This is a genomic window from Trueperaceae bacterium (assembly GCA_002707365.1).
GTDB lineage: Bacteria > Deinococcota > Deinococci > Deinococcales > Trueperaceae > UBA6957.
Genome location: PAMQ01000015.1, coordinates 1 through 57,671 on the forward strand (window position 1 = coordinate 1; position 57,671 = coordinate 57,671).

Below are 57,671 nucleotides of genomic sequence, written 5' to 3' on the forward strand. Positions count from 1 at the left end.
CCAACAGCCACAATTTCACCAGCAGCTGAATACCCCATGATATGAGGTGGTACAGCCTCTTCCCGAACGTACCGCCAAAAGAGTTCCGAACCGCGACTAATCAAACTTCTTTTCAACTTAACTAGCATCTGTCCTGGTCCCGGCTCCGGCTTTTCAACCTCAACCATCTTCACATTGCCAAAACCCTCAAGCTTCTCCAAACGCAACATGGTATTCACACCTAACCCCCTCCTCTGCTACCCGCTTTTCATAAACACATGCCTTGAATAACAACCGCAACGATGTCGAAGGCCTTAGCGGTGCTAAATAGTTACCGTTAAGGCTGAAGCATCGTGTCCTAACCCTATTCCAAGAATTCTCCGACATCATAAGGGTCAATATCGATTCGCACTTTGGTTGCAGCGCTCGATCCTAGGTCAGTTTCCCGCAAAATATCGCCAAGTTGCGTTCTCGTTTCTGTGCGAATTAGAAGGTTGTAGACATACCTTCCTCGTTGTCGGGCTACTGTTGCGGGAGCGGGACCGTAAACAGTTGGCGGTAAGTCCGAATTTTCTAGTTTAACGGCTAATGTATGAGCTGCTTGCCGAGTCTGATCCTGGTACCGACCAGCAAATTGAACCCGGGCCAGGTGACCAAAGGGTGGGTAACCAAAACGCTCTCTTCGCTTCTCTACCGCATTACCGAAGTTATCCATCGACTCTTTAGTGGGTTTGCCGGCGACTTGGATAACCTCATGATCGGTATTGAAAGCCTGAATAACTATTAGTGGTTTTGTGTGCATTGATAGTTCATCGAGCGCGAGTAATAAACGCAGTGCTCCCTCCTCTGCTCGAAAATCTCCTTGGGTGAGAAACGATTCGAATAAAGTAATTCCAATTAGAGCGAGGTTAGGTAAGGGTGGAATCCGTAGTAACGCGGTAGTTCCAACAACCACACCTGGTTTTCCGTTATGGAATTCGTTTAGCGAGTCGCGATGATCAGCGTCGTACCTTGCAACAACAAAATCTGGTAGGAACTTGCGAATTGCTGAAGCGACCCATTGGGTGCCGGGGCCACGGACAGCATCAAGGTTTTCGTCTCCGCATGATGGACAACACACGGGTGACCCCTCTGCATGTTCGCATTGGTGGCAACGGAGTCGGGTTTCTTCACGGTGGTATCGCAAGCTCAAGTCACAATTGGGGCACATCATAATGTGGCCGCAAGCAAGACAACCCAAAGCTGCAGAGTATCCTCTTCTTGGGGCGATAACTATCGCCTGACGATTCCGGTCTTTAACCTGTTTGAGAACCCTTATGAGGTCGGGGCCTAGGGGCCAATTTGGTGAGTCTGATAGCGGCGCTGTGAATTGTCGGCGTTTTGGCCGGGGTATCTGATGTCGATTTTCTTGATCTATACCCTCGACCCATTCGGCTGTTTCTAATATGTCTTCAAAAACTATTGGGATTTTATGTTTTTCGGCAAGCATCTCTGCTACTCTGGGTGTGACAATCCGGGGGCCTGAATCAAGTTTATAAGTTGGGCTGCTCACGTCTAATATAACGATACGACCAAGGTTTTTTAATGGCGATAAGACCCCGAGATATGTTGTAACTAGTACACAAGGTTTATCGCGAGATAATTCTCGCCAAATGTACTCGCGCTGACGATCCGACCTCTTTCCACTTAAAGCGACGACTGGTAATCCTGCTGTGCTAAATGCACCTGCGACCCGCTCTAGTTGTGAGCGTTCTGGAACCAATACGATTACCCCAGCTCCGGCACTCAAATCTTTTTTAATGGTGTGCAAAAGAAAAGATAGGCGAGATAGACGGGTCCCTCCGCTCAAGAAAGAACGCTCGGAAAGTATTAGCTTTTTAGTATCTAGGGGAGGCATTTCTATCTGTTCTAGCGGGGGGAGTGTCACATTCGATTCTGGGACTTCTCCGTAGCCGACGTACCCCTTTTGCACCAAGCCTCGTATGACTCCTTCGGTGACGCCAGCCTGTTTGGCTAAATCTTTTACTGAATCAACGCGACCTGCATCGACGAGGTGATTAAGCGCCCTAAGTTGCCGGGATTGCCGCTTTCCGGATAAACCCTCATCGGGCGGCTTGAGGACTTCTAACACCCTGACAACATGTGGTTGTAACGTTATTCTTTCTTCGATTAAACCTTGTTTTCGCCAGAGGTCTACCAGTCGAGGTTCAACTGAATCGACATTCCGCCAGGTATCAGCGCTGAGAGACTCTAAATCGACGTCTTTCACAGCCCTAATAGCGTGATTCAGGGGAGAATTGAGGCCGGATTTGACCAAGGTGGTTAAAACCAAGCCGGCTGGGGTAGCTGTAGTTTCGGCGAGCTCAAGGATCAAGTGGCAGGCTCCCTCTTGGAGATGGGAAGTGGAGTCTAGCCAACCGATAGCTTCACGAAGATCACCAGCACGAGTAGGCTCAACAGAGGTCTTAGCGACTACAATGCCAATCCTTACCCGATCCTGCCACGGAACAGCCACCCGCGCCCCAAGGGGTCCCTCCGGCTGATTTAACGGTGCAAGGTACCGGAAAGGTGGGACGGGTAAGGGAAACAGAACGTCAAGCGCTTCTATCACGAGGTAATTGTATCCTTCGCGCCCCCCCGTTTTGACGATAACCAGAATAATCACGAGTTTTATTTTTTTCACCATCAACCGGCTTTAATTTTGGTCATGGTTAATGATAGTGAACCTAACGGTTTGCATTCGCAGAAGGCGCTTACGCCAGAACAAGAAGTTATTCTTAGTCAGGTACACTAAGTAAGAAAGTCCTTACATACCTAGGGGGATAAATATCGTGCGATTCGTTGTGTTAGTTCATGATGGACATGTTGCTTGGGATTGGCATACAGAAGGTTGCAATCTACTACGTGAACACGGAGAAGTAGAGTTCCTATGCGTACCTACAGGCCTTCGGACTACTCGCGATAAAATCGATCACCCACCTGGTAGATCTTGGAATCGTGAAATTGGTGTCCTTCGCCCTCAAGAGGCGACTGAGGGCATAAAAGTTGTTTTAGAAGATTTTTATTCCCAACTAGAAACAGCGGACGCAGCAGTCATCGGACCTTGGTACAGACCCCCAATGCTCCCCGAACACTGGGCAGCAGCAGAGAAACTAAAAGTATTCTCCGGAACTTTCGACCATCGCTTTGGCGACTGGTTCGAGCAAATTAAATCTAGAGACATCACACTCATCGACACATCACGAAGCATGACCCCTTCAGTAGCTGAATTCGCCCTAGCAATGACGTTGAACCTAATACGAGACATCCCAGAATCAATGTACCTAGCGAGAGAAGGAAAATGGACCTGGCATAAACCAGGTGGAGAGAACAAATGGTCGTGGGACAAACCAGGTTTCGTTCATGGAGACTTAACAGGACGCCGCGTGGGCCTCGCTGGTTACGGCAGCATCAACCAACGTTACGCTGAGCTTTTAGCTCCATTCCGGTGCGACGTCAAAGCTTACGATCCTTTCGTATCCGATGATCAACTAACGGCAGCTGGCTTAACCCGAAGTGACTCCCTAGTCGAACTAGCAGCATCATCAGAAATTTTTGTTGTCGGACTACCACCCACACCAGCCACCATGGAAATAATTAATCGAGACGTAATATCAGCCTTACCTAAAGGCGCATTATTCGTACTAGTAACACGCATGGCGGTAGTTGAACAGGAACCACTATGGGAACGCCTGAAAGCCGAAGAGATCGCCGCAGCAATTGATGTGTTCGCCCCAGAACCACCCCCAGAAGACGCTTGGTTCAGAAATCACCCGAACGTCCAAGTAACCACACACATCGCTGGAGGAACAGACTTCTGTCACCGCCGTTGCTTCACCGAAGCCTGCAAAGACGCCATAGCCGTAGTCACAGGCAACGAACCCAAATGGAAACCCACCAACTTTGACGACCAATCCTACAAAGGAAAACCAACACAATAAACAAAAACCCACAAATTCATCCCACTACCCACCAACCACAAAGAAAACAAGTGTGTGTGTATTTGGTTATTAGTGTCCTCAAATCGTTAAGGTCTTAACCTTTAATTATGTGATGGAGTTCAAGAAATCCACAGATTTTTGAACTCCCCTGATGGGTGTCATGCTGAGGTCCTCATGTTCGATGCTCAGCACGTCATCGTAGCCGACCTCGCGTAGCAGGCTGATGAAGTCCCGCCACCAGTTTTCGCTGTGGCCGTAGCCAAGCGTGACATAGTTCCACGATCGTGCTTGCACTTGATCATTGGCATTGGTTTCTATTAGGGTGTTGACTTCACTGTTGTGAGGGTCAATGCGCGTATCCTTAGCGTGCACATGGTAGATGGCTTCTGCTAAAGGACGAATAGCGCGCAGGGGTTCACCACCCATCCACATCATGTGGCTGGGATCAAAATTAACTCCAATGATCGTACCCACAGCTTCGCGCAAGCGTATCAATGATGCTGTGTTGTAGACGAGTTGATGTCCATGCTGCTCAATGCAGATACGGGTGATGCCGTGACTCTTGGCGACCTTAACGAGCGCTTGCCAGTAGGGAATCGCAACGTCCTCCCATTGGTAACGGAGGATTTCTGCAACCTCAGCGGGCCAGGCGGTAGTAATCCAGTTCGGGTGTTGGTCACCCGGGGCGGCAGGAAGGCCAGACATCATCACTATGCGGTCGATATCGAGAAGTTCTGCAAGTTGGAAAGTCTTACGAACCACACCATCGTGCGCCTCCCCGTGTTGACCTGGGGCGAGTTGATTTCCTGAGCAGTTCAGGGCACTAATATTTAACCCGTGGTCACTTAGTTTGTTTTGAAAGGTGTCACGTGCCTGTTTATCAGTAATTAGCTGATCGATCTTGAGGTGGGGAGCCTGGGACCAATTACCACAGGCGAATTCGAGACTGTTAATACCAAGATCAACCGCGGTTTTTAGCAGCTCATCGAAGGATAGTTGCCCTAGGATATCTGTCACTAAACCGATGTGCATCAAATATCCTCTTCCATCTGAAATTCATTAGTAACTTACGCGCGAAAGCGTCCCTTATGGCGAGTAGTTAATGGGTAGCAGCTTCCCATGTTGTCGCTACTTTCACGCGCGGTTCCGCTTGGAACACGATGGGAACTCTAGTCTCCTGTGCATCTCTCATAGGCCTGACGTAGCGCTGCAACGGGGTCTCCCTTGGGGACGAATTCGTGACCGATGTAGTGCTGGTATCCCGCGTTGGCTAGCGCCCTACAAATGCCGGGGTAATACAGCTCCTGTTCGTCATCCAGATCATTCCTTCCGGGGTTACCAGCAGTATGGAGGTGACCGATAGCTCCCAGGTTGTCGAGCATAGTCCGGATCACGTCTCCCTCCATGATTTGCATGTGGTAAATGTCGTACAGGAGTTTCACGCGCTCGCTACCTACCTGCTCGACTACCTGCACTCCCCAAGCCGTTCGATCACACTGATAGCCCGGGTGGTCCACTCTCGAGTTAAGTAGTTCCAGGTTTAGTGTCACGCCTTTTGCCTCGGCGTATGGTGCTGCCCGGCGGAGGCCCGCTGCGGTGTTAATAACCGCTTCGTCTTCACTCATCCCCGGAATGCGGTTGCCACTGAAGCAGATCATGCTGGCGATACGCAGTGACGAGGCTAGGTCGATAGATGTCTTTAGTTCGTCCTCGATACGGTCGTGATTTGCGGGGTTGTTCAGGCCGTCTCCTAGTGACTGGTGTCCGCCCATGCCGGCTACCTTGAGCCCATGTTGAGCTGCTGCGTCGCATAGGGCTTCGAACTCATCGTCGACGAACAGAAGCTCGATTGCGTCCACTCCGATGCTTGCAGCCTTTTCAATAAAACCGACTTTGTCCTCTACTTTTGCTGCAACTGCCGGTAGCATTACTGACTGTTTGAGGGGCATATTTTCCTCCAATTTAGAAATTGGCTTAGACGATATTTGGTGCCTTCAGAAAATCCTCTAAACCTTGCGTAGGATACTTGAATTTTATAACGATGCAGCATTCGGGTATTCAGGGGTGACTAAAAACATGTTTCGCTTTCCACGTTCCGAGTTTCTTCTTTTCGGAGATTCAGCAGTTTTCTGCATGAAAGCCTGTTTGAAGGTTTATCTGCAAGAAAGGGCTTTTGGTCAACCGATGGGAATTGGACTTCAGGGGTACACTTGCGGGAAATACTGTCCCTCCATCTTAGCTCCGCCCTCCACCTCTATCAGATGTTTGATTACGTGTTCACCGCTCTCCACGAATCGTGTGTTTTCAGTCATGTAATGAATTGCCAAGGCTCGCCGCGGCCGGGCACTCGTGTTGGAATGTGACCCGTGCCAAGTGAGCGCGTGATGGAAGTGCACCTCCCCTTTCTTCACCGGGCACAGAACCGTCTCTATCTTGTGATCTTTATAGGTGGAAGGAAGATCATATTCTGGAACTGTGTCTAGGAACGATTGGGCGTCACCCCATCGGTGTGAACCTGGCACCATGCTCATGCAACCATTCTCATAATCCACGTCGTCGAGTGCAATCCAGGCGGACACTTCCGTCATGGGTTCAATAACGGGCCACAAGGGAGCATCTTGGTGCCATCTTTGAACTCCACCAAGCTGGGGTGGTTTGTATTGAATCTGGTCGTGCCAAACACGGAGCTCACTAGCGTCAGTGAGTTGGGCTATCGCTTTTGCAATCTCCTTGTGACTCACGAGGTGTTCATAGAAAAGCTGGCTTCCCTGCCAAATATTGATGATTTGCCAGAGTTCCTTGCCCTTTTCTGAATCCATCATTTCAGCGGCGTAAGGCGAAACGTCACGTGTGACAGCGGGTTGAGGAATGTCCGTTCGGTCACGCTCCTCAATTACGCGCATGACCTCACTGCGCAACACTTCCACTATATCGTCACTGAGAAACACCCCACCGTTCAGAAAACCTCGCTTTTTGAACTCTTGTATTTGAGATTCCGTAAGCATAGCTCTCTCCTAAAATGCCGGGGATGTTTGGGCACCCAATAACATTAATTCTAAATTAATTTATCTAATTTTTAGTTATTGAAACAAGACCTAGTTAAGGCTGAACTAAATTCAGTCTACCTTGATTGCACCGCTACTAACGGGATCAAAGCCTAATGGCCAGCGGGTCATGCGGTTGTAGGTAGCGCCAGTGAAGTTTGTGCGCATCAGTTGCGCGTGCGTTAAGATTGCACCTTCCAAATTCGCATCTGTAAAGTCGGTAAGTACTAATCTGGTATGAGTTAAGTTAGTCCCGTTCAGGTTAGCACCGGTAAAGTTAACGCCGGTAAAGTCCCCATAGTAGAAGTTTCCGCCCTCCATGAGTGCGTAACTAAGGTCGGACCAACTCATGAACGCGTCCATCATCATCACGCCCCTCAGGTTCACGCCCCTCAGGTCCGCACAGTACCAGCGGGCACCGAAGTGAATCCGGTCCGTGTCGACGGTCCTAATTTCACCGCAGCATGGTCCTTTTTGCTCTCGCTCTATCCCGCAGCATGTTGGGAACTGAGCAAACGCAGTGCTATACAGAAAAAAACTTACAAAAAATACTGTTAAGGCACTACCTAATCGGAAGGTTTGTGATTTTAGTGGCGACATATCTAATCCTTCACTTGACACACTTTAACGTTGATATTGGCGTGAACTCCACTGCTAACACCTGACAGGTTGGGTTTCTCGTCGATCAGGGAGCCCCACAATTGTGGGGCTCCCTGTCTTCGAATTTAACTTTGCCGATTGTGAGAATTAACCCACATTTCGGAATTTGATGGACGCTTGCTTAGCGATCCCACCAGTAGGTCTGCATACGAGCGTAGTGGTTGGAGGCCTCAATTGAGACTCCTTCCCAGCGTACGTTCCTGAGATCTTTATTTTGGTGACCAGCTGAGGGCGCGTGCAAGGTAAGCGTAGTCCATAGGTTGTATACGCTCTGCCTCATCAACGACTGGAATTTTTCATTCAGCTCTTCTTCCGAGGAGGATTGAAGTACTTCTTGGAAGAAAGTGTTGCGGAAATGCATAGCGTGCGGGGGTGGCACTTCGCCTTCGGCGCCATCACTAAGGATGTATTCGTTCCAACCTTGCGTGGAGATGAGGGCTCCAGGTAGCCACTTATCGAACCGGGTGAGGTAGAAACCTCCAGCCTCTCCGTACCAACCGATAATGTCCCAAGTTGGTTCAGCGCGTTGGTTGTACATCTCGTTTTGGGGTGTTGGCCGTAGGAGAATCTCGATTCCTGCTTGTTCCCAGTAGTTCGCAATCATTTCCATGGTTTCAGCTGGTTCGGCTTCCTCTTCGAACAACACGACCAAGGAAACTCGGTTACCGTCAGGTCCAATGCGGAATCCACCCGCGTCCCTCTCAGCTAGACCCATCTGATCGAGTAGGGCGTTAGCGGTGTCGGGATCATACTCGGTGTAGAGAGTTCCTAGTCCCTCAACGAAACCGGTCTGGCCGGGTCTTGGCGCAACGTTCCAGGGGACAGCAAGGCCTTGGTACAGAACCTCGTTAATCTCGTCACGGTTCATTGCGATGGAGAGTGCTACCCGGAAGTTCCGGTTCTGCATGTAAAGGCGATTGTTCATAGGTCCGCTTTGGTTGAAGTAAAGCTGGGGCGCCCAAGCTCGAGCTGCCTCTTGGAACCCGATGATGTAATCCCCTTTGTCCTGATTCTCGAGAAGGGTTGGCAGGTCCGCCAAACGCCAGGGGTTATAAGTGGGCGTGTTAGCGAGATCAAGTTCACCCGCGAAGAGTTTGGCCTGACGAAGGTCATACTCGTCGATCTTTTCTATCTCGATTCTGTCAATGTAAGGTAGTTGTTTCCCCTCGGCATCCACAGCCCAATAGTAGGGATTGCGGACGTAGACGCTACCGGAACCCTCAGTGCGTTCTTCAAGCATGTAAGGGTGCATTGTCGGGTAACCGACTGTCTGTACTTTAGCGTAGGGGCTGGCTTGCATATAACCAAAGTGCTCTGCCCACTGAGTAACTCGGGAGTCGACGTCATCGTCGGCGTACCCTTGGTTCTCTGGGTGTAGGGAGCCTAACCACTGCTCTGGGAATTCTTCAGGCCCGTGCAGGAGGTAAGCCAATGCATGCATCATTGCTGGGTTTGGCCCGGTGGCTGTCCAGCGTGTTGTGAGGTTATCGAGCTTCTCAACAACTAGTGGTTGACCGTCGTAAGAAACAGCTCCAGGGAATGCAGCTACGACTCCACCGACACCATTAACTAGTGGGGCTCCTTCGGGATCAGGGGTGTAAGTAGCAATATGGGTCCACCACCACATGATGTCATCGGCGTCGAAAATCTCGCCGTCAGACCAGCGCATGTTTTCACGCAGAGTCATGGTTATGGCATTTCCATCTTCGTTCCACTCCCAGTTGGCTACCAACCCGGGGCAAACTTCACCACCGAAACTAGCGCAGTAGTCAAAGAGCTGAGCTTTGTTGTACTTCCATCCGAAGTTATCATCAATGCTCGCAACGCGAATGGCTGGGCCTCCGTACTTACCAATCTCAGCCATATCAAGAACCAACGGGTTCGTGGGAATACGCTCCAACAACGTTGGAATTTCTTGCAGTCCAGCTGCTTCAGCAAGCATCGGGGCTTCTGAATAATCCTGAGCGATAGCAACACTCAGAACGAGAGCCAATACCAGGCTGGTAAAGGCAGAAGCACGGCTTAACGACTTAAGCATACTCATTAAATCCCTCCTTAGGATTCTCTGAAACATATTGTTTACCTGCGGTACAGGCCTTCAGAATACTATAAATCTACCTTGAAAGCTACGAACACCCTGGTGGCTAAGTCGCGCCTAACGCAAACTACACCCCCTCGACCAAATAATTTAGTTAAAGTAAGTTCAAGTCAACCTATAGAAACCATTTTTAGGCAAAGTACGTTTTACCTTTTGGGTAAGGTTCTACCTCTCGTATGGGTCAAGGGAATCCCGTAAGCCGTCCCCGACAAAGTTAAAGGCTAGAACGGATGCCACCACAGCTAAAGCAGGGATGAGAACCCATGGTGCTTGGGCCATCATGTGTAGACTTTGTGCTTGTTTAAGTAGAGTTCCCCAGCTCAACATGGGTTCTCGGATGCCGAGACCCAAGAAAGAAAGTGCTGTTTCAGCGAGAATCATTCCGGGAACGGCTAGTGTCGAGATGACAATCATGTGCCCGATGGTGTTCGGAAGTATATGCCGAACCATAATTCGCAGGTCACTGGCGCCCATGGCTTGTGCAGCAAGAGCGTAATCCCGTTCCTTCAACGACAAGGTCATACCCCGGATTTGTCGGGCCAGTCCCGTCCAATTAATGAAGGAGAGGATGATAGTTATGAGGAAGTACACCAGTAGCGGGTCTGTACGAACAGGAATAATCGCAGCAAAAGCCATCCACAATGGGATTTGAGGGAACGACATGAGCAACTCGATAAGCCGCTGCATAATGACGTCAACAACCCCGCCGTAATAACCACTAATCACACCGAGAAGAGCACCTAGAACAAGGCTAATGACGACTCCAAGCAGGCCAATGGTCAACGAAATGCGGGTGGCCCACACTAGCCTCGAGAAGAGGTCTCGTCCAAGTTCATCACTACCAATGATGTGAACCCTATGGTCAGAGTTCACTCCGAACAAATGCAAGTCAGTTTCGAATAATCCCCACATTCGGTACGAGTCCCCCCGAATGAATAATCGTAAAGGCATTTTCTTGGTGGTGTCCTCAACATAGGTAGTCTTGAAAGTCTTCATGTCCCGAACCTTGTCGTAGGCATAGTAGAAGGGCCTCCAATGGAAAGCTCCGTCAGCATCCCGAAAATGGAGGCGATGTGGAGGGGCCAGTGGATTGGGCGTAAGCATAGCTGGCCGGTAAGGCGCAATGAAATCGCCGAAAGCAAGCAAGAGGAAGAATAATCCAAGAACTACTAACCCGAGAATAGCCAAGCGATTCTGCCGGAAAATCCTCCACTGAACTGCACGTACACTGACGCTCTTATGCTGCTCTTCCTGTTGAGAACTACGAAGAGTATCGCCAGTAGCGGTGGTCATGAGAATTTTATTCTCGGGTCAGACCACACCAGCAGAAGATCAGCTAGAAAATTACCAATGACCAAGAGTAGGGTAAGTATCATCAAAATACCGCCAGCGAGATACATATCTTGAAGTAGTAAGGCTTCGTAAAAAAGCGGTCCTAATGTGGGTAGGTTTAGGACGATCGAGACAATAATCTCACCACCAATAATGAACGGCAGTGACATGCCCAAAATACTAATCAGCGGGTTTATCGCTACCCGCACAGCGTGCTTCCACACCACAGTTCGCTCGCGCAGCCCTTTGGCCCTCGCAGTCAAAATATACATTTCCCCGAAAGTCTCAAGTAAGTTTGTGCGCATGATGCGAATAAGTCCCGCGGTACCCGCGGTACCTATGACTATTACTGGAATCCACAGGTGTTGCATTAAATCCCACACCCTAGCGAAACTCCAGGCAGCGTCGCGGAACTCACGAGAGAACAAACCACCAACAGATTTGGCGTCAAACCAGAATAAGGAGATGTATACGAGAAGCAACGCAAGGAGGAAGTTCGGTAGGGCAAGCCCGATGAAGCCAACGATGGTAAGGATGTTATCAGCAAGGCCGTACTTACGTACTGCCACGTACACCCCGATGGGAATCGCCACAGCCCAAGTAAAGAGCAGTGTCGCTGTGGAGAGAATCAGGGATAGGACCAAGCGACCACCAACCAAATCACTAACTTCAGTCTCGTATTTCATGGAGAGTCCCAAATCTCCCTGTACAAAACCCGTAATCCATTTCCAGTACTGGACAATAATCGGTTTATCCAAACCATAACGAACGCGAACATACTCGAGTTTCGTTACGACTCCCGATTGTCGCGACTGTTGTGCTTCCAACCTTGCAATGTAATCCCCAGGGGGAAGAGAAATGAGAAGGAAATTAAGGACAGAAGCAAGAAGAATTGTAATTACGGCGAACCCTGCCCTACTTAAAAGGAACCCGAACATATTTTGGTTAGACTCCTCCTAAAAAAACAAATTTCCTACTCAACTAATCCAAGAAACATAAACCCTTTAGGTGTTGTTATTAATATATCATCCTAATAAAGCGGACTGCCACCTGGTTTTCTTTCAATAAGCGATCCAAGAACTTGTGTTCCCGTATGTCTTTAACGCAGCCATCAATAAAATATTTAACCACTCGCTTCGTGGGACGGTAGAATCTCAGAATGACTCGTAGAAATGCATACCAGCAGTCCGGAGTAGATATTGGCGCAGCCGAACAGGGCATCAACGAGGCTAAGTTAGCTGTGCTCGACACCTACACGCCTGAGGTATCCAGTGAGTTTGGGGCCTTTGCTGGCCTTTATCGTTTAAATCTTGACTCTGAAGAAGTAACTTTGGCGGCCTCAACTGACGGTGTTGGAACAAAAACAGTACTTGCTGTTCAAGCAAACCAGCTCGAAGGACTTGGTTTTGACCTGATCAATCACGGAGTTAACGATCTTCTTGGGCAAGGGGCTCTGCCTCTTTTCGCACTAGATTACCTAGCTAGCAATAAGCTCAATCCTCAAGACATCACCACTATCCTTAAAAGCATCGCTAACGCATGTCGAAAAGTCGGCATCCCGCTTTTAGGTGGCGAAACGGCAGAAATGCCGGATGTTTATAACCCAGGTGAGATTGACCTTGTTGGGACGGTAGTTGGCGTAGTACAACCCGGAATAAATTTTGATCGAGAGCGAGTCGAAGAAGGCGACCTGTTACTTGGCTTACCTTCTAACGGCCTCCACACAAACGGCTATACCCTTGCGCGTAAAGCATTAACTAACAACTTACAAGACCCTCTAGGCACCCAAACTGTTTTAGGAGCTTTACTAGTTCCTCACCAGAATTATGTGAATGAAGTGAAACCCTTGCTCGAACAACCAAGCTGTATCAAAGGAATTGCTCATATCACTGGGGGGGGCATTCCTGACAATCTGGCTAGAATCTTACCCCCCACTATGGGCGCTCACATAAACCGCGATGCCTGGTGTCCACCAGAAATATTCCAATTAATCCAGGATCAATCCGAAGCCACTACCATCGATATGTTCGGTACTTTCAATATGGGTATCGGAATGATCTTCGTAGTATCGCCAGAGGACCGGGTGGAAGTTACCACCCGGTCCTCTGGATCACTTATTGAACTTGGTCACGTTATTGCAGAGCCTAACATCACGTTTTCCCCGCAACTCTAGAATCAAGCCAGCTTATGGTTTCGTAATTCCCCTAAAATCCAGAAGGAAATTAGATTCCGAGGGCAACATTATCGTCTGAATACCAGGCGCGAGGCGTTCAGCAACCTCAAGCTGAATAATTTCAGGATTCGTACGGATCGCTTCACCACGCAATTCCAGCGCCCGAGCTTCACCTTCAGCCCTAGCTATCTTCGCATCCCGTTCACCTTCTGCTTCAATAATAGCTCGTTGAGCTGCAATCTGGGCTTGCTGACGTCGGTTCTCCTCAACCTGAATCTGCTGTTCTGCAGCTTGCTTTTGCTCAATAGCCTGAGTAATGGAGTTCGGAATGCGCACGTCTCGGAGTAGCACTGCTAGAACCCTGATGTTGTCAGCCGCAAGGACTTCTGACAGACCCTTTTCTATTAATGCGCTTACCTCTTGCCGCCGGGTTGAAATAAGTTCAGCGGCGTTGAATTGTGCTATGGCATCCCGAATTTGACTTCGAACTTCGGGACGTACGCGAACATCAACAAAAGACGGCCCAATATCCTGATGAATTTCCGCAGCTTCCGTTGGGACAACTTGGTAGAGAATAGTAGCATCCGCGTTAATCTCTAAACCCTCAGAAGATCTAGACGTAATTTGATCTCCTGTGTTCTGAGAAAGAGTTAACTCCTGTTGACGCACATCGTAGAGAGTGACCTTTTGTATAAAGGGCAAAATAACGTGGAATCCTTCGGGCAATTCCCCGTCTTGTACTCCCCCAAAAACATTAAACACTACTCCAGCATTACCTGCTGGTACAACAACAAACGCATTAGAAAGCAAGGTTATTACTAAACCCGCTATAACAGCTATTCCACCTAAACTCCTTTGGGACGGTTGGTTCGATTGAACGCCCTGTACAACAAGAACTATGCCGCCAATAAGAAGTACTACACCTACCAAAATCAACAGTGTCATACCGACCTCCTCAGTCAATCATTGTAACTAGTCAAGAGCTTCAAACTCTCATAAATTGCCTTGCACAAACAACTACATCTTAGGAGTATACGCTGTACAGCCTCAGCCTTTGTTCGATTCTCCTCTCCCAGAACGAAAGATATTTAAGGTCTGGGTTAAAGTTTCCTTTAGAGTTACCTCAGAAGAGAGCGTTGGCTTGCTAGGAATAAACACCGAAAATACCGTACCTTCACCGACTTTAGATTCAACGGCTACCTCACCATTATGCTGCTGAACTATCCACTTAACTATCGCTAGTCCTAGGCCACTACCCTTACCTCGGCCTGAACGCGACCCATCAACTCGATAAAAACGATCAAAAAGATGGGGAATAGCGTTATCAGGGATTCCAGGACCATCATCTAAAACCTTGAGATTGACTCCGCGATTCGAATCTACAACCAAAATTTCAATTTTAGTCGCCCCAGCATTAATCGCGTTCTGAACAAGGTTGAGAACAACCTGTTTAAGCCTACCTGGGTCACCCATTATCTCTATCCTAGGCTTCGAAGCATCAATTGAAATCTCAGTACTTCCAGCTACGGCAGCAACATCCATATGTACTGCCTCAACTACATCGATGAGGTCCACCATTTCATGCTCAACTGAGAACCCAGCATCGGCTCGTGCGAGTTCTAGCAAATCATTTACCAACTTAGCCATTCTCTCGCCTTCCCGACGAATCACTGTCAGAGAATCCACCTGATCCGACTTAGGGCTGGTCCTGCGAAGCAAGTAATTCGTGTGACCGACAATGGCAGTAACTGGGGTACGTAACTCGTGGCTAGCGTCAGCTGTGAATCTTCTCTGCGTCTCGAAGGACTCCTGAAGTCGATCTAGCATACGATTCACAGAATCAGCTAATTCCTTCATTTCATCACTAGAGTTTGGTACCGGCACGCGCTGGGTGAGGTCTTTACCGGTAACTCGCGATGAAGCCCGAGTTACCAGTTGTACCGGACTCAATACCTGGTGTGAAAGAATCCATACTCCAGCGGCAAAAATGAGGAAGGCAAGCAGAATTGTAAGGAGAAGATTATTAGCTAATTGCGACAAAGTTGCCGCAACCGAATCAGCTGGAATACCAATATAGAGGGTAGCAGGATATGTTGTCTCACGTTGCATAAACCGTAAGCGGCCTACCCCGCGGTCAGCTAGAACAAACAAGGTTTCTCCGCTTTCCAAAACGACACGGGTGCTCACAGAACCTTCGTCGAACAGTTCATCCAAAGAACTCTCCCCTAACAGGCTTGGTAGGTCGTCTTTTGTAGGGTTAGTTCGGGAAACATTCTGAAATTCACTGTACCGAAGACCCTCGATTAGCTCAACCGACGTTTTCGGGACATCTAATAGGTAAAGTACGATTTCATAGTACGCATCACCTGGAAGTCTACTTAGTCCTTGATCGATATTTCCTTCTCTCAGATCATGAAGGGCTTGACGCCCTTGTTCTTCTAGTGATGCGGTGAGAGAACGCTCAGTAAGAACATACACAACCACTGCAACAAGTATCAAGATCACGGCAAAGAACGCGGAATAAAAAAAAGTCAACCGCGAACGCAGGGACATTTACTCTTCCCGCAAAACGTAACCGACACCACGAACGGTGTGAATTAACCTCCGCTCGGCTTCTCCCTCAAGTTTACGGCGCAGGTAACCAATATATACATCAACTACGTTACTACCACCGGTGTATTCTGGCCACACCTTCTCCTCAATTTCAAAGCGATTGAAAACTTTCCCGGGATTTCTAGCCAAAAGTTCTAAAAGTTCAAATTCCTTAGCAGAAAGGTCAATCCTACGCCCATCCCGGAAACTCTCCCTACCATCAAGATTCATAACAAGATCGGCAACACGAACATCACCGGTAACAGCCGGATTGACTCGCCTTAGGTGAGCACGGACCCGCGCAAGCAATTCCTCAATCGAAAAAGGCTTAACTAAATAGTCATCAGCCCCTGAATCAAGCCCAGTTACCTTATCTTCAACACCATCTTTAGCGGTGAGAATAATAATCGGCGTGTTACTTGTCTTACGAATCCGTCGCGCCACTTCGAGGCCATTCAATACGGGAAGCATTAAATCTAGCACTACCAAATCAGGATTTAGTTCCCGAAACTTAGAAAGGCCTGTTACCCCGTCATAAGTCACAATGGTCGAATAATTTTCTGCTTGGAATTCAAGATCAATAAACTTAGCGATCTCCTTCTCATCCTCAACGATAAGTATTTGAGGTCTTCTATCCATATTGAGAATTATGACCGATTACCGTATGAGAGGTATGTAGCTCACAACATTACTCGCAGAACTCACGAACATCTCCCCTCAGACAAGAAAGGGTAGAATGGCCTTGACCACAGCACTAAAGCCTTGCCTTAGGAGGCTAACCTTGAGTGAACGCGTAGCGGTATTTGTCGACGGAAGCAATCTTTATAACGGAATGCGGGAAAATCTTGGTAACACCCGCGTAAACTTAGAGGAATTAATATCTCAGCTGAGCCGCGGGCGCCAAATAATTCGCACCTATTATTACAACGCACCTCTCACAGAAGATTATGACTCTGAGTTGCGTGACGGACAAACGCGCTTCTTTGAATCACTACGGCGCATCCCTTATGTCACCGTAAGGTTAGGACGCCTGCATAAGCGCACTGACGGTACCTTCGTAGAAAAGGGTATCGATGTTGCATTGACTGTTGAAGCTCTCAGTCTGGCATACGAAGACTCATTTGATGTTGCAATACTAGTCTCTGGTGATGGGGACTACATTGAGTTAGTTGAGGCCGTTAAACGCCGAGGCAAGCACGTTGAATGCACTATGTTTAAGAGTCAATCTGCGGGCCTCTTAGTAGAATATGCTGACCTGTTTCAGCCACTCGACGAACTAGACTGGGCCAAGATTTTGTTCTAAATTAAATCTGTTCTAAATCCATACACACATTACTTTCGGAATTTTCCATAATTTAGGGACACACTCTGCAGAGATTACGTTCAACTTTCCGCGACTACTACCTCTTTGACAAGTTCTGAAAGTCGCTCTTCATTAATGACTTGGACACCCAGGTCTTGAGCCTTTCTTAGCTTTGAACCTGGATCTTTCCCTATCACCAGGTAGTCAGTTTTGGAACTCACAGCCGAGGCTACACGAGCACCAAGAGTCTCAAGTTCAGCTTTCACCGAGTTTCTAGGCAACTGCAGGGCACCAGTCAGGACAAAAGTCTTACCAGTTAAATGCCCTAAAGCAGATTTAGAAGTTGTAGTAGTTGGACGTATACCTTTCTCTTCTAGATTATCTAAAAGATTTACGAAACCCTCGTGGCGGAATGTCTCAGCAACCCGCCTCCCAATAATTTCTCCTATATCTGGCACCGAAGATAATTGCTCTTCCGTGGCCGAGCGCAACTCTGCTAAATCCCCGAAAGAATTCGCTAATCGCTCAGCCTTGCGCCCTCCGACGTGAGGCAACCCAAGGGCTACCAACCACCGAGACAAAGGTGCTTGTTTAGCAATTTCTAACTCAGCAACAAGCTTATTTACAGAAATCTCCCCGAAACCAGGTAAATTTGATATTTTTTCAGGATCCAAATTAAACAAATCGGGTATTATCTTGACAAAACCTTCTTTAATCAAGAGCTCGATGGTCTTTGGGCCTAGTCCCTCTATATCTAGCGCAGTCCTAGAAACCATGTGCCGTAAGCGCTCCCTGAGTTGGGCAGGACATTCAGGATTTATACACAAGAGGTTGGCGCCTTCCTGGGACAAAACGCCGTCACATAAAGGACATTCTTCTGGAAATGCATACGGGATTGAATTAACTGATCTTTCAGCTAACACCACCCCAATAACCTCCGGAATAATTCCTCCAGCCTTACGCACTGTCACTCGATCACCAAGTCGTAAGTCCCGATCTGAAATAAAAGTACGGTTATGCAAGGTAGCCCTTGAAACAGTAGTTCCTTCTAACTGGACCGGAGATAATTCTGCAACCGGCGTTACCTTACCAGTCCGACCAACTTGTAGAGAAATTTCCAAAAGAGTGCTTTTCGTCTCTTTTGCTGGAAACTTGTATGCAATAGCCCAACGCGGCGATCTCGCGGTAGTCCCAACCTCATCTTGAAGGCTAAATTGATTAACCTTTATAACAACGCCATCAACTTCGTAAGGAAGGCTATCCCTATTGAACAACCATTCTTCCATTACCGGGAAAAAGCCTTCCAGACCCGAAAGGCGCTCACGTTCCTCATTGACTCTGAATCCCGCATCTTGTAGCCACAGCAATAGGTCCCACTGCGTTTTAGAACCTGTCAAACCTGGTTCACCCACAGAGTAGAAAAAGGCCTGTAAATTACGACTTTTAGGAATACTTGGGTCAATGTGGCGCACAGTGCCTGAAGCAGCGTTTCTTGGATTCCTAAACGGCTCAAGTTCCTGACTGACTCGATCTAAATTGATCCTCGAAAATTCCTCTCGACTAAGATACACCTCACCCCGTACCTCGATATTTAGTGAATCTCGTAATCGATGAGGAATCCCCTCAATGTGACGCAGATTTTCAGTGACCTTTTCACCAGCCGTACCGTTGCCACGAGTTGCCGCCCAGGCTAGTTCACCATCACTGTAGTACAAATTCACTGAGAGGCCATCTATCTTTGGTTCAGCAACATATTCGATCAGCTTTTCGGAAGCTAAGGTCCGGTAGATTCTAGCCTCAAAGTCATTAAGGGCTGTTTGGTCAAACGCGTTGCCGAGTGAATACATTGGTGTCGGATGGATCACTGTCGCGAAACTAGATTGAGGTTGATCTCCAACTTTCTGAGTCGGAGATTCCTCGTCAACTAAATGTGGATAGGTAGCCTCTAAGTCAATTAATTCCTGCATCAGTCCGTCGTATTCAAAATCGGTTAGGGTCGGAGACTGTTCAACGTAATAACTGTGGTTTGCTTGTCGTAGCCTCTGCCGGAGGCTATCTATCTGGTCTGTATCACGTTTACCCACTATGCAATTATAGCCTTGTTATCCGGCTGAGATGGGTATAAAAGTTAGGCGACAATTATACTAATAACTATCCCACTAAACCTACCCCAGTAGAGATGCGCCTAGCAAAACTTAATAGCAAGCATCTGGACTAAAGCAACGTGATATACTCGCAGCTGACAACCATTTTTTTGGAGGAGTTATGCGCAAACTTTTGCTGCTGGTAGCGACGCTTGCATTTGGATCAGCGTTCGCACAGGATTACGTTATGGGCATCGTTTTCGATGCAGGCGGAAAGTTCGATGGATCTTTCAACGAAGGTACGTGGCGGGGAATGGTACAAGCCATCGAGGCCTTAGAGTCTGATTTTGAGATCGAGCTAATTGAATTCGAAGGAACCCCAGATACGTCTGCTGAAGGCCATCGACGCATAGCAGCAGAAGGGGCTGAACTGATAGTCGGTCCTGGCTTTGCTCAAGCTGATGGAATTAGTGCTGCTGCCAGTGAGTTTCCAGATACAAATTGGGTCTTTATTGATGGTTGGCCGTTAGGGGATAATGTTCGCGCTGTAGCATTCAAGGAGCATGAAGGTAGCTTCCTTGTAGGTTACATAGCTGGGACTTTAACGCAAACTGGGGTAGTTGGGTTTGTAGGCGGAATGGATATTCCGCTAATTCGTAAATTCAACCTAGGTTACGAAGAAGGCGTTAAAGCTGCCTGCGAAGGCTGTACCATCGTTAGTAATTACGTTGGAGTTACTCCATCAGCGTGGAATGATCCTGCCCGGGCTAAAGAACTAGCGACAACCCAACGTGCTCAAGGAGCCGATATAATTTACGCAGCTGCAGGAGCTTCTGGCAATGGTGTAATAGACTTCGTCAATGAAAAAATGTGTTACACGCCGTCGGGCTCGCAGCGACTTACTCCGCTAGCGAGCATTTTAGACTCAGCCGAATTCAGCCCTCAATATACTGATGCATGCGGGTCAGACTCAGAACCCCTCTTCTTTATTGGCGTTGATTCAAATCAGAACTTCCGGGGCGACACTGATGGGAACCCGTCAACTCTAAACCACGGTCTTACTAGTATGCTGAAACGAGTAGATGTAGCTGCTGGAAACGCTGTCATGGACATTGTCTCTGGTGAATTTACTGGAGGTTTTCAGGTACTAGGATTAGCGGATAATGGTGTGGGTTATGCCGTTGATGAGTACAACGAAGCATTACTCCCCCAAACATTGATTACCTCTCTAGAACTTATCAGTACTTTAATCATCAGCGGAGAATTAGATGTTACTGACTTCACCGCTCAGTAAATAACCTTCAATTGTAGTTTTCACAATGAAGTAACAACCCGCTAACCAAGCACCACCCTCAGTCAGACTACGACTGAGGGTGGTGCTACAATAGATATTGTAGGGCGGGGCGTCTGATCGCGGCAGACCTAAGATTCTGGTCCGCTGAGGAAAGTCCGGGCTCCATAGGACAGGGTGCCAGCTAACGGCTGGGCGTGTAAGGCGACGGCAAGTGCAACAGAAAGCAAACCGCCGGACCGGAATGCCTTCTGGCTCCGACCCGGTAAGGGTGAAACGGTGCGGTAATAGCGCACCAGTACCAGTGGAGACACAGGTAGCTAGGTAAACCCCACCCGGAGCAAGGTCCGACAGGGCGCGAGGGCTGGTCCGGCTCGATTTAGTCCCCAAAGTGACCGCTCGAGATCTACGGCGACGCAGGTCCCAGACAGATGATCGGACCCCACATTGTGGGTGACAGAACCCGGCTTATAGCCCCACCTGCTACTGGCGATCCTTAAACGGATCGCCAGTATTTTCTAATTTTTTATTCCTATCAAACCAGCCCGACTTTCAATTAGCGACGTTCCGAATTAATTGGGCTTCTCATTGATCGCTATGGAGGCCTGTGGGAAAACCAATACAGTCCTTATTGAGAAACTGGAGAATCAGTGGGGCTTAGTGGGAATATAGGGTATTAATGTGGTATAATAGGGCTAGAAAGGGCAATGAGGAACAAAGTCCTTTTGGAAGGAACTAGCTGTCTGTCTAACCAATTAATGATACTCAAGGCGGACACAGGGAGAATTTAAGTAATGCCGTTTGGTGAGTTTCAATACTCGGTCGATGATAAGGGGCGGGTCATCATCCCACCCCCATTTAGAACCTTTATAGAGGCTGGCTTAGTAATAACTAGAGGAATGGAAGGTTGTCTCTATATCTTCCCAAACACCGCCTGGCAAAGAATCGAAGAACGCCTTACCGACCTTCCTCTGACGGATCCTGACGCACGCAATTTCGTACGATTCTTTTACTCCGGCGCCGCCAAAGCTAAGATCGATACTGCTGGTCGCATCACGATAGCCGGGACCCTTCGCATGTTTGCCGAGGTGAAAGACCAAGTGGTTATCGCAGGCGCACCCAACCGTCTGGAAGTTTGGAATGAGACCCGATGGCTTAACAACTTATCGGAAGTTCAAGAACGCCCCCCCGCACCAGAGCTACTACGTGAGCTTGTCGGATGAATCACACCCCTGTCATGCTGAAAGAGTCAATTGACCTATTAACGATAATTGAAGGGCAGTGGTACGTCGATGGCACATTTGGAGCGGGAGGGCATAGCACAGAAATTCTTAATCGCGGTGGAAGGGTATTAGCTTTAGACAAAGATCCTGCTGCCGCAGACCACGCACAAAGCTTCCAGGGATCTGACTTCCATTTTAAACAAAGTAATTTCCGGGATCTTCCTCATGTCCTGATGACGACTGGTATCACTCGTATCCACGGAGTGCTCCTTGATTTAGGTGTTTCCAGCATGCAACTTAGCCAACCGGAACGAGGGTTTTCTTACCGAAATAATGGTCCCCTCGACATGCGTATGGATCAAATTGGGACCAATGCAGCCGACCTGGTCAACAACGCAACCGAAGCAGAGCTAGCCGAAATTATTTACCGGTACGGAGAAGACCATTACAGTCGACGTATAGCGCGGACAATTGTTAAGGCCCGTTCTATACAACCGATCCAGTCTACGCAAACCCTACGCGAGTTACTCGAGTCCGCATACCCAAATAAAAAGCGAAGGTCCCATCCAGCCCGAAAAACCTTTCAGGCCCTGCGGATAGCTGTTAATGACGAACTTGGAGCTCTCAAAGATGGAATCAGTTCCGCTGGAACTGTACTCTCTGGCGGTGGTCGATTAGTCGTATTAAGTTACCACTCTCTCGAGGATCGAATAATGAAGCGATTCCTCAATCAGAGTCTGGATTTACAAGTTGTAACCAAGCGGCCCATCACACCATCGGCCCATGAAGAATCTTCAAATCCTAGATCCAGAAGCGCCAAATTACGTGCTGGTGAGAAGGTAATAGCGTGAAATTAGCTGAAATACGCTTGGCACTCATATACGGCTTCTTGCTCATATTACTGGCTTACATGGGGACCATTAATCAAAATTTTACGCGAAGGCACGTAACCTCAGTATTAAAGATTCAAAGCCTCTCAGATGCAATTGCACATAGTCGCACTCAAACAGCCACAGTAACGGCACCAGAAGCTGTAATCAGGAGAGCTCAGGCACAAGGAATGATTCCTGCCACCCAAGGTACTGAGATACTTTACGTCTCCCCTAAACCTGCACCTAACTTTCCAATCCCGCAAAGCGGCTTGGAGATGAGGACGGTGTGGCGTTGAAGCCTAGCGCCCAAGAGTTAAAGTTGGCAAGGAAATCTCTGCTCGTCTTTGCCCTAAGCGTCCCCTTATTATTCAGCCTCATTGGATTTGGTCTAATTTTGCAAGGCACCCCAGTTTGGCCGGGTCCTGTCAGCCTGCCCGTACAGCGGGGCCCTATCTTATCAAGCGAAGGAGCTGTACTAGCAGAGGGTTCTGCGGAAGCGCGCCGCTACCCTCAAGGTCGGCTAGCTGCTAATCTTGTAGGTTTCAGTGGAGCACTACAACCCGATGGCCGCTTCGGCCTTGAGGGCTTAGAGTACAGCATGGATGCTCGCCTAGAATCTGGCGAACCGGTGCGCATCACCATAGATCCAGTGATTCAGGCTGCAGCAGAAAGGCATTTGCACGAAGCAGCAGCAAAACACTCTGCTGCTAGTGGTGCAGTAGCAATCATCGAAACCGGCACAGGAAGGATTCTAGCAGCAGCAAGCTTCCCGAGCTTTAATCCAGCTGAAAATCCAGCTGCGTCAGATCAGGATCAACTTGTGAATCGCGTTTTTATGGAAGCTTACGAACCTGGTTCAGTAATGAAACCTTTTGTCATAGCTGCCCTTCTCGAGGATAATCGCCTTTCTATTGAGGAATCTATACCAGCAGCAATGAGTCGCCGGGTAGGTAACAAAACTTTTCGAGATGTGACTTTTCATGAACCCATATTGAGCGTCCAAGACATACTACGGTTCTCCAGCAATACAGGTATGATCAACCTCACCGAAAGATTTGATTCAAACGAGCTTTACCAGTGGTTCGCAAAGTTTGGCTTTGGGCAAGATTTGCGTGTAGAGGGAATGTTCACGCGATCTGGGATTCTTAACCCCTGGGAGAGATGGGTCCCTCAAGATCACGCCTCTGCAACCATAGGCCAATCACTTTCGACGACTGTTTTGCAACTAGCAACCGCCTACAGCATCTTTGCTAATGACGGGATGCTATTCCAACCTAGGCTTCTGGAGGACGCTCAGGTAGACGCACCGCGCCAAGTTTTAACAACCAATGTAGCTAAATCATTACGCTCGATGCTCACTTACACTGTTGAAGAGAGTGGTCTTCGTAATTCACGTGTACCAAATATTCAGGTAGCAGGTAAAACCGGAACAGCGGATATTTTCGATCACGCTGAAGGTCGTTATTTAGAAGACACGTACGCCCTGACTTTCGTAGGCATGTTTCCCGCCGAAGTACCTGAAGTCACTATAGTGGTCTCTTTGCAACGAACACCCGAAGGATCGACAAGTACCACAGTAGCAGGACCTCTTTTCAGAGAAATAGGTACCGAAGTAGCTGCTAGATTAGGAATTAATCCAAGGCCCGAAGTTTTGGCTAAGCAAAGATAGAATGTGAAGATTTTACACACATTACACACTAAGAGTATATTAGGGTTGTGAGTATTTCGAGTTTAGAGGAACTAGAACGGCTACGACCCCGGCCAGGCCCAGCCGTAACAGGAGCTAAATACGACAGTCGGAGGATTACACCAGGTGACGTATTCTTCGCTCTTCCTGGCAAGCACGCCCATGGAATCCAATTTGCCGACGAAGCCCTTGCCAGAGGAGCTACTTTCGTTATATCGGACCAGCCACACCCAACAGGCACAGTTGTCTCTGACCCGGCAACTTATTTACTCAAGCTTGGTCAGCAGTCCCGAAATACTAGAACTGGCGCAGTGATAGGAGTCACCGGTTCTGTAGGAAAAACAACTACCAAAGATTTACTGGCAGCCGCAATATCTGCTTACGCAAGTCCAGGCAACCGAAATACGCCTCTTGCTCATGCGACAGAATTGATTTCAATGGAAGCAAAGCGCATACCGACAAAACCAATCGTTCTGGAACTCGGCATAGACCATATTGGCGAAATGAAAGTCTTGGTAGATTTGGTGCGCCCAACTCATGGAATCATAACTGCCCTTGCAACTGCTCATCTTGATGGCCTGAAAAATCTAGCCACCATCACTGCTGAAAAGACTCTCCTGCTTGAAGCTTCCAGCGATTCTTTTGCAGACATCGAAGCCGCTAAATATTTACCCTCCTCCGTCCGAAAACGCACAACCACATACGGACTTGAAGGAGAAGGGGCGGATTTTGAACCACCATTTTTTATCGATCGTGCAGGCCATCCTGTTCTAAAATTAGGAGCTTCTTATCGTCTACCTGGAATCGGACGTACATTTGCCCGGAACGCGGCTGGAGCTCTTGCAATCGCTAAAGCACTCAACATTCACATAGTTGAAGCAGCAGCAAGAATGGTGCACATGAAACTTAGCCCTAGCAGATTACAAATTATTCGATCTGACAACCTGACCATTATCGATGACAGCTACAACAGTAGTCCAGCTTCCCTTGTAGCCGCCCTCGAAGTTCTTTTGGCCTCCAACAAACCCACAACCGCGGTTCTCGGCGATATGCTTGAACTAGGCACTTCGGCTGATGACCTCCACTGCTCATTCTCGAAGTCTGCCATGACCATTAATCGACTAGTGACTGTAGGCGAGAAGGCAGCCCTCATCGCCCCTAATCACCCAAACGCGATTCGAGCGCTTAATACTGAAGAGGCCATTGAAGTTTTGGCAAACTTGGACCTCAAAGGAACGATTTTAGTCAAAGCCTCACGAGGAATGCACTTTGAGAGAATCATTACAGCCCTGACTAGTACGAAGAGGCGCTCGTGAATTTCTTTATGGGAGTCATTTTTGGCTGGCTGTTAACCGGAATGTTCCTCGCTTTTGCCAGACGCAAGAACTGGGGAAAATCAATCAGAGCTGATGGCCCAAGTACACATGGAACCAAGGCGGGTACTCCCACTATGGGAGGCGTTGCTATCATCGTAACTGCAATAGGCACCTGGGTTGCGATAGGACCGCGGACTCCCGACTCACTAGCACTAGTTTTGCTGATCATTGCTAGTGCTTTTCTAGGCCTAATAGACGACATTGTAGCCCTCAAGAATAAGGGTGACCAAAACCAAGACTTGGGAACAGGCTTGCTTGCTAGATACCGCCTTGGGATACAAATAATGCTCGGTGGTGGATTTGCTATCTACGCTATTTTGGGCGGACACGGCCCATTTGATATCCCGATCTTTGATTGGCTATTACTTACCTTTGTCGTAGTAGGGTCAATTAACGCCTTTAATATGACAGACGGCCTCGACGGGTTAGCGGGCGGGGTTACGGCAATTATTCTCCTACCATTCTTAACCACACCCCTTGGGCCCCCATTATTAGGAGGCATTCTTAGTTTTCTTTGGTTCAATAGTCACCCAGCCCGTGTGTTTATGGGCGGCGTTGGGTCTGAAGCTCTCGGAGCAGCTATCGCAGGAATCGCAATATTAGAGGGAGCAGTGCTATACCTACCACTCATCGCTCTAGTTCCTGTCCTGGAAACCCTTTCGGTAATTGTCCAGGTTTCTTACTTCAGGCTAACTCAAGGGAAAAGGTTATTAAAGATGAGCCCCCTCCATCACCATTTCGAATTAAGCGGTTGGACCGAACAACAGGTGGTGACTAGATTTTGGATAGTGACTGCAATTTGCGTTGGAATTTACTTTTTCCTTAAGGGCATTCCAACGTGAAAGTGCTGATTTACGGTCTTGGTCGTAGTGGTATTGGCGCCGGCCTTCTTGCTGAAGAGCAAGGCCATGAGATCTTTTTCTACGATGAGCAGAAAAGCACCCCAGAAATCGAGATGGCCAAGAATAAGAATTGGGTGAACACAGAGCATATAAACCTAGTGCCTGCAGATATCTGTATTGCTGCTCCTGGAGTGCCATTCGACCACCCTGATCTTGTGAACCTCCGGAGCCGTGGAATAGAAACTATTGGGGAAGTTGAATGGGTCTCTCGCACCGTACAAAAACCAATTATAGGCATCACAGGTACAGCAGGTAAAAGTACAGTTACGGCTTGGACATCTCACATCCTGCGGCGTGCTGGATACGACGCTATTCCAGGAGGAAATTTTGACCCCCCGCTAAGTAAAGCTGCTACACAAGGGAATCTACTGGTTGCCGAGCTATCCTCATTTCAACTTGAACGTTGTCCTACACTCAGGCCAATCGTATCAGCGATACTAAATCTAGGCGTAGACCACATAGACCGCCACGGAAGCATAGAGAATTACCATCTTGCTAAACACTCGGCTGTGAGCAATCTTGGACCAAACGACAACATGGTAATACCCGATGACAACAGTACTCTTGAGAGTTGGGCTAGGACTATCAACACTCGGGTTTGGCGATTTGGAAAATCGCCAAACAGTGATGCGACAATTGCTTGCGGCAAAATAGAAGTATCTGGAAAAGTGATTTGTGAACGAGAACAGCTACTCCTTAAAGAGGCGCACAACCTAAGTAACGCCTTAGCTTCAGCCGTAATCGCTCATGCGTACGGTTTAGCACCCGAAGAAATTACTGAAGGCCTCTGCACTTTTCAAGGCCTGCCAGGAAGATTCCGACACATTGGAACGATTGGTAAAGTCGCTGTTGTTAGCGATTCATACGCAACCCGACCCCTTGCTGTCCACTCAGCTCTTCGTGAATGCACAGCCCCAATAGTGTGGATTGCGGGAGGTACCGATAAAGGATCTGGGTTGGAAGGGCTAGAGGCTCTTGTACGAAACCGAGTAGTTTTGTTTATAGGCGTAGGAGCTTCCGGTGCCAGGCTAACTAAGGAGGTAGGTAAGTGGCTCCCGGCTTTCCATTGTACAGAACGCAGCGGCGAGGCAGCTCTTGAATGTGCACTTAAGCGAGGCTTAAGGCACCTTGAGCAGAACGAGAACGGTGAAGGTACAGTGCTCCTAGCCCCCATGGCATCTTCCTTCGATCAATTCCGCGACTATAAACACCGAGGATCAGTTTTCACTGAGATAACCAGGAGACTAGAGCGCCAATGGATTCGCGATTACTGATCACACAGATTCTCCTTGGAGCCTTCGGCGTCCTTGCCGTGGCTACAGGAAAACCAGAATTAGCTATCGAGCATAGCGTTAGAATCCTCTTGGGTTTGTTTATCTCGATTTTAGTGGGAAGACTCACTGCGAACACCATAGTCCGCTTATCCCCCTACGCCTACCTGTTAACTCTTATTCTTCTTATAGCTGTAGTTATTTGGGGCTCATCGCCGGAAGGAAGCGAAAGTAAGCGCTGGTTAATTATTGGCGGCTTCGGCCTACAGCCGTCAGAATTCATGAAAGTTGTAGTCATTGCTTACCTAGCAGCGTTCTTTTATAACCACCTCGGCAACTGGCAAATTTGGCGACCAATGGTTGTTGTGGGCTTCGCGGCTGGCCTAATCGTGGCCCAACCAGATGTGAGTACAGCAGCATTCATCTTCGCCCTCGCGTTTGCAATCATGCTAGCAGCAGGCACCTCACTTGCACGGTTACTTGCAATTAGTACTTCTGCAGCACTGATTGCGTTAGTCCTTGCCGGCTCCTATCTAAGCCAATTCGAATACATTGGCGATCGCTTTTCTGGGTACATTGACTTTATCACCACCCAGGAAAAATCTGAAAATTTGAGCTTTCAAGCTGTTATGGCCAGACGAACCCTTCAGCGTTCTGGATTTTTTGGAATAGGCCCCGGACATCTCAACCGCGTCCCTGAGTCTTGGACCGACATGGTAGCTATCAATATTGCCCAGTCATTGGGACTTACCGGAATTACGACCCTAATCATACTTTACGTCCTAGTTGCCACTAGAGGCCTCTTTATCGCTTCTCGTTTAAGAGGACCAGGAAGCCTGCTTGCTGCTGGCGCAACAACATATATTTGTGGCCAAGCTGGCCTTAATCTACTTGTTTCTGCTGGACTCATACCAGTTACTGGTATCCCATTGCCCTTCGTCAGTTACGGTTTCAACAGCATGATTTCTGCTTCTATTGCCGTAGGGTTCATCCATAGCGGTTACCGTGCCCTAAAAACGGAGACCAAGCAATGACATCTTCCGTGATCTTCGCGACAGGTGGGACAGGAGGCCATATCTATCCTGCCATCGCAGTGGCTAATGCTGGTCGTGAACGGGGAGAGCAAATTATCTTCCTAGGCCAGCAGGGTGGAATGGAAGAAAACATTACCAGGAATGCAGGGTTCAGGTTCATTGGAGTCCCGGCAGGCAAATGGGACCGCCACAAACCAAACCCCTTACAGGCAATTTCAGCAACGAGAGGAACACTATCAGCCATGAAAGTCGTACGACGAGAGAGGCCCGGACTAATTATGGGTTTCGGTGGATTTGCTAGTTTCCCTGGTTGTGCTTCTGCAACACTACTTAACATACCACTCGTACTCCATGACGGTAACGTGTTCCCAGGTAAAGTCACACGCTGGTTTGCCAGTCGTGCTTGGGCAGTTATCGGGGCTCAGCAGGAGTCTTGTGGGTACTTAACGAAAGCCAAAAGGTTCATCCATATCCCTGAACCAATTCGCGAACACCGAATTCCTAAAAATGAAGCTCGCGATAAACTAGGCTTTCCTCTGTCGGGTATATTGACTCTAATAATGGGTGGTTCTCAAGGATCCGAAACTCTCAACCGCCTAGTACCAGAAGCCTATAAAAAACTCCACCAAAACACTTCTGTATTACACATCACCGGCGCTCACCTGAAACACTGTCTCGATAGCTCTACCTGTAATACCTATAAGACGGTACCCTATGCCGATTCCTCCCTAGCTTGGTCAGCTGCAGATCTTGGAATCACTCGATCGGGGGTAAGTACTCTTGCAGAGGCAGCTTTTCATGGAGTACCTCTTATCATGCTTCCCTTACCCGGATCTGCCAACAATCACCAGTTACTTAATGCCCGAGCAGTTGAAAAAGCCCGCGCAGGAATGGTGCTAGAGGATGAAAATGCCTCCGCACTAGCTCATAACTGGGAGAAAGCACTAAATCCGACAGCTCTTTATGAAGCTTCTAAAGCAGCTCAATCTCGTTCACCAGCAGGAGCTTCCGAACAAATATGGAAGGTAATTGATAAAGCTCGACAAGATACCCCTCCTATGATGCATGAAAGACTAGGTATTTCGTGAAGACACCGAAACATTTCCACTTTATGGGTATTGGCGGAATCGGGATGAGTGCACTCGCCAAATGGCACCTACAAGAAGGTCACCAAGTCAGCGGTTGTGATACTGCCGACAGCCAAAGCGTTCAACAATTACGGTCGCTAGGGATACCAGTACATTCGAGCCACAACCCTGACCACTTAACTGACAAAATGACTCTGATAAAAAATCGAGCTGTACCTGCGAATGAACCAGAAGCTAAACACGCTACCAAACTCGGCATCTTAGTCAAACACCGTATAGAGTTGCTAGGCGATCTATTTCAACGTTTCAACGCCATCGCCGTCACAGGAAGTCATGGTAAAAGCACTACCACTGGTATGATAGCTACTATTTTTTGCCAGCTAGGCCTCGACCCCTCGGTCCTAATTGGCGCAGACCTACAGGACATTGGTGGGAACATGCGTTTTGGCCGAAGCACCACTTTGGTGGCGGAAGTAGATGAATCAGATCCTGGATTTTCTCTGCTAGATAGTCACTTGGCAGTGTTAACTAATTTGGAGAACGATCATGTGGCTGATGGATTCAGTGAACGCCGCACATACCATGCTACGTTTAACGACCTTTTAGACGCTACAGAAAAGTTTGCTAGCCGAGCCAAGAACCTATTATTCTGTTCCGATTGGCCTCTTCTTAAATCTCTTTTTGGCCAAACTTGTACAGCATCCACATTCGGAACCACTTCTGACGCAACCTACAGAATTAGCGAACTTAACCTCTTACCTGAGGCCTCCAGGTTCAATCTCGTGCTGCCAGAAGGCAATATTCAACAAGTTTGCCTTTCAATACCCGGTCAACACAATGCACTCAACGCTGCCGCCGCTCTTGCCGTAGCGCACCTTAGTGGACTTGATATTTCTGCCTCAGCTGACGCCTTAAGCCAATTTAAAGGCGTAGGCCGACGTTGGCAACATTGGGGTACTATCGAAGGGGCACCTATTATCGATGATTATGCCCACCATCCGACCGAAATAATGGCTACTCTTAACACTGCACAACTAACTGGGCGTCGAGTTCGCGCTGTTATTCAACCTCATCGTTGGGTGCGAACCGCTCTCCACTGGCCGGCTATAGCTGATGCCGCCTCCATAGCTGATGAGGTGTTTCTGGTAGACATATACGGTGCGGGTGAACTTGCTATCCCCGGCATCTCTCCAGAAATAATAAGAGACCGCGTCGCACTTACAGGTACCCCAATCGAATACCACTCTTCTCTCGAATCCGTGGTTTCGAGCATCGCTAGTACACTTGACCCAAACGACTTGATAATTACTTTGGGAGCAGGAGACGTTTGGAAAGTAGCTGAGTTGCTGGTAAATCAAGAAAGATATGACCAGTAACTCACTCCCACGCACTGTTTCCCTCCGCAACTACACCACTTTGCGTATTGGGGGACCAGCTGAACTGTGGCAAGTCAATAGCATTGACGAAATTCGAGAAGCAACAGTCAAGCCGTTTAAGATACTTGGAGGCGGCTCTAACCTCCTGGTGAGTGACGAAGGTGTAAGTGACCGCGTAATTAAACTTGGTCAATCGTTCAGCAACATCTCTGCTATAGACGGCACTACCGACGTTTGGATCGGTGCAGCCACACCATTGCCTGGATTAGTACGCCGGGCTCAACGGCAGGGAGTATCTGGGCTAGAGGGCCTCTTTGGCATTCCCGGAGTAGTAGGCGGCGCTATAGCCATGAACGCGGGTACACGCTTCGGCTCTATTGCCGATACCCTCACTCAAGTGGAAGTGTTCATTGAAGGCAACTTATGCTACCTATCCTCATCTGAGCTCGGTCTCGCTTACCGTACAAGCAACCTTCCACCTAATTCCATAGTTGTCCGTGCCCGCTTACAACTAGTTCCATCACAGCCTCAACGGGTAGCCCGAGCAATGGCTTCTGTGGATGAAGCTAGACGGGGACAACCGAAAAACAAATCCGCGGGTTGCGCTTTTAAAAACCCGCCTGGAAAAGCAGCGGGATTCATAATCGACCAAGCTGGACTTAAAGGCCTACGAGTAGGCGATGCGATGATATCTCATCAACATGGTAATTTCATTGTCAACCTTGGTTCAGCCACCCAAAAGGACGTATTAGAGCTTATTGCCCAAGTGAGATCAAGAGTAGAAATTCCCCTGGAACTCGAGTGGCGGGGTTGGGGGTAGCATGAGATGGCTTGCCTACATCGTAATACTGTTAGTTATCACAGTCTTGCTTGGCTCAAGGCTTTATCCAGAAGCCAGGAGCCTTGAAGTATCGGGGAACAAATTCCTCACTGATACGGAAGTGCTTAAACTGGCCGGCTTAAAGCAAGGGCAACCTCTACTTTGGGTTAATCCCTGGACTCTTCGCAAGCTAGCGAAATCCCCGTGGATAAGTCGGGCCCATATCCTACGAGACTGGCCGGAGCGAAAGATTTATATAGAAGTCTGGGAACGACAACCATTAGCAACCGACGGAACCAATGTCTGGGCAAAAGATGGCACTATTTTAGCTAATACGCATGCTCAAGTATTGCCCGATCTTGTACAAGTGACAGGTTGGGGGGAATCGCGGATCGATGAATCTCTAGACCTCATAAGGCTGCTAGCGGAGTATGAGCCAAAGGTGTTAAGCTATACCCCAGAAGGCTTCGAGATCCAACTAGCAAGGACGGTTGTCTTAACGCCGAGCGTCCAGGACCTCAAAAACCAGTGGTCGGGCTTTTTAGGCCACACTGGCAATCGGATTTCGGTTTATGCCTGGGGAGTTAGCATCGACAATGAGTGATGAAAAAATCATCGTCGCACTCGACATCGGCACTACTAAGATATGCACTGTTATAGGTGAAATAGCCTCCGATGGCGTACTTGACATTATTGGCGAAGGAACTGTCCCCAGTGACGGCCTTCGAAAAGGCGTGGTCGTTAACCTTGAACGAACCATTGCCTCAGTAAGACAATCTATTTCCGCAGCTGAACGTGTGGCTGGCGTGGAAGTCAAATCGGCTTGGATAGGAATCGCTGGAAGTCATTTGAAAGCCCTCACAAGTCACGGAATGGCTGCCATTCGGCGAGGACAAGAAATCAGTCGTTCAGACGTAGATCGCACTATCGAAAACGCCCAAGCCGTTCCGCTCGAAGCCAATATGGATATTATTCATGTAATTCCCCAAGAGTACGTTGTGGACGGGCATGATGGCATACGTGATCCAGTAGGTATGTCTGGTGTTCGACTAGAAGTTGATGTTCATCTCGTTGCAGGAGCACAAGGACCCTTACAGAATCTTAAACGCTGTGCACGAGATGCGGGGATTGGGGTCGATGGCATTGTTGTACAGGCTTTAGCATCTGGGCTATCCGTTCTCAGTCCCTCAGAAGAGGATATCACCAGCCTGCTAATTGACATCGGAGGTGGCACAACCGATATTGGCGTTTTTAGACGTGGCCAGCTAACTCATTCTGGCGTCATACCCTTAGGCGGAGATCATATTACACAGGACATAAGTCAATGGTTAAGGATACCGCCAGACGAAGCTGAACGAGTCAAGAAACGCTATGGAGTAGCCTTACCCGAAATGGCTGATCGCGATGTTGAACTTGAAGTATCGAATGCTAACTACACTGCTTCTCTTTCCACGTTTGAGCTAGCTCAAGTTATACAACCTAGAGTCATGGAGATTCTCGACTTAGTCAAACAAAACATCGAGCAACGGATGGGCGCTCTCGAACTACTAGCAGGCAATGTAGTTATTACTGGCGGCGCTTCACTAATGCCCGGACTTGATCAAATAGCGACCGAACGCTTTCGGTTGCCTGTACGCATTGGGAAGCCTGAGGGCGTCTCGGGACTTGTAGATGTCGTAGCCAGTCCAGCACACGCGACAGCTGTTGGCCTAGTTAGGTATGGTGTCCAGCACATACCATCAGGAAGGACTGAATCAACTCGGGGGCACGATAACTCTCGGGGAATAATGGGAACCATTCGTAATCTTTTAAAGGACTTTTTCTAAGCAGCAACTGCGTAAATTGAGCGCAGATCAAATGGCTAAGGCCAAATATTTATTTAGGTTAAGGGGTGGCAAGGGTGAGGAGCGAGGAAATGAACGAAAACGCGGTAATTCGAGTGGTTGGCTTAGGCGGAGGGGGCAACAATGCGGTCAATCGCATGATTGAAACAGGAATGCGAGGGGTCGAATTTTTTGCCGCGAATACGGACGCCCAAGTCCTGGCCACCAGCCTGGCAGATACCCGAATACAAATGGGGGATCACCTAACCAAAGGGTTAGGAGCTGGAGCTAATCCCGAAATTGGCGAAAAAGCTGCCCTAGAGGATCGTGATCGGATTGCGGAAGCACTCCGAGGCTCCGACTTGGTATTTCTTACCGCTGGAATGGGTGGCGGGACAGGTACTGGTAGTGCTCCTGTAATTGCTGAAATTGCCCGTGAGCTTGGTGCCCTAACCGTTGCTGTAGTTACCTCGCCATTCGCCTTCGAAGGTCCCCGTCGCCAACGAGCGGCCGAGGAGGGTCTCCATCGCTTAGAAGACAAGGTGGATGCTTTAATAGTGGTAGAAAATCAACGCCTTCTATCAGCTCTGGATCGCAAGGTCACGCTAACAGACGCTTTCCGCGTTGCTGACCGGGTTTTATACCATGGAGTCCGCGGTATAAGTGACGTAATTAACGTACCGGGGCTTATAAACGTTGATTTCGCCGATGTAAAAACCTTGCTCTCGGGTGCCGGTACCGTTCTTATGGGTATTGGGTCAGGCCGGGGTGAAAAACTTGCAGAAGAAGCAGCTCTTTCAGCCACGCATAGCCCGTTACTCGCCCGTGGGGTTGAAGGCGCACACCACCTTTTGATCAATATTACTGGTTCCGAAGAGCTTACACTATTTGATTCAACAGAAATTGTAGAAAAAATCAGCGAGGCTACCGAGGTAGATGACCCGAACGTTTTGTTCGGCGTTACATATGATGAAGACGCTGGTGACGAAGTTCGTGTAACAGTCATTGCAGCTGGATTTGACCACAGCCCACAGATGAAGGTTGTTCGACCTCCAAAATTCCCTAACAAGGGCCGTGAAGCCTACGATCCTAGTAACTATGATATTCCTGCTTTCCTTAGGTACAATCCAGAGGGAGAAGAGAACTAGACGAATAGCAATTGATTAGAACCAACAGCATAATTTAGATTAGTAATGAAAGTTTAAGCCTGGGCTAATGAGGCGCCCATAAGGTATATCTCGCTCTAACTTGTGCTCCGTTAAAACTCCGGTGAACCAAGGTTTCACGAAATTAGATAATCTTGCTAAGTAGCGGCTCGATTGTTGTCCCTGATTTACTAAACTGAGCTAAGATGGTCTTATAGAAAAGATTCAATCGATTGTAATACTTTTGATATGGGATAGAAGGACTTTTTTAGGAAGCGTGAACACTCGTGACTAGAGCACGGCAATGACCAGTATACTAGAGCTCCCTAATATAATCTTTTTACCTATCAAACCTTGGATTATGGCAAGATGTTAGAGACGGATCTCACACAAATCGACCTCAAAAATCCCGTTATCACAATTGGTAATTTTGATGGCGTCCATGTTGGCCACCGTATGCTCTTGAACCGCATGAGGAAACTGGCAAGGAACTCGAAGAAGCCCAGCCTTGTCCTAACATTTTTCCCACCTACAAGAGTGCTGTTTTCCGGTGCAAATTTTCTATCTAGTGCTGAGGAAAAATCGATACTCCTTTCACGCTTTAATCCAAGCAAGGTGATTATGATTCCCTTTAATCCTGCTTATGCTCGGACCGCCAAAGACCAGTTCGTGCGACAACTTGAACAGTTAAATCCTCACGCCATTATAGTTGGCGAAAACTTTAGGTTTGGCCGATCACGGATCGGTACGTTGAATGATCTCAGTGTCATTACTGATCACCTGGAAACCTGTCGCCTACGATCTTCAGGGGGCGACATAGTTAGCTCATCACGAATAAGAAAACTTTTAGGTCTCGGGAAAATCGAGGAAGCTAACCGTCTTCTGGGTTCTCCTTATATCGCAATCGGAAAGGTGATTAAAGGACAGAAACTCGGTCGGACTATAGGGTTCCCAACAGCAAACATGGATATCGACGTCAGGAAAGCTCTCCCTATTGGCGTTTTCGCCGTAACTGCCCGTATACATGGTAGAAACTACAAAGGCATGGCAAACGTTGGACCGAGACCAAGCTTCCCTGATGAAACCCCTTCGTGTGAAGTTCATTTATTTGCTTTTGCAGATCAAATCTACGGCAAGAAACTTGAGGTCACCTTCTACAGTCATCTTCGAAACCAGGAGAGGTTTGAACACCTGACCATCCTAAAGGAGCAACTAGAAGAAGACCGCCGAAGGGCCTTAATCGCCCTAGAAACCCTAAGTCAATGATCATCTATGGCCGTCAGCCAGTCCGAGAAGCCTTGCAAAGTGGACTGGTTAGGAGAGTCATTATCGCTAAGGGTATAGAGGCTAATACGGAGAGAGAATTCCGGCGCCTCGCAGCCAAAACCAACTTACCAACCGATACTGTTGCTAGGATTTCTCTTGACCAAACCCTAGGAACTGTTAGGCACCAAGGTGTCGCAGCAGAATTAGAGGAAGTCTCTCTCGCCGAACCCGAAGCTCCTATTCTTCTTGCCAGAAAGAGAAGAGAGCGCCTTTTGCTAGTTGTCTTGGATCAGGTACAGGACCCACGTAATTACGGGGCGATTATCCGAAGCGCCGAAGCTCTCGGCGCCCACGGGGTAGTAAGTGAAAAAAGGCGGGGCTCTCCCCTTTCTGCAGTTGCCGTAAAAACCTCAGCTGGAGCTGCAGCACATTTACCGGTCACCCAAGTCACCAATCTCGTCCGGTATCTAAAAGACCTAAAAAAACAAAACATATGGATCTATGGGGCCTCAACAGCCTCCATTAATACCGTAGAAGCAATTGATTGGGATCGTGAAATTGCGATAGTAATTGGGTCTGAAGGTCGAGGTTTAAGAAAGTTAGTTAGAGAAACATGCGACGACCTGGTTAGCATTAAGTTAAGAGGGCAAACTGAATCCTTAAACGCATCTGTAGCCACTGGCATACTGCTCAATACGATACAAACTAAGCGCAGCAAAAACACCTAATCAACCTCACCTAGGTAGTAGAGGAACCTTATATTGCTCCCACAAATAAGGTAACCCTTACTAATCTACTAGTCAGCAACATCGAATCCAGGCCTTATTAATATATTAACGTTAAACGATAACTCAATAGCACGCGTTCCTATAGCGAATTGACTTTAGAATGCCTAATTCTAGATCGACAGATTGCGTTCGAAGTCTTCACAATTACTTGAACCGATTAAAGAATCTTGAGCACGGCCAAACCATCCCAAACTTACTTAAGCTCTATTGTTGTAAGAATACAATTCTAGCCTGATCCTAAAAGTGTAGCTACACAACTACGCGAACCCGCAGAAGGGCGAAATTCGCATAAATAAATACCTTGCCATTCACCGAACCTTGGATTGCCATTTGAAATAGGTATGGTTAAAGAAGAACCAGTAAGAATAGACTTTATGTGCGCAGGCATGTCATCGAACCCCTCTTCCTTGTGAAGGAATTGGTCAGAAAACGGAATCTCTTCCTCAAACCATAATCCTAAATCTTTTCTAACTTCCGGAGAAGCCTTTTCATTAAGACAAATACCTGCCGAAGTATGGAGAAGGTGAAGGTGTAGAATGCCTATTCGCACAGCTGTCAACTCAACTCCGTTTAAAATTTCATCAGTAACCAAGTGAATTCCCTTGGGTTTAGGTAGTAAGGAGATAGTCTTCTGAGCCCATAACACCCAGATATAGTACCAGCGTCCTCTCCATATCGCGGTCTCTATAAAGGACCCTTGCTTGGACAGCTCCCTTATACTGTGCTAGAGTGGCGCCTTGGAAGTCTGGTCGGATATCTAATCTATTACTGATTCCGTTCGGATTTACCAACACGGCTGATTTAATACTCGGCTGGAAAGGGTATATATTTTGGGACTTAGTAAGGAACAAAAATTAGAAATTGTAAGCAATTACGGTAAGGCTGAAGGTGACACAGGGTCAACTAATGTACAGGTTGCTCTTTTGACGGCTCGCATCCAAGAGCTTAGCGAGCATTTACAAGTCCATAGCAAGGATCACCACAGTAGACGGGGCCTACTGCTCATGGTCGGACAGCGAAAAAGATTACTCGGCTACCTTGAAACAACCGATTTCGAGGGATATAAAAGCCTCATCCAAAGCCTCGGTCTTCGTCGTTGACCCAACTTGCCCTAAATCCCATCGAACGAAATCTCACGCATGCCAATATTAGCTCCCTACGGGGCTCCGTTGACCCAGATATTATTGACCGTAGGCATAAAGGACTGCACCTTGATTTTCGTTAGCCTATCCGTCACGCCAACTGATGCAAAGATAGGCAGGACGGGAAGAACCGCAGTCCGTAAGGAGAAACAGTGACAATCCCTAATCCTAAACGCTACGTAACTCCGCTAGGCGGACGTGACCTAATCCTCGAAACAGGCAAATATGCAAAACAGGTAGCCGGAACTATTACTGTCCGCTACGGAGACACCATGCTACTGGTTACGGCCCAAATGTCTGAATACGGTTCAAGTCTTCCATTTTTGCCCCTTACAGTGGAATATGAGGAGAGGCACTACGCCATTGGCAAAATACCAGGGTCATTTCTCCGCAGAGAAGGTCGACCTGGCACACAAGCCACTCTTAATGCACGCATTACTGATCGACAAATACGGCCTATGTTTCCTAAGGATCTCCGTAATGAGATACAGATTATAATCACTGTTCTATCTGCGGATCAGATAAACGATCCTGGGCCCCTTGGTGCTATTGGCGCTTCTGCTGCCTTAGCCATGTCGGATATACCTTGGGAAGGACCCATCGCCTGCGCAAAGGTCGGTTACATTGCAGGCGAGTACGTTCTTAATCCCACTTTCCAGCAACTCGAGGAAGATAACTCCACTCTAGATCTGACTGTATCCATAACCCGCGACGCTGTACTCATGGTCGAGGCTGCTGCCAACGAGCTCTCTGAGGAAGTGATGGTCGGAGCGATCGAGTTTGCTCAAAATGAATTATCACCCCTCATCGACACAATTGACCGAATTAGGAGTGAGATTGGCTTAGAGAAGCGTACATTCGAGCCCGCAGCTTCAGTCTCGCAAGAAGATACTGTATTAGTAGAGGCAGAGGCTCAAGCGGTTGGGCTGCGGCAGGCCCTTCTCACCGAAGGCAAAAAAGAGCGCGGGGAAGCACTACAAAATCTTAAGGAAACCGTTCTTGAACGCCTGGTACCAGATTCGGAAAGCGAGGAATATAAACAGCGTAGAGGTGAGCTTACAGTTGCCTTTCAAAAAGTCGAGCAGGCTGAATTGAGAACAATGGTACTCACAGATAATGTCCGTACAGACGGGCGTCGTACTGACGAGATCCGTCCTATTTGGATTGAAGTCGGCGTATTACCAAGGGCGCATGGGTCAGCTGTTTTCACCCGGGGAGAAACGCAAGTGCTGGGCGTGGCCACTCTTGGAACTGGTCGTGACAACCGTCTCGTCGACGACCTTGGTCTTGACGACAGTGAAGAGTTTATGCTCCATTACAACTTCCCCCCCTTCTCAACCGGTGAGGCAAAGCGCCTCCGGGGCGTAAGTAGACGCGAGCAAGGACATGGCAACCTTGCGAGGCGCGCTCTTGTTGGGCAAATCCCAGACTCTGGAGATTTCCCCTACGTAATACGACTCGTTGCAGAAACGCTTGAGTCAAACGGATCAAGCTCAATGGCTTCGGTATGCGCAAGTTCTCTTGCTCTAATGGATGCTGGCGTTCCTATTAGAAAACCAGTCGCCGGAATCGCAATGGGCTTAGTCAAAGAAGGGGATGCCTACAAAATTCTTAGCGACATACTCGGTTCAGAAGATGCACTGGGGGATATGGATTTTAAGGTTACAGGAACTGCGGATGGTATCACCGCTTTACAAATGGATATCAAAATATCTGGTATTACTTCCAAAATCATGAGAGAAGCCCTTGCCCAGGCCCGTGAAGGGCGGATGCACATACTAGCTGAAATGGGAAATACTCTTCTAACTCCTCGCGAAGAGCTTTCGCCCCAAGCCCCCCGTATTCGATTAGTCAAAGTCCCAATTAATAAGATAGGGGCTGTAATTGGTCCTGGCGGCAAGCAAATCAGGGAACTTGAGGCACATGGAGCAAAAGTAGAAGTTGGTGAAGACGGTACAATCAAAATCTATAGTGAGGATAGCACCGCCGCCCAAACGGTAGAAGACACCATTAAGGACCTCACTACCGAAGCTGAGGTCGGCGCAATATATGAAGGTCGGGTTGTCAAAACGGTAGACTTTGGTGCTTTCATTAACTTATTCCCAGGTACTGACGGGTTATTGCACATATCACAGATTGCCGAGGGACGTGTAGAAACGGTTGAGGATCACCTTAAAGAAGGCGATCCAATCCAGGTAAAAGTCAACACCATTGATGACCGCGGCAAAATCGACCTAGTGAGACCAGAGCTTGAGGGCATCGTCGCTCCGCGTTCAGCTCGACCCAACCGCCCTAGCCGGGGAGGTCGTGATTCTCGTAATCGCGGACGACGATAAAGGTCTCGATAAATTTTTTCAACCAATGACAATATCCCTGGATGTAGATTTAAGCGCAGTTCTTGCGCAGGAGTAGTATGGCTAAACAACAAACTTTACTGAAGATAATACCCCTAGGTGGTATGGGCGAGATCGGCAAAAACATGATCGCCTTAAGCTACGGGGACGAAATTATGATGATCGATGGAGGACTCGCATTTCCAGACGCTGAAATGCTCGGGGTCAATATCCTCATACCAAAAGTCGAATGGCTGGTTAAGAACGCTAAAAAGATCAAAGGCTGGGTTCTAACCCATGGCCATGAGGACCATATCGGTGGACTACCTTACATCTTGCCTCAGCTACCCAAGATTCCCATTTACGGCACCAAGTTAACCCTTGGGCTATTACGAGAAAAATTTAAGGAGTTCAAACTTCAATCAGAAGATGTAGTGCTAAAGGAAGTGGGTCCCGACGAGCGAATCAAGGTATCCAAAAGCTTCACTGTCGACTATTTCCGCATGACACATTCCATCCCAGATAATTGCGGCCTCGTTATCCACACACCTATAGGCCGCATTGTCCACAGTGGAGACTTTAAACTAGATTTAAAACCATCAGACGGTCGCACAAGTCACCTCCACAAACTTGCTGCTATTGGTGCCGAAGGCGTTCTAGCCTTAATGAGTGATTCAACTAATGCCGAAAGGCCCGGAATCACCTCTAGCGAAGATGACGTGATGAAAGCCATGGAAGAGATAATTTCCCGTGCAAAAGGGCGTGTAATAGTTACAACCTTCTCAAGCCACATTCACAGGTTACAAAATGTCATTCGTATAGCTGAAAGACAAGATCGGCGCGTCGTTGTAGAAGGACGTTCAATGGTACGAAACACCCGGGTAGCTGAAGAATTAGGCTACCTAGAGATGAAAGAACCCATCGCTACAAGTGCTGATGTACAAACAATGCAGGACGACAAAGTCCTGTTCCTTTGCACAGGTTCTCAGGGTCAACCAATGGCGGCTCTGAGTCGGCTGGCTACAGGAAATCATCGTAACGTGACCCTTAAAGCAGGAGACACTGTCATCATGTCTTCTAACCCAATCCCCGGTAATGAAGAACCAGTCAACAAATTAATTAATAAACTCTACGCTAGACAAGTCAAGGTATTCGATCCACCTAAATACAATGTACACGCTAGCGGACACGCTAGCCAGGATGAATTGAAACTTATCCTCGAGTTAACTAAACCGCGTTTCTTCATTCCTTGGCATGGAGAAATGAGGCAACAGATTAATCATGCAAACATAGCAAAATCTTTATCTTTACCACCCAGAAAAACCCTAATTGCTAGCAACGGGGATGTAATAGAACTTACCAAAAATGACCTACGTGCGAATGGCCAAATCGAAATAGGTTCCGTCTACATAGACAACAGTGGGAACAAAGCACAGGAGATTTCTCATTCTGCAATCCGTGATCGGCAAATCATGTCGCAAGAGGGCGTTGTCGTAATCATGGCTGTTGCCCGTAAGAATCCGATCTTCGAGTTAACCACTAGAGGTTTATCCGAACCTGAAATTAGCTTCGAAGATGAAATCAAGCGAATAGTTTTAAATTCTTTGGATGCTGGGATTCGTGATAAAAGCCCAATCAAGGACATCAGAAACGATGTTTATAAACAGGTAGGCCGCTTTATCCGGAAAAGCACTGGGAAAAACCCCGTTATACTTTGCACGTTGCTACGAGGCTAACCATATATTCCACGCTACCTACCCCCACAAGCTTCCGCCAGATCCTCAACCCACTTTTTACCAATAGCAACTTCTATTAGCCGGTAATAAGACTTGGACTCATAATTCAAATTCACCATAGGGATACTTCACTCTTGACGCAACGACACGTAGACCGTAAGCTCGTTAGGCAACTCGGTTCCACTTCATCGGGGTGTAGCGCAGCCTGGTAGCGCACTTGACTGGGGGTCAAGTGGTCGCAGGTTCAAATCCTGCCACCCCGACCAAACATTTTTGGTGTTGAGCTAATTAGGGCACATTATATGAATCCGAAATCGCATACTCTTGAAACGCATTTGCTAAACCTAGGCCCGGTTTATTCTAGGCTTTATGCTCTTGGAGGCTCGCTCGCAAAAAAACCAGAACAGTGAGAAACGATTATCTAGTAGGCGTCAGTGAATTGTATTTTCCCTTGCCTTACCATTTCCAAGTTAGCTAGAATGCCAGTCGCGTGCGCCCGTAGCTCAGCTGGACAGAGCAGGGGACTCCTAAGCCCAAGGTCATCCGTTCGAATCGGATCGGGCGCACCATAATAAACCACGTCTGAACTAATAAAGATTCCAACAGCCTAATCTGCAAGTTAACAATTTATGTTATTGGTTAAAACTGTTTTACGGCAACAAAATGAAATTGTGATCTCTCCCCTGCCAAAGTACTTGAACTTCCTATCTCCTATCCCGCTCCCCTTAGTACACACCGTATACGGACAAAATGCCCAACTATACTTAGTAGATATCCTGGCTTATCAAGTACAAAAATCCCCCCGGTAACAATAGTAGGAACTTACCAACTACCTGAAAAACTTATTGAGGTGTGCTTATGAAGAGCCTCAGGGACACCGACGTAAAACAAAATGAGGCAATGAACCATTGGATGAAAATATGTGTTCGCACCAACTCCTTGTAACTACTCTCATCTTCTGGGCCTCTTGGTCTACATCGACTGTTCGATTATGGTTGCCCAAACAAACGGCTCAGAATCTGATCAAATATCTTCTACTGCATGCTGACTAAGCTGCATCCAATCGAGAAATCTTGGAGTAACTAAATTAGGCTTACCCCTATAGAGAAAAGTCCTACACCCCCACCCAAGCCTATCTTTACTCTGGTAAGCATAGATGGGTCTTCAAGAATGTTTTGGTTTATATCCAAGCTAGATTAGGCCCTGACAAAGGCCCTATAGATCCAAGTATCTATATTTCTGCTATTAGAACAGGCCGTCCCTCACGTAAACTCTTGGTAGCTGCAACAGCAACTCGCAAAGTCTCAATCGCATCTTGAGTGCCCGGTTTAGTCGCCTCGCCCTTAGCTATTGTATCAACAAACACCTGTATTTCCTGCCTATACGCATCTTCAAAACGCTCCATAAAGTAGTAATAGTAATCACCATGAATCCCAGCCTCATCGTAACGCCAGATCTTAGTTTGGCGTTCATCTTCGGCGACGAGCTTACCTTTCTCGCAGTGAACTTCAACCCGCAAATCATAACCGTGTGGAGTGCGCCGTGAATTCTGAATCACCCCAATCGCCTCATTCTCAAATTCGAGCGTCAAGATGCTAATGTCAATGTCTTGGTGTTTCCCGTATGAAGGATCTATCAGGTTACGACCGAGCGCAGTCACTTGACGTACCTCGCCAACCATATAACGAGCTACATCTATATCGTGAATAACGCTATCAATGTAGATGCCGCCTGAAGAGGCAATATAGGACTCTGGTGGTGGCATAGGATCACTAGACTGGCTACGGAACATCTCGATCTTACCCATCTCACCACCGTGAAGGCGACTCGCGATATCGGCATAACCGGTATCAAAACGACGATTAAACCCAATCTGAAAAGCCAGTCCCTTTTCTTCAACTAGCCTCATCACACTTCGCGTTTCCTCAATATCAAGGGCTACTGGCTTTTCACAAAAAATAGCCTTTCCAGCATCCGCCACGCATCGGATATGATCACTGTGTAAAGAAGTGATTGAGGCAATGAGTACGACGTCGATTTTTGGATCACCTAACAATCGATCCAAATCTTGCGTTGCGTAAGAATCGCCATATGCGTGTTTCTCGGCAGTCGCAAGGTCAACATCCATAACAGCAATAAGTTCAGCACCTACTATACGACTCGCTATGTTACGAGCGTGCAGCGAACCTATCCGGCCTGCACCTAGAATACCAAAACCAAGCGCCGGGGTATTTCCCATTTCGACCACCTCAAATCGTTAAAAATTCACCTTACAATCAAATTATCCAGTTCAAGAATTACAAAAACTATCTAAACTATTAGATCTACTAATTAGATAGCTTCTCATATCCTTAATTCAAAAGACAAGGTACATCTAATAAATGTGTAACACTTCCTAACAGTCTCATACTCTAAGTACGACTCCTTACGCATAATAGAAGGTAGGATTTGATGAAAGAAATAACCTCACAATTAGAGCAATTAAAAGAGTTTGATACCCCATCAATCACCAACGTTGTTGCTACATACCCTGGCGACCCTCTCTGCTTAGGACTATATAATCCGTGGACGGAGAATTGGTATACGGACCAAACTATAAAAAGCATGTATCCAAATCTAGGAGTACGTGTCGGATATGCGGTCACGTGCGTATTCGGACTACCAGACCCAAACTACAATCGTCTTTCATTTATGAATGTACTGGATGCGATAGACTCAATCAACGGCCCTACGGTCCTTGCGCTGGAACAGAAATTTCCTCCCGAAATTGCAAATAAGGTAGGCCTTGCTGGCGGGAACATGGTATCGGCCATGAGAGCCATCGGTTGTGTTGGCATGATTTCTAACGGCCCTTCGCGAGATATTGATGAGGTTAGAGAAATGGACTTCCAGTATCTTATAAGTGGGGTCACACCTGGGCATGGAAACCAAGCCGTCCACGCTATCAATATCCCCGTATCTGTGGCTGGAATGGATGTTGCTCCCGGAGAAATCATCCATATGGACGAAAACGGGGCATGCAAATTTCCCGCAAACCGGATAGATGAAGTCCTTGCTAATGCACGTGCATTACGAACGGAAGAAAGCGATCGTATATCTAAACTTCGAAAAGCTAGTAGCGCGCAAGAGCTTCGATCAATTTTCGGAGGTCAATCTTATGGGACTGAAGAGGATTAGGTAGGCAAGTACAACGCGGTGGCTCTGTCAATCTTACGGACAGAAGCCACATTAAGGTTGAGATACTTTGTTTAAAGCCTAATCCTAAAACAAATAACCTCAGCCACTCACTTCCATGTGCATAACAAAATAACGCCCTTCCCAAGAAGGGTTCTAGCAAATAACATTAAAATCAAGTCCCAATTTCATAATGTTAAAAGTGACGAAGCAAGTCATACTGATCCTAAGGCTCGTTCAACATGTTCTCCTTAAAAACTCTTAGTGACTAAATACTCCTGAACTCCTAACCATACAGTGACTACTTCTCAAACGGTAACCCAAAGAAAATTCTACATACATTGGAAATAACCTTTGACGTGACAATTCGGGAACAAACATCTTTAATTGAAGTACCTCAGGAGCTCTTGGTGTTACCAGGAAGACTCACGGCTAACAAAGCGAGTACGCGGTAAACTAATAAACAATGATTGACCAATTAGAAAATCTTCAAGCTGAGTTCAACTCCCTTGAGCTAAGTCTTGGGGACCCAGAACTTTTTCAAAATCAACCTCTGTACCTTAAGACCATGAAACGGTATAGCGACCTCAAGGGTATAGTCGGTACCTTCCGTAGTTATCAAAAAGTGATGGATAATGACGCAAAAGCACGAGAGGCACTCACGGATCCCGAATTAATAGAAATGGCTCGTGAAGAACTCGCACAATTAGAAACTGAGAAGTTGCTTCTAGAAAGAAAACTTCAACGACTATTATTACCAAAAGATCCGTTCGACCTCAAAAACGTCATCATTGAAATCCGGGCAGCTGCCGGAGGCGACGAGGCATCACTTTTCGCCGCTGAAGCCCTGGGAATGTATCGCAGATACGCTGAGTTTCTTGGTTTCCAAATTGAAATTCTAGACACACATGCCACAGATGTTGGTGGATTTAGTAGAGCTTCCCTAGAAGTAGCAGGTCGTGGAGCATATAGCCGTTTTAAATACGAATCTGGGGTACATCGGGTTCAGCGAGTCCCAAAGACTGAAACGCAGGGAAGAATCCATACGAGTACCATTACTGTAGCGGTCCTACCAGAAGCTCAAGATGTTGATATCGACCTCCCGACTTCGGACTACCGTGTAGACGTTTTTCGTTCAAGCGGTCCTGGTGGGCAATCTGTAAACACCACCGACTCGGCAGTCCGGTTAACCTATCTTCCTGGAACAGCTGATGAGATTATAGTCACTTGTCAGGATGGAAAAAGCCAGATTAAGAATAAGGAAAAGGCTCTTGCCGTCCTACGAGCACGACTCCTAGAACGTGAGAGGTCTAAAATGTCAGAAAAAACAAGAGAGGCTAGACTAGTCCAGATAGGAACAGGTGACAGATCCGAAAAAATACGCACCTATAACTTTCCCCAATCACGGGTCACTGACCATAGGATAGATTTCACCTCACACAACCTGCCTGAAATTTTGAACGGATCGTTAGCCGAATTGAACTCAGCTCTTAGCGAGGCGGAACAGGTATTACAGCTTCGCCTCCTTTCAAAGGGGGAGTCTGAAAATAATACGATTGGGGGGGCCGATGGCAAGGCGTGATTTCGTCGTTGCCGCGGCAATATTGCTTGACCCTTTAGACCGGGTACTACTCGTAGGCAATGACTGGCGAGGTCAGGGGGAAGTAAGGCATACCCTGCCAGGCGGTGTGGTCGAACCTGGCGAGAGGACTACCGACGCTCTCCGCAGAGAAGTTAAAGAGGAAACGGGATTAATAATTACCCGGATCAAACACCTCGCTTATGCAGTCCATGTCGAAGATGAACGACGTGACGACCGCGCCATATCATTTGCGTTTTCCGCTGAATATGAGGGCTTGCTTAATCCGTGCGATCCTGATGGCTTCATTGTTGAGGCACGATTTGTAACTGTTGAAGAGGCAGCGAGAATTATACCGGTACCTCCTCTACGAGACCCACTATTAAATTATCTTTGCGATGGTAACCCTGGATGCTTTTATAATTACGGTGGATGGGACGGACGTAACCCTACAAAGGTTTAGCCTTCTTATCCTGCTACTCTGTTTATATGGTCGGACCATCCACTTACCCAACACAGATCACCATATCTAACGCCATAGGCATAGTACAGGATCATGCTCCGAAAGGATCACACGAACAGGTTTCACTAGCTGACGCCCTAGGCCGAACGCTTTCGCAAAACCTGGAAAGCCTAGTCGACCACCCAAGCACCGAGAATTCCGCTATGGATGGGTATGCCTGCTATGAAGCCGATACAAAACACGCATCAAAAGAATCACCGGTCTTCCTTGAAGTGATCGGAGAAGTCCCAGCTGGACGTTCATTCACCGGAGCGTTGAGTCGTGGACAGGCTATTCGCATCTACACTGGAGGCACAGTCCCTGCAGGTGCAGATGCCATCCTCCCTATTGAATATACACAAGGGGTCGAACGGCAAGTCGCTGCCCTTCAACCTGCGACACCTAGGCACATTCGACCCCGAGCCCAAGACCTAGTCCGGGGAAACACTTACCTCACTGCTGGCACGGTAATGGATTCAGCAAGTATAGGCCTAACAGCAGCTATGGGGCATTCTATTGTAAGCGTCGTACGTCAACCCAGGGTTGGTATCCTTGCTACAGGGGATGAAGTTATCACACCAGGCAGGCCCCTGAACCCTGGACAGGTTTACAACGCTAACGCCTTTTCAATCTCTGCAATGGTTCATATGGCCGGAGGCATTCCGATAAATCTAGCTAGCGTTACAGATAATAAAATAGCCCTACAAACCGCGATCGAAAACGCATCAAGCTACGACCTATTAATCACATCCGGTGGAGTATCTATGGGGCGTTACGATTTGGTCCGGGACCTTCTTATCGAGGATGGTGTTGTACATTTTTGGAAAGTGGCAATGCAACCAGGAGGCCCAGTCATGTTCGGAAACTGGGGCAACATACCAATTATCGGGCTACCCGGGAATCCAGTTTCCAGCATGGTAGTCTTCCTCTTACTTGGTCGAGCATTCATAAGCTCCTTTCTACAATGTTCAGAAAACATTCCTTATTATTGCCTCCAAACCGCTCGAGCCGGTCAGGATTTTCGAGCTTCTACTTCGAAAGAAACTTTTCATCGAGTCAGACTAAGCTCGACACCAAATGGGACTACAGCTTACACAACTGGAAATCAAAGTTCTGGCGTCTTACGTTCTATGGTCGAAGCGGATGGCTTAGCGGTATTAAAAGCTGGTAGTGTCGTATCAGAGGGGGATGTTTTATCAATTATCCCTCTAAGGCCTTATATCGGTTGACCCTCATCCATTCTTCCCATTAACTGAGCAGTTTCTGCTGCTAGTCCTGACCCACCCAGCTCATTGACCAGAGCGAAGCAAAGGTTAAAACTGGATTCATCTGTGGCTGCACACCATATACCAGAAGGATTTCTAAGTTCTGGAACTGATAGGTTTTGACCCACTTCATACTCCTCTAACCTTTCCCGAAGATAGTCAGGACCACAAACATTTTGATTCCTCAACAAACCAGCTTCCCCGAGCAAAAGAGACCCGCTCGAGATTGAAACAACATAAGATGCCTGAGAAGCTGCCCTTTTAAGAAACTCGATAATTGAATTGTTTCTTCGGGCTCTTTCCACCCCAACGCCCCCAGGAACAAACAGGACATCGATCTGTGGCACGCTCGCGAAAGCCCAGGTGGGCGTAAGAATCACTTCTGAGACTGTTTGAACAGAAAGTCGGGACCGAGCAACCGTGAACACTGCCAGCTCAGAATCGCTTCCCTGTAAGCGTTTAGCAGTCCCCATGACCGAAATGGGAGCAACGACCCCAAGTTCACTCACGTGATGATAGATAAGGACCGCTACATTCATCTGACCATCATAGCTGCTAGGTTCTTTATGTTATTCCCCGATGCTGAAGCTCAACCACCTGATCTAATTCATATTAGTTCTAACAGGAGCAAAATGCCATTAATTACTCATCCAAATCGTTTGACAGACCTTCGAGGAATCCTTCTATCTGCTCTCCTCTGTAATCAGTCACAGAATCCTTAATCAACTCCAATGCCCTAGGTGATTCACATTCAGGCACAAGTACATAGGCGGTCCCAAACTGATCTTCATTATTTGACTCACTAAGCTCATTCTCTTCCAACGTACAGATAATGACTGAAATGCCTTCTTCTTCTAGGATAACAGCTGCCATCTCTGCCAATGAGACAGCTGGAGAAACGTCTACTATGGTCCAAGGCTTACCTTCGAATTCAAGAGTCTCCCCTTTCATGGTGCTCCCAAAAGGGCGCATGCTAAATCAGCATAAATTTGCCTCGCAATTATTAGATGCTCGACTGAAATAGACTCTTTAGTAGTGTGAGCAAGTTCCTCTTCGCCCGGTCCAAACCCAATTACTGGAGCACCAAACCGGGAAAGCTGAGGAGCGTCAGTACAAAACCACCACACCCCTTCCTTAAATTCTATATTTTTACTCGACATCCCAACTTTAATCGCTTCCCTAGCTCGATTCACAGCTATGTTCTCACCCGGAGCAAGGTATGGGCTTATCGTCTTACTAGTGCGAAGTCGCACTTTACTATTCTCGGTGACAGATTCCACTACTGGTATAGACCAAACAATATCGTCATCGAGCATACCTATACGGTTCAGGATATCTTCTGGCTCATCACCAGGAATGTTTCGATAATCTATGGTTATCTCAACCGAGCCAGGAACAACATTTGTACTCCCATCAGGAAAGCTTACTATCCTCGTAGGGGTTGCACTAGACCTCTGCAGGGGACCACCCTTGGGCAATGCTAGGCCCTCTAACTTATTCAGGAAATCTGCAGCCCGACTTATAGCATTCAATCCTAACTCAGCTCTAGCGGCATGAGCATTTCGCCCTGGAACCACGCCATGAAGCTCGACCCTTCCACGATGGCCTAGTTTCAGTGAAAGTTTGCTTGGCTCACCTAGTATGACCAAATCTGGTCGCAAGGTCTCTGCTGCATGATATGACCCGAGACCACCAACCTCTTCAAGGACAACTCCCGTCACAATAAGGGTTCCCTTGAATCCACGGTTACGAGCATCAATCGCTGCATAAGCCATACAAGCAACAGCCGATTTCATATCACAGGCACCGCGACCCCAAAGCCTTCCCTGACTTACTATGCCTGATAGCGGGGGATGGATCCACTCGTCTTCATCGCCTAAGGGCACAGTGTCGAGATGCCCGTTGAACATCAATGAGGGTCCCTTACCAGCCCGGAGAATCCCTACAGCGTTACCTGCCTCGTCAAGATAGGCTTCATCAAACCCTAGATCTTTTAATGCCGAGACAAACAAGACTGTAGCTCGACTCTCAGCACCTGAGGGACTGAAGATCCGGATTAATGATTGAGCGAGCGCGACTTCCTCGTTCATTGCCAACATCATACGATGCGACACTAGGACCGCGTTATCTTCGCATAACCACCAGGATAAAAATCACCACCATTTAAACCTATTTTAAAGATAGACTTCGTTGACACAAGATCTATTTTTATAAGACTTGTTCCTTTTAAGCCCGATCTTCCGTATTAATAGATTAGGCCAATAACGCTACTAGTCAGGAATCCATTGCCACTCATTTAAGTTCACTCTTTCTCCGTCAAACAACACTCCTTCATCCTTGAGAATTTCTTTCTGTAATTCCTCAATTCCAAGTTTGTAGGTTGAAATACCGCCAGAGGAATTTATCACACGTTGCCAGGGCACATCATCCATGAAACCTTTGCTGCGAAGCAAATTCCTTACTTGCCTTGCAGCACCTGGCCTCCCAGCTAGTTCCGCTACTTGACCATAGGTAGCTACCTTTCCCACCGTAATACCCCAAACAATCTTAAGCACATTATCTTCAAATCCAGTCACAATTCGTAATAGCTTAAGTCGGCTTAAAAAATATCAAAATGCTTGGAGAATAACGCTAGAACGCGCAATCCAAATGCTGAAACCATTTTTTTTAAATCGATCAGAGCTTTGCTACTCTGGGTCGTCCCAAGGTATGGTGTCAAGTCGGTTTAGAAATTCCATGCCTTGAGATCCGGCAGAAGATGAGGTCAAATCCTTGCTAGCACACGTAATAACTTACGGCTGTCAGATGAATGAGTACGATACTCATACAATACAGTCTGAATTAGTTGCGGGTGGCCACGATCTCGTTGATGACCCCAAAGACGCTGAGTTAATCATTATGAACACATGTGCCATTCGCGGCAAACCCGTAGAAAAAGTCGTGACTATGCTTGGTGAGCTCCGCAAAGCTAAAAGAACTGGTCGCGAACTGACAGTAGCCCTCATGGGTTGTCTGGCGCAACTCGATGAAGGCCAGGCGCTTGCAGACAAATTCGGAGTGGATATACTACTGGGTCCCGGAGCAATAACTGATATCCTACCGGCGATTGAAGCAATCGAATTCAGCGGGTCCTACCGTAATCTGGAATTTGACAAAGCCCTAGAAACCCACCTAACGCCAGCACCAAACAGCCTTACTGGTTTTCTCACCATAATGCGCGGATGTGACCATCACTGCACTTATTGCATCGTACCAACTACACGAGGACCTGAAATCTCGCGGCCAGTTGAAGTGATCCTAAAAGAAGCTGAAGCAATGCGAGAGGCGGGCGTCCAAGAAATATATCTTCTTTGACAAAACGTAAACAGTTACGGACTCAACGATGGATCTTTACCCTCGTTTGCGGAACTACTTCGGCTAGTAGCTAATACTGGCATTCCCCGAGTGAAATTCACAACCAGCCACCCAATGAACTTCACGGCGGACATAATCCAAACTATTGCAGAAACCGATAACATCTGCAACTACATCCACCTACCTGTTCAGTCAGGAAGCAATAGAGTTCTTCGTAGAATGGCAAGAGAATATAAGCGAGATAGGTACATTGAGCTAATCGGAGAAATTCGCGCCATGATTCCTGATCTGGTTATTTCCACCGACATTATAGTTGGATTCCCTGGTGAAACAGAGGATGATTTTCAAGAAACCTTGTCTCTTTACGACGAAGTTGGTTTTGACCAAGCCTACACGTTCATTTACAGTGCCCGACCCGGCACACCAGCGCACACTCATTTCGAAGACTTGCCCAAAAAAGTTAAGACTAACCGACTACAGGAACTGATCGAACACCAAAAAACCTGGTCGTTACGTAGCAACCGATCATACGTCGGTCAGAGTCTTAGGGTTTTAGTCCGCGATCTAGCCAAGGAGGATGAGTTTGTGGTTGGTCATTCTGATCAAAACCATACAGTTCTACTGCCCAAAAAACAAGTTTCAAGACTTGGTTTGCATGAGGTGCTCATCTCTCAAGCAACACCTCACCTTCTTTACGGAAACTTGCTAGATTCTTCAGAGGCTGCCTTTCCTCTAGCAATGGCATCTTGAGTATCCAATTGCTGACTAGAGATTTCACGGTTGCGGTTTTTGTCGTTTGGCGTGAGTGTATACTCCTCCATAAACACCCGAAGCTGGGCATTTGGCTGCCCCCAGGAGGCCATATCGAATCGAACGAACTACCGGAAGAGGCTGCCATTCGTGAAACCCTTGAAGAATCAGGAGTAACAATTGCTCTCCATGGAACAACAGGTTTAGATGTTAAGCAGCCTAGGCAGCTATTACGCCCTGAGGGTATTCAACTCGAATCGATCTTGCCTGACCATGAACACATCGACCTAATTTACTTTGGACACCCTTTGGAACCGTACGAAGGCAACGTCTCAGTTGATGATGGTTGTATGGGTTGGTACCATCATCGGGATTTTGAAGCACTGCCTTTGTCGCAAGAAGTCCGTTCCTGGTGTAATAAGGCCTTAGTTTCTACAAATCCTAGTTCTTAAGCACCTCATCACAACTTGTCTGTAAGGCACCATTTCTGTATACTTCGGTGGCCTTTGCTGATACCGCGTCGGGGCGTAGCGCAGTCTGGTAGCGCACCTGCTTTGGGAGCAGGGGGTCGTTGGTTCGAATCCAGCCGCCCCGACCAGCCAGAACAGCAATGCGGGAGTAGCTCAGCTGGTAGAGCGACAGCCTTCCAAGCTGTATGTCGCGGGTTCGAATCCCGTCTCCCGCTCCACTTTCACCCTGCGAGAGGCTCCGGGCTCACTCCGGACCCTCTCGCTTCGAGCACCAGTAGCTCAGTTGGATAGAGCAGCCGCCTTCTAAGCGGTAGGTCGAGGGTTCGAATCCTTCCTGGTGCACCATCATATTTGTGATAAAGCTTTTGGTTACCCTCAAAGTTGTGTTTGTTACGTATTTTCTCTGAGAAAAGTTAGCACTATAATTGAGCACTTAAGTCGGAAGGTATTCTAAAAACAGAATTACCTCGAACATTTAAAGATTCAGAACCAAAAAACTCCATTGTTGTTCAGTAAAGGGATGTTGAAGCTTTGCAACTCAGCACTAAGCCCCCAATGCAATCGACTCATTCCCTATCGGGGCTTACACAACCTTGAAAAATGATGGTTGTTTATTCAATTAGCTGACTTCCCTTCACTATCCCTTTCTGCTAAACTCTTATTCGCGAGTCCGGTGGATGTAGCTCAGCTGGTTAGAGCGCCGGATTGTGGTTCCGGAGGCCGTGGGTTCAAATCCCATCATCCACCCCAGCATATGGAGGTTTTAGCGCCAGCTTGAACGAATAACCTCCTCCTAGCGAGGGTGGCGGAATTGGTAGACGCGCCAGATTTAGGATCTGGTGGATTTTATCCTTGCGGGTTCAAGTCCCGCTCCTCGCACCAAAGGGGCGGCAAGGACTGCCTTGCTGCCCTTTTATTTAGGCTAATAAACTCAGTGTCGCCTGGAGAGATAATGGAGACCGAACTTCTAGACAAATCCGACATTAAGGCTAAATTTCGTGTAACCATTCCTGCTGAGATGGTAGATAAGGGATTCCAATCAACTCTTACCACCCTTTCTCGCCAGATACGTGTGCCTGGTTTCAGAGCTGGGAAAGCGCCACAAGGGGTGCTTCTGCGTAGAATTGGTGAAGATACTCTTAAGGACGAGGTACGTGAAGCCTTAATCAATGCTAATTACCCTCTAGCAATCAATGAGCTTGGCCTTACAGCTATCCATGTAAACTTTGAAGCCGAGCAGCCCACTGAAGGGCAGGTCTATTCTTTCGAGGTCAGTGTCGATCTATACCCAGAGTTTACCCTACCTAACCTTACCGAAATAACGTTAGATTCAACTAATCGATCTGTTACAGAAGAGGATACTAAAAACGCAATTGAGCAATTAGCAAACCATAACGCTACGTTGATTCCTGTAGATAGAGCCATAAGTCCGAAAGACTATGTTTTAGTAGAACCGGTATCAAGTGAAGGAGAGAACGCGCCTCTTCCTATAGACCTTGAACACGCAGGAGAAGACCTGGTTAAGCAATTAGTCGGCAACAAGCAAGGTGAGGAGCTTGAAGTAACTTTTGCTAACTCCGATAATGACTCAGAGTCGAATAGTCTTGAGGTGCGAATTGTTGACATTAAAGAAAAAGAGCTTCCTTCTCTAGACGATGATTTCGCTAAGACCCTTGGATTAAACGATTGGAACGAAGTAACCGCCAGAGTACGCGAAAATCTTGAAGCTCAGTTCGAACAAGAAAACTTTGACAACCACCGCCAAGAGTTTGTAGAGAAACTTCTTGAACTAACAACTTTTGAGATTCCTGAGAGCCTCCTGAGTCGAAGAAAGGTGCATCTTCTAGAAGAACTTGCCCAAGACCTTTCGCGTCGTAATTTAACTATTGAGTCTTATCTTTCTTCATTAGAGGAGAATGGTACTCGCTCAGAGTTCGATGATAATCTCAATAAGCGGGTAGAGCTAGAGGTGCGACGAGATTTAGTGTTGGAGAAGGTGCACGATACCTTAGGATCCGACATAAAAGACGAGGATTTTAGTAGTGTGCTTGAAGGGTTAGCAGCTAGAGAGGGAAAAGATGTTACTCACTTCAAACGTGATCGAGGAGAGTCCTGGTTAACTAACTATAGGGTATTAATATCCCGCGACCAAACATTATCAAACCTAGTCCGGGAAAAGGTAAACGCCAAATCGTCTATCATCGTGGAGTGAAAGGACGAGTTAACCGATGCTTGCAACCCAAGTAACATTTTTTAGTAAAGCACAAGGACTGTGCCCTGCGACAAATAGCTATGTTTGGCGACGGAATGAGGGGCTGCCAAAATGACAACGGTCCCTTATGTCATTGAACAGACAGGTCGTTATGAACGGACATACGATGTGTTCAGCAGACTCCTCAAGGAAAGAATCATATTTTTGGGTACACCCATCACCGCAGAAGTGGCAAACGTAGTGGTCGCCCAGCTTTTACTACTTGATTCTCAGTCCAGTGATCAACCCATCAATTTGTTTATTAACTGCCCTGGGGGAGAAATATATTCTGGCCTTGCGATATACGACGTTATGCAATATGTTGCAGCACCAATCCACACGAACTGCGTTGGTATAGCAATGTCAATGGGCGCTGTAATCCTGATGGCGGGTGAAGCTGGCAAGCGAGTGGCCCTACCAAACAGTCGCCTCATGATTCACCAAGGCTCCGCTGGTTTCCGCGGTAATACACCTGATATAGAGGTGCAAGCACGAGAAGTACTAAACCTTCGAGACATCATGGAAGATATTTACCACCAGCACACTAAACATCCCAAGAAACAGCTCCGGCGTGACATGGAAAGAGATAACTTTATGACTCCAGAAGAAGCCGTTGATTACGGACTGATCGATCGAGTAGTAACGCCTAAAGAAATACCTAACTTCTCGCCTAATAAAGACGAGTCAGTTTAAAGCAGCATGGTCAAAGTGCAATGTAGTTTTTGTGGCTTGCCCTATGGGGAAAGAAGCCAACTAGTTTCTTCTGAGACAGGGACATCCCATATATGTGGTGATTGTATTGACAAGATCACAGAAATGCTGGGCACAGCGATAGACAATCACTCCTCATTACCCCAGGTTCCAACACCTCGCGAAATAAAGAAGCAACTTGACCAACACGTTATAGATCAGGAAACAGCTAAAAAAACTTTAGCTGTAGCCGTTTATAACCATTTTCAGAGGCTAAAAAACCCAGAAGCTAACCTCCAAAAATCAAATATTCTTTTAGTGGGATCAAGTGGGACTGGAAAAACGCTATTAGCCCAAACGCTTGCAAAAATTCTTGGTGTTCCTTTTGCGATTGCAGATGCCACAACCCTTACAGAAGCCGGTTATGTTGGTGACGACGTAGAAAACATTGTCCTGAGACTTTTGCAGACCGCTAACTACGATGTTGCAGCCGCAGAACGAGGGATCATATACCTTGACGAGACTGATAAGATTGGCCGGAAATCAGAAGGGGTTTCGATTACACGTGACGTTTCCGGTGAAGGAGTTCAGCAAGCCCTTCTTAAAATGATTGAAGGGACTGTCACTCATGTTCCTCCCCAAGGAGGAAGAAAGCATCCCCACCAAGAATTAATCCCAGTTGACACCTCAAACATATTGTTTATCTGTGGTGGATCATTCGAAGGTTTGCAGGACATTATCCGCGCTCGGATTGACGTAACTCATGTTGGGTTTCAACAAATGGATTTAGGAAATGAAGATCTAATTTCAACGGCCAGCGTTTTACCGGAAGACTTAATGGCTTTTGGGTTAATTCCAGAGTTAATCGGGCGACTACCCATTACCGTTCGCCTAAATGACTTAGACTTAACTTCGCTCATCGACGTACTTACAAAACCGAAGGACGCTTTGGTACATCAGTACCAGGAGCTCTTCGCTCTTGAAGGGGTCTCCCTAGTGTTCACTAAGGAGTGTTTAACTGAAATAGCTCGCCGGGCACAAAGCTTTGGCACGGGCGCTAGAGCTCTTCGTTCAATCATGGAAAACCTTCTTCTTGACCTTATGTTCGAAGTGCCCGGCAATAACATTACTGAACTTATTTTGGAGCCTGATTCTATGGACAAGCCGAAAACTATCCTCGCAGAAGCCAGAAGGAGAAACACAGCTTAACCCTAGCCG

51 protein-coding genes, 7 tRNA genes, 1 other RNA gene and 1 pseudogene (1 of these 60 running past the window's edge) are annotated in these 57,671 nt (G+C 47.6%); 40 read left to right on the forward strand and 20 right to left on the reverse strand.

The genetic code is table 11. The annotated features are described in order from the left end of the window. On the reverse strand, positions 1–209 hold a 209-nt coding region (locus tag CMO31_06925), incomplete at its 3' end, for a hypothetical protein (GenBank protein MAZ53734.1). 134 nt (positions 210–343) lie between these two features. Next, positions 344–2,665, reverse strand: a complete 2,322-nt coding sequence (gene priA, locus CMO31_06930) for a primosomal protein N' (GenBank protein ID MAZ53735.1) — start codon at positions 2,663–2,665, stop codon at positions 344–346. A gap of 145 nt (positions 2,666–2,810) precedes the next feature. Here priA and CMO31_06935 point away from each other — a divergent pair, with 145 nt between their 5' ends. Continuing rightward, positions 2,811–3,959 carry a hypothetical protein gene (locus tag CMO31_06935; GenBank protein MAZ53736.1) on the forward strand — a complete coding sequence of 383 codons (1,149 nt, stop codon included), beginning with the start codon at positions 2,811–2,813 and terminating at the stop codon, positions 3,957–3,959. A gap of 105 nt (positions 3,960–4,064) precedes the next feature. On the opposite strand, the gene CMO31_06940 is transcribed toward CMO31_06935, so the two are convergent. From CMO31_06940 to CMO31_06970, 7 genes are all read right to left on the reverse strand, one after another. Beyond that, positions 4,065–4,991, reverse strand: coding sequence for a hypothetical protein (locus CMO31_06940; GenBank protein MAZ53737.1), 927 nt, complete (start codon positions 4,989–4,991; stop codon positions 4,065–4,067). A 137-nt stretch (positions 4,992–5,128) separates the two neighbouring features. Continuing rightward, on the reverse strand, positions 5,129–5,887 hold the full coding sequence (locus CMO31_06945) for a xylose isomerase (GenBank protein MAZ53738.1): 759 nt from the start codon (positions 5,885–5,887) through the stop codon (positions 5,129–5,131). Between the two features lie 270 nt (positions 5,888–6,157). After that, positions 6,158–6,964 carry a phytanoyl-CoA dioxygenase family protein gene (locus CMO31_06950; protein MAZ53739.1) on the reverse strand — a complete coding sequence of 269 codons (807 nt, stop codon included), beginning with the start codon at positions 6,962–6,964 and terminating at the stop codon, positions 6,158–6,160. 111 nt (positions 6,965–7,075) lie between these two features. Beyond that, positions 7,076–7,603 (reverse strand): hypothetical protein, encoded by a 528-nt coding sequence (locus CMO31_06955; protein ID MAZ53740.1) that lies wholly within the window; start codon positions 7,601–7,603, stop codon positions 7,076–7,078. Between the two features lie 181 nt (positions 7,604–7,784). After that, positions 7,785–9,737: a hypothetical protein gene (locus tag CMO31_06960; protein ID MAZ53741.1), complete on the reverse strand. Its 1,953-nt coding sequence runs from the start codon at positions 9,735–9,737 to the stop codon at positions 7,785–7,787. A 189-nt stretch (positions 9,738–9,926) separates the two neighbouring features. Continuing rightward, positions 9,927–11,054, reverse strand: a complete 1,128-nt coding sequence (locus tag CMO31_06965; protein ID MAZ53742.1) for a peptide ABC transporter permease — start codon at positions 11,052–11,054, stop codon at positions 9,927–9,929. Beyond that, the gene (locus CMO31_06970; GenBank protein ID MAZ53743.1) at positions 11,051–12,031 is read right to left on the reverse strand and encodes an ABC transporter permease; all 981 of its coding nucleotides are present in this window, start codon (positions 12,029–12,031) and stop codon (positions 11,051–11,053) included. Before CMO31_06970 ends, CMO31_06965 begins: the two co-directional genes overlap by 4 nt. Positions 12,032–12,252: 221 nt before the next feature. Here CMO31_06970 and CMO31_06975 point away from each other — a divergent pair, with 221 nt between their 5' ends. Beyond that, the gene (locus CMO31_06975; protein ID MAZ53744.1) at positions 12,253–13,266 is read left to right on the forward strand and encodes a phosphoribosylformylglycinamidine cyclo-ligase; all 1,014 of its coding nucleotides are present in this window, start codon (positions 12,253–12,255) and stop codon (positions 13,264–13,266) included. 12 nt (positions 13,267–13,278) lie between these two features. Here the strand turns inward: CMO31_06975 and CMO31_06980 are convergent, their stop codons facing one another. The 3 genes from CMO31_06980 to CMO31_06990 all read right to left on the reverse strand — a co-directional run bounded on the left by CMO31_06980 (position 13,279) and on the right by CMO31_06990 (position 16,497). Continuing rightward, a complete protein-coding gene (locus tag CMO31_06980) occupies positions 13,279–14,205 on the reverse strand; it encodes a membrane protease subunit, stomatin/prohibitin (protein MAZ53745.1) in 927 nt (308 codons plus the stop codon). Between the two features lie 108 nt (positions 14,206–14,313). Further along, positions 14,314–15,819, reverse strand: a complete 1,506-nt coding sequence (locus tag CMO31_06985) for a hypothetical protein (GenBank protein ID MAZ53746.1) — start codon at positions 15,817–15,819, stop codon at positions 14,314–14,316. Then, on the reverse strand, positions 15,820–16,497 hold the full coding sequence (locus tag CMO31_06990; GenBank protein MAZ53747.1) for a DNA-binding response regulator: 678 nt from the start codon (positions 16,495–16,497) through the stop codon (positions 15,820–15,822). A 97-nt stretch (positions 16,498–16,594) separates the two neighbouring features. On the opposite strand from CMO31_06990, the gene CMO31_06995 reads away from it, so the two are divergent. After that, positions 16,595–17,161 (forward strand): NYN domain-containing protein, encoded by a 567-nt coding sequence (locus CMO31_06995; protein MAZ53748.1) that lies wholly within the window; start codon positions 16,595–16,597, stop codon positions 17,159–17,161. Positions 17,162–17,241: 80 nt separating this feature from the next. Here the strand turns inward: CMO31_06995 and CMO31_07000 are convergent, their stop codons facing one another. After that, positions 17,242–19,248 (reverse strand): DNA ligase (NAD(+)) LigA, encoded by a 2,007-nt coding sequence (locus CMO31_07000; protein ID MAZ53749.1) that lies wholly within the window; start codon positions 19,246–19,248, stop codon positions 17,242–17,244. A gap of 178 nt (positions 19,249–19,426) precedes the next feature. Between CMO31_07000 and CMO31_07005 the strand changes: the two genes are divergently transcribed. The 18 genes from CMO31_07005 to CMO31_07090 all read left to right on the forward strand — a co-directional run bounded on the left by CMO31_07005 (position 19,427) and on the right by CMO31_07090 (position 37,147). Continuing rightward, positions 19,427–20,539, forward strand: coding sequence for a BMP family ABC transporter substrate-binding protein (locus tag CMO31_07005; GenBank protein MAZ53750.1), 1,113 nt, complete (start codon positions 19,427–19,429; stop codon positions 20,537–20,539). A gap of 101 nt (positions 20,540–20,640) precedes the next feature. Beyond that, positions 20,641–21,023, forward strand: an RNA gene (gene rnpB, locus CMO31_07010) — RNase P RNA component class A. A gap of 307 nt (positions 21,024–21,330) precedes the next feature. Next, the gene (locus CMO31_07015) at positions 21,331–21,759 is read left to right on the forward strand and encodes a cell division/cell wall cluster transcriptional repressor MraZ (protein MAZ53751.1); all 429 of its coding nucleotides are present in this window, start codon (positions 21,331–21,333) and stop codon (positions 21,757–21,759) included. After that, positions 21,756–22,610 (forward strand): 16S rRNA (cytosine(1402)-N(4))-methyltransferase, encoded by an 855-nt coding sequence (locus CMO31_07020; GenBank protein ID MAZ53752.1) that lies wholly within the window; start codon positions 21,756–21,758, stop codon positions 22,608–22,610. Before CMO31_07015 ends, CMO31_07020 begins: the two co-directional genes overlap by 4 nt. Continuing rightward, positions 22,607–22,927 carry a hypothetical protein gene (locus CMO31_07025; protein MAZ53753.1) on the forward strand — a complete coding sequence of 107 codons (321 nt, stop codon included), beginning with the start codon at positions 22,607–22,609 and terminating at the stop codon, positions 22,925–22,927. The genes CMO31_07020 and CMO31_07025 overlap by 4 nt, the downstream gene beginning before the upstream one ends. Beyond that, positions 22,918–24,300 carry a hypothetical protein gene (locus tag CMO31_07030; protein MAZ53754.1) on the forward strand — a complete coding sequence of 461 codons (1,383 nt, stop codon included), beginning with the start codon at positions 22,918–22,920 and terminating at the stop codon, positions 24,298–24,300. The genes CMO31_07025 and CMO31_07030 overlap by 10 nt, the downstream gene beginning before the upstream one ends. Positions 24,301–24,338: 38 nt before the next feature. Beyond that, on the forward strand, positions 24,339–25,634 hold the full coding sequence (locus CMO31_07035) for a hypothetical protein (GenBank protein MAZ53755.1): 1,296 nt from the start codon (positions 24,339–24,341) through the stop codon (positions 25,632–25,634). A gap of 8 nt (positions 25,635–25,642) precedes the next feature. Next, positions 25,643–26,536, forward strand: a complete 894-nt coding sequence (locus CMO31_07040; GenBank protein MAZ53756.1) for a phospho-N-acetylmuramoyl-pentapeptide-transferase — start codon at positions 25,643–25,645, stop codon at positions 26,534–26,536. Next, positions 26,533–27,870, forward strand: a complete 1,338-nt coding sequence (gene murD, locus CMO31_07045; protein ID MAZ53757.1) for a UDP-N-acetylmuramoyl-L-alanine--D-glutamate ligase — start codon at positions 26,533–26,535, stop codon at positions 27,868–27,870. Before CMO31_07040 ends, murD begins: the two co-directional genes overlap by 4 nt. Next, positions 27,852–28,901 (forward strand): cell division protein FtsW, encoded by a 1,050-nt coding sequence (locus CMO31_07050; protein ID MAZ53758.1) that lies wholly within the window; start codon positions 27,852–27,854, stop codon positions 28,899–28,901. Before murD ends, CMO31_07050 begins: the two co-directional genes overlap by 19 nt. Beyond that, positions 28,898–29,989 carry a UDP-N-acetylglucosamine--N-acetylmuramyl-(pentapeptide) pyrophosphoryl-undecaprenol N-acetylglucosamine transferase gene (locus CMO31_07055; GenBank protein MAZ53759.1) on the forward strand — a complete coding sequence of 364 codons (1,092 nt, stop codon included), beginning with the start codon at positions 28,898–28,900 and terminating at the stop codon, positions 29,987–29,989. The genes CMO31_07050 and CMO31_07055 overlap by 4 nt, the downstream gene beginning before the upstream one ends. Positions 29,990–30,012: 23 nt before the next feature. Then, the gene (gene murC, locus CMO31_07060) at positions 30,013–31,365 is read left to right on the forward strand and encodes a UDP-N-acetylmuramate--L-alanine ligase (protein ID MAZ53760.1); all 1,353 of its coding nucleotides are present in this window, start codon (positions 30,013–30,015) and stop codon (positions 31,363–31,365) included. Beyond that, complete coding sequence (gene murB / locus CMO31_07065; protein MAZ53761.1) at positions 31,355–32,185, forward strand: UDP-N-acetylenolpyruvoylglucosamine reductase; 831 nt, start codon at positions 31,355–31,357, stop codon at positions 32,183–32,185. Before murC ends, murB begins: the two co-directional genes overlap by 11 nt. Before the next feature lies 1 nt (position 32,186). After that, a complete protein-coding gene (locus CMO31_07070; protein ID MAZ53762.1) occupies positions 32,187–32,789 on the forward strand; it encodes a hypothetical protein in 603 nt (200 codons plus the stop codon). Further along, positions 32,782–34,011, forward strand: a complete 1,230-nt coding sequence (gene ftsA / locus CMO31_07075) for a cell division protein FtsA (GenBank protein MAZ53763.1) — start codon at positions 32,782–32,784, stop codon at positions 34,009–34,011. Before CMO31_07070 ends, ftsA begins: the two co-directional genes overlap by 8 nt. Before the next feature lie 89 nt (positions 34,012–34,100). Continuing rightward, complete coding sequence (locus tag CMO31_07080) at positions 34,101–35,156, forward strand: cell division protein FtsZ (protein MAZ53764.1); 1,056 nt, start codon at positions 34,101–34,103, stop codon at positions 35,154–35,156. A gap of 366 nt (positions 35,157–35,522) precedes the next feature. Then, positions 35,523–36,419: a riboflavin biosynthesis protein RibF gene (gene ribF, locus CMO31_07085; GenBank protein ID MAZ53765.1), complete on the forward strand. Its 897-nt coding sequence runs from the start codon at positions 35,523–35,525 to the stop codon at positions 36,417–36,419. Further along, positions 36,416–37,147, forward strand: coding sequence for a 23S rRNA (guanosine(2251)-2'-O)-methyltransferase RlmB (locus tag CMO31_07090; protein ID MAZ53766.1), 732 nt, complete (start codon positions 36,416–36,418; stop codon positions 37,145–37,147). Before ribF ends, CMO31_07090 begins: the two co-directional genes overlap by 4 nt. 286 nt (positions 37,148–37,433) lie before the next feature. Here CMO31_07090 and CMO31_07095 read toward each other — a convergent pair whose 3' ends face one another. Continuing rightward, a complete protein-coding gene (locus tag CMO31_07095; GenBank protein MAZ53767.1) occupies positions 37,434–37,853 on the reverse strand; it encodes a hypothetical protein in 420 nt (139 codons plus the stop codon). Positions 37,854–38,037: 184 nt separating this feature from the next. On the opposite strand from CMO31_07095, the gene CMO31_07100 reads away from it, so the two are divergent. The 5 genes from CMO31_07100 to CMO31_07120 all read left to right on the forward strand — a co-directional run bounded on the left by CMO31_07100 (position 38,038) and on the right by CMO31_07120 (position 42,987). Continuing rightward, on the forward strand, positions 38,038–38,307 hold the full coding sequence (locus CMO31_07100) for a 30S ribosomal protein S15 (GenBank protein MAZ53768.1): 270 nt from the start codon (positions 38,038–38,040) through the stop codon (positions 38,305–38,307). Positions 38,308–38,501: 194 nt separating this feature from the next. Further along, a complete protein-coding gene (gene pnp, locus CMO31_07105) occupies positions 38,502–40,685 on the forward strand; it encodes a polyribonucleotide nucleotidyltransferase (GenBank protein MAZ53769.1) in 2,184 nt (727 codons plus the stop codon). 77 nt (positions 40,686–40,762) lie between these two features. Beyond that, entirely contained in the window at positions 40,763–42,418 is a 1,656-nt protein-coding gene (locus tag CMO31_07110) for an RNase J family beta-CASP ribonuclease (GenBank protein MAZ53770.1), read from the forward strand. A 189-nt stretch (positions 42,419–42,607) separates the two neighbouring features. After that, positions 42,608–42,684, forward strand: a tRNA-Pro gene (locus CMO31_07115). A gap of 226 nt (positions 42,685–42,910) precedes the next feature. Continuing rightward, a tRNA-Arg gene (locus CMO31_07120) sits at positions 42,911–42,987 on the forward strand. A gap of 662 nt (positions 42,988–43,649) precedes the next feature. Here the strand turns inward: CMO31_07120 and iolG are convergent. Further along, positions 43,650–44,657 carry an inositol 2-dehydrogenase gene (gene iolG / locus CMO31_07125; GenBank protein MAZ53771.1) on the reverse strand — a complete coding sequence of 336 codons (1,008 nt, stop codon included), beginning with the start codon at positions 44,655–44,657 and terminating at the stop codon, positions 43,650–43,652. A gap of 212 nt (positions 44,658–44,869) precedes the next feature. On the opposite strand from iolG, the gene CMO31_07130 reads away from it, so the two are divergent. The 4 genes from CMO31_07130 (at position 44,870) to CMO31_07145 (ending at position 48,902) form a co-directional block, all read left to right on the forward strand. Continuing rightward, entirely contained in the window at positions 44,870–45,595 is a 726-nt protein-coding gene (locus CMO31_07130; GenBank protein MAZ53772.1) for a transferase, read from the forward strand. A 463-nt stretch (positions 45,596–46,058) separates the two neighbouring features. Beyond that, positions 46,059–47,174, forward strand: coding sequence for a peptide chain release factor 1 (locus tag CMO31_07135; GenBank protein ID MAZ53773.1), 1,116 nt, complete (start codon positions 46,059–46,061; stop codon positions 47,172–47,174). Then, complete coding sequence (locus tag CMO31_07140) at positions 47,161–47,634, forward strand: DNA mismatch repair protein MutT (GenBank protein MAZ53774.1); 474 nt, start codon at positions 47,161–47,163, stop codon at positions 47,632–47,634. The genes CMO31_07135 and CMO31_07140 overlap by 14 nt, the downstream gene beginning before the upstream one ends. A gap of 26 nt (positions 47,635–47,660) precedes the next feature. After that, positions 47,661–48,902 (forward strand): molybdopterin molybdenumtransferase MoeA, encoded by a 1,242-nt coding sequence (locus CMO31_07145; GenBank protein ID MAZ53775.1) that lies wholly within the window; start codon positions 47,661–47,663, stop codon positions 48,900–48,902. On the opposite strand, the gene CMO31_07150 is transcribed toward CMO31_07145, so the two are convergent. The 4 genes from CMO31_07150 to CMO31_07165 all read right to left on the reverse strand — a co-directional run bounded on the left by CMO31_07150 (position 48,890) and on the right by CMO31_07165 (position 51,493). Further along, on the reverse strand, positions 48,890–49,477 hold the full coding sequence (locus CMO31_07150) for a hypothetical protein (protein MAZ53776.1): 588 nt from the start codon (positions 49,475–49,477) through the stop codon (positions 48,890–48,892). The two genes, CMO31_07145 and CMO31_07150, sit on opposite strands and share 13 nt — an antisense overlap. A 103-nt stretch (positions 49,478–49,580) precedes the next feature. Beyond that, positions 49,581–49,889, reverse strand: a complete 309-nt coding sequence (locus tag CMO31_07155) for a hypothetical protein (protein MAZ53777.1) — start codon at positions 49,887–49,889, stop codon at positions 49,581–49,583. Continuing rightward, positions 49,886–51,052 carry an acetylornithine deacetylase gene (locus CMO31_07160; GenBank protein MAZ53778.1) on the reverse strand — a complete coding sequence of 389 codons (1,167 nt, stop codon included), beginning with the start codon at positions 51,050–51,052 and terminating at the stop codon, positions 49,886–49,888. The genes CMO31_07155 and CMO31_07160 overlap by 4 nt, the downstream gene beginning before the upstream one ends. A 156-nt stretch (positions 51,053–51,208) precedes the next feature. Further along, complete coding sequence (locus tag CMO31_07165) at positions 51,209–51,493, reverse strand: cysteine methyltransferase (GenBank protein MAZ53779.1); 285 nt, start codon at positions 51,491–51,493, stop codon at positions 51,209–51,211. A gap of 217 nt (positions 51,494–51,710) precedes the next feature. On the opposite strand from CMO31_07165, the pseudogene miaB reads away from it, so the two are divergent. The 10 genes and pseudogenes from miaB (at position 51,711) to clpX (ending at position 57,662) form a co-directional block, all read left to right on the forward strand. Next, positions 51,711–53,042 (forward strand): annotated as a pseudogene (gene miaB, locus CMO31_07170) (tRNA (N6-isopentenyl adenosine(37)-C2)-methylthiotransferase MiaB). 8 nt (positions 53,043–53,050) lie between these two features. Continuing rightward, positions 53,051–53,494, forward strand: coding sequence for an NUDIX hydrolase (locus tag CMO31_07175; GenBank protein MAZ53780.1), 444 nt, complete (start codon positions 53,051–53,053; stop codon positions 53,492–53,494). Between the two features lie 69 nt (positions 53,495–53,563). Further along, a tRNA-Pro gene (locus CMO31_07180) sits at positions 53,564–53,640 on the forward strand. A 14-nt stretch (positions 53,641–53,654) separates the two neighbouring features. Continuing rightward, positions 53,655–53,730, forward strand: a tRNA-Gly gene (locus CMO31_07185). A 50-nt stretch (positions 53,731–53,780) separates the two neighbouring features. Continuing rightward, positions 53,781–53,857, forward strand: a tRNA-Arg gene (locus CMO31_07190). A 328-nt stretch (positions 53,858–54,185) separates the two neighbouring features. After that, positions 54,186–54,262: transfer RNA gene (locus CMO31_07195), tRNA-His, on the forward strand. Positions 54,263–54,308: 46 nt separating this feature from the next. Continuing rightward, positions 54,309–54,394: transfer RNA gene (locus CMO31_07200), tRNA-Leu, on the forward strand. Between the two features lie 70 nt (positions 54,395–54,464). Further along, positions 54,465–55,724 (forward strand): trigger factor, encoded by a 1,260-nt coding sequence (tig, locus tag CMO31_07205; GenBank protein ID MAZ53781.1) that lies wholly within the window; start codon positions 54,465–54,467, stop codon positions 55,722–55,724. Between the two features lie 111 nt (positions 55,725–55,835). Continuing rightward, on the forward strand, positions 55,836–56,456 hold the full coding sequence (locus tag CMO31_07210; GenBank protein MAZ53782.1) for an ATP-dependent Clp protease proteolytic subunit: 621 nt from the start codon (positions 55,836–55,838) through the stop codon (positions 56,454–56,456). Positions 56,457–56,462: 6 nt separating this feature from the next. Next, positions 56,463–57,662 carry an ATP-dependent Clp protease ATP-binding subunit ClpX gene (clpX, locus tag CMO31_07215; protein MAZ53783.1) on the forward strand — a complete coding sequence of 400 codons (1,200 nt, stop codon included), beginning with the start codon at positions 56,463–56,465 and terminating at the stop codon, positions 57,660–57,662. Between the two features lie 2 nt (positions 57,663–57,664). Here the strand turns inward: clpX and CMO31_07220 are convergent, their stop codons facing one another. Further along, positions 57,665–57,671, reverse strand: partial view of a cysteine desulfurase NifS gene (locus CMO31_07220; GenBank protein MAZ53784.1) — the final stretch only. 1,133 nt of this gene lie beyond the right edge of the window; the window shows 7 of its 1,140 coding nt (coding positions 1,134–1,140); its start codon lies beyond the right edge, outside the window; it ends in the stop codon at positions 57,665–57,667.

Excerpts from the sequence above, each read along its gene's own strand:
- CMO31_07210 (MAZ53782.1), top strand. The coding sequence starts at position 55,836 with ATGACAACGGTCCCTTATGTCATTGAACAGACAGGTCGTTATGAACGG.
- CMO31_07050 (MAZ53758.1), top strand. The coding sequence starts at position 27,852 with ATGGATTCGCGATTACTGATCACACAGATTCTCCTTGGAGCCTTCGGC.
- CMO31_07080 (MAZ53764.1), top strand. The coding sequence starts at position 34,101 with ATGAACGAAAACGCGGTAATTCGAGTGGTTGGCTTAGGCGGAGGGGGC.
- CMO31_06950 (MAZ53739.1), bottom strand. The coding sequence starts at position 6,964 with ATGCTTACGGAATCTCAAATACAAGAGTTCAAAAAGCGAGGTTTTCTG.
- CMO31_06975 (MAZ53744.1), top strand. The coding sequence starts at position 12,253 with ATGACTCGTAGAAATGCATACCAGCAGTCCGGAGTAGATATTGGCGCA.
- tig (MAZ53781.1), top strand. The coding sequence starts at position 54,465 with ATGGAGACCGAACTTCTAGACAAATCCGACATTAAGGCTAAATTTCGT.
- CMO31_07020 (MAZ53752.1), top strand. The coding sequence starts at position 21,756 with ATGAATCACACCCCTGTCATGCTGAAAGAGTCAATTGACCTATTAACG.
- CMO31_07130 (MAZ53772.1), top strand. The coding sequence starts at position 44,870 with ATGAAAGAAATAACCTCACAATTAGAGCAATTAAAAGAGTTTGATACC.
- CMO31_06945 (MAZ53738.1), bottom strand. The coding sequence starts at position 5,887 with ATGCTACCGGCAGTTGCAGCAAAAGTAGAGGACAAAGTCGGTTTTATT.
- CMO31_07040 (MAZ53756.1), top strand. The coding sequence starts at position 25,643 with ATGGGAGTCATTTTTGGCTGGCTGTTAACCGGAATGTTCCTCGCTTTT.
- iolG (MAZ53771.1), bottom strand. The coding sequence starts at position 44,657 with ATGGGAAATACCCCGGCGCTTGGTTTTGGTATTCTAGGTGCAGGCCGG.
- CMO31_07150 (MAZ53776.1), bottom strand. The coding sequence starts at position 49,477 with ATGAATGTAGCGGTCCTTATCTATCATCACGTGAGTGAACTTGGGGTC.
- CMO31_06995 (MAZ53748.1), top strand. The coding sequence starts at position 16,595 with ATGGCCTTGACCACAGCACTAAAGCCTTGCCTTAGGAGGCTAACCTTG.
- CMO31_07015 (MAZ53751.1), top strand. The coding sequence starts at position 21,331 with ATGCCGTTTGGTGAGTTTCAATACTCGGTCGATGATAAGGGGCGGGTC.
- CMO31_07135 (MAZ53773.1), top strand. The coding sequence starts at position 46,059 with ATGATTGACCAATTAGAAAATCTTCAAGCTGAGTTCAACTCCCTTGAG.
- ribF (MAZ53765.1), top strand. The coding sequence starts at position 35,523 with ATGTTAGAGACGGATCTCACACAAATCGACCTCAAAAATCCCGTTATC.
- clpX (MAZ53783.1), top strand. The coding sequence starts at position 56,463 with ATGGTCAAAGTGCAATGTAGTTTTTGTGGCTTGCCCTATGGGGAAAGA.
- CMO31_06970 (MAZ53743.1), bottom strand. The coding sequence starts at position 12,031 with ATGTTCGGGTTCCTTTTAAGTAGGGCAGGGTTCGCCGTAATTACAATT.
- CMO31_07140 (MAZ53774.1), top strand. The coding sequence starts at position 47,161 with ATGGCAAGGCGTGATTTCGTCGTTGCCGCGGCAATATTGCTTGACCCT.
- CMO31_07005 (MAZ53750.1), top strand. The coding sequence starts at position 19,427 with ATGCGCAAACTTTTGCTGCTGGTAGCGACGCTTGCATTTGGATCAGCG.
- CMO31_06990 (MAZ53747.1), bottom strand. The coding sequence starts at position 16,497 with ATGGATAGAAGACCTCAAATACTTATCGTTGAGGATGAGAAGGAGATC.
- murC (MAZ53760.1), top strand. The coding sequence starts at position 30,013 with ATGGGTATTGGCGGAATCGGGATGAGTGCACTCGCCAAATGGCACCTA.
- CMO31_06940 (MAZ53737.1), bottom strand. The coding sequence starts at position 4,991 with ATGCACATCGGTTTAGTGACAGATATCCTAGGGCAACTATCCTTCGAT.
- CMO31_07110 (MAZ53770.1), top strand. The coding sequence starts at position 40,763 with ATGGCTAAACAACAAACTTTACTGAAGATAATACCCCTAGGTGGTATG.
- CMO31_06985 (MAZ53746.1), bottom strand. The coding sequence starts at position 15,819 with ATGTCCCTGCGTTCGCGGTTGACTTTTTTTTATTCCGCGTTCTTTGCC.
- murB (MAZ53761.1), top strand. The coding sequence starts at position 31,355 with ATGACCAGTAACTCACTCCCACGCACTGTTTCCCTCCGCAACTACACC.
- CMO31_06960 (MAZ53741.1), bottom strand. The coding sequence starts at position 9,737 with ATGTTTCAGAGAATCCTAAGGAGGGATTTAATGAGTATGCTTAAGTCG.
- ftsA (MAZ53763.1), top strand. The coding sequence starts at position 32,782 with ATGAGTGATGAAAAAATCATCGTCGCACTCGACATCGGCACTACTAAG.
- CMO31_07090 (MAZ53766.1), top strand. The coding sequence starts at position 36,416 with ATGATCATCTATGGCCGTCAGCCAGTCCGAGAAGCCTTGCAAAGTGGA.
- priA (MAZ53735.1), bottom strand. The coding sequence starts at position 2,665 with ATGGTGAAAAAAATAAAACTCGTGATTATTCTGGTTATCGTCAAAACG.
- CMO31_07145 (MAZ53775.1), top strand. The coding sequence starts at position 47,661 with ATGGTCGGACCATCCACTTACCCAACACAGATCACCATATCTAACGCC.
- CMO31_07070 (MAZ53762.1), top strand. The coding sequence starts at position 32,187 with ATGAGATGGCTTGCCTACATCGTAATACTGTTAGTTATCACAGTCTTG.
- CMO31_07055 (MAZ53759.1), top strand. The coding sequence starts at position 28,898 with ATGACATCTTCCGTGATCTTCGCGACAGGTGGGACAGGAGGCCATATC.
- CMO31_06955 (MAZ53740.1), bottom strand. The coding sequence starts at position 7,603 with ATGTCGCCACTAAAATCACAAACCTTCCGATTAGGTAGTGCCTTAACA.
- CMO31_07155 (MAZ53777.1), bottom strand. The coding sequence starts at position 49,889 with ATGAAAGGGGAGACTCTTGAATTCGAAGGTAAGCCTTGGACCATAGTA.
- CMO31_06965 (MAZ53742.1), bottom strand. The coding sequence starts at position 11,054 with ATGACCACCGCTACTGGCGATACTCTTCGTAGTTCTCAACAGGAAGAG.